Origin of the sequence: Halomonas sp. KM-1 (assembly GCF_000246875.1) — a bacterium.
GTDB classification, from domain to species: Bacteria; Pseudomonadota; Gammaproteobacteria; order Pseudomonadales; family Halomonadaceae; genus Halomonas; species Halomonas aerodenitrificans.
Genome location: NZ_BAEU01000159.1, coordinates 55,232 through 108,759, shown reverse-complemented (window position 1 = coordinate 108,759; position 53,528 = coordinate 55,232). Strand labels below are relative to the sequence as shown.

Annotated in this window: 63 protein-coding genes (2 of these 63 running past the window's edge); 22 read left to right on the top strand and 41 right to left on the bottom strand. The window is 63.4% G+C overall.

All coding sequences use genetic code 11. The features are described from left to right. A protein-coding gene (locus B8115_RS21345) for a sensor domain-containing phosphodiesterase (RefSeq protein ID WP_010629900.1) crosses the window boundary here: on the top strand, positions 1-628 show its end. Its footprint begins 1,145 nt before the window's first position; 628 of the gene's 1,773 nt are visible here — the last part of the coding sequence; the start codon falls outside the window, past its left edge; it ends in the stop codon at positions 626-628. A 45-nt stretch (positions 629-673) separates the two neighbouring features. On the opposite strand, the gene B8115_RS21340 is transcribed toward B8115_RS21345, so the two are convergent. After that, the gene (locus B8115_RS21340; RefSeq protein ID WP_010629899.1) at positions 674-2,167 is read right to left on the bottom strand and encodes a methyl-accepting chemotaxis protein; all 1,494 of its coding nucleotides are present in this window, start codon (positions 2,165-2,167) and stop codon (positions 674-676) included. A 264-nt stretch (positions 2,168-2,431) separates the two neighbouring features. Between B8115_RS21340 and aroQ the strand changes: the two genes are divergently transcribed. Then, positions 2,432-2,995 carry a gamma subclass chorismate mutase AroQ gene (gene aroQ / locus B8115_RS21335; protein WP_010629898.1) on the top strand — a complete coding sequence of 188 codons (564 nt, stop codon included), beginning with the start codon at positions 2,432-2,434 and terminating at the stop codon, positions 2,993-2,995. Between the two features lie 28 nt (positions 2,996-3,023). Here the strand turns inward: aroQ and B8115_RS21330 are convergent, their stop codons facing one another. Beyond that, positions 3,024-3,788, bottom strand: a complete 765-nt coding sequence (locus tag B8115_RS21330) for an NAD(P)H-dependent oxidoreductase (RefSeq protein ID WP_010629897.1) — start codon at positions 3,786-3,788, stop codon at positions 3,024-3,026. Positions 3,789-3,883: 95 nt separating this feature from the next. Here B8115_RS21330 and B8115_RS21325 point away from each other — a divergent pair, with 95 nt between their 5' ends. Further along, the gene (locus B8115_RS21325) at positions 3,884-4,783 is read left to right on the top strand and encodes a LysR family transcriptional regulator (protein ID WP_010629896.1); all 900 of its coding nucleotides are present in this window, start codon (positions 3,884-3,886) and stop codon (positions 4,781-4,783) included. Here the strand turns inward: B8115_RS21325 and B8115_RS21320 are convergent. Then, positions 4,762-7,200, bottom strand: a complete 2,439-nt coding sequence (locus B8115_RS21320) for a membrane-bound PQQ-dependent dehydrogenase, glucose/quinate/shikimate family (protein ID WP_010629895.1) — start codon at positions 7,198-7,200, stop codon at positions 4,762-4,764. The genes B8115_RS21325 and B8115_RS21320 overlap by 22 nt on opposite strands. 176 nt (positions 7,201-7,376) lie before the next feature. Between B8115_RS21320 and B8115_RS21315 the strand changes: the two genes are divergently transcribed. From B8115_RS21315 to B8115_RS21300, 4 genes are read left to right on the top strand one after another with little or no spacing between them, the layout of a single operon-like run. Then, positions 7,377-9,314 carry a TonB-dependent siderophore receptor gene (locus B8115_RS21315; protein WP_010629894.1) on the top strand — a complete coding sequence of 646 codons (1,938 nt, stop codon included), beginning with the start codon at positions 7,377-7,379 and terminating at the stop codon, positions 9,312-9,314. Between the two features lies 1 nt (position 9,315). Beyond that, the gene (cobN, locus tag B8115_RS21310) at positions 9,316-13,266 is read left to right on the top strand and encodes a cobaltochelatase subunit CobN (RefSeq protein ID WP_010629893.1); all 3,951 of its coding nucleotides are present in this window, start codon (positions 9,316-9,318) and stop codon (positions 13,264-13,266) included. Continuing rightward, a complete protein-coding gene (locus B8115_RS21305; RefSeq protein WP_010629892.1) occupies positions 13,263-13,742 on the top strand; it encodes a MotA/TolQ/ExbB proton channel family protein in 480 nt (159 codons plus the stop codon). The genes cobN and B8115_RS21305 overlap by 4 nt, the downstream gene beginning before the upstream one ends. Next, positions 13,739-14,032 (top strand): DUF2149 domain-containing protein, encoded by a 294-nt coding sequence (locus B8115_RS21300; protein WP_010629891.1) that lies wholly within the window; start codon positions 13,739-13,741, stop codon positions 14,030-14,032. Before B8115_RS21305 ends, B8115_RS21300 begins: the two co-directional genes overlap by 4 nt. A gap of 10 nt (positions 14,033-14,042) precedes the next feature. Here B8115_RS21300 and B8115_RS21295 read toward each other — a convergent pair whose 3' ends face one another. Beyond that, positions 14,043-14,852, bottom strand: coding sequence for a helix-turn-helix domain-containing protein (locus B8115_RS21295; protein WP_010629890.1), 810 nt, complete (start codon positions 14,850-14,852; stop codon positions 14,043-14,045). Between the two features lie 94 nt (positions 14,853-14,946). Between B8115_RS21295 and B8115_RS21290 the strand changes: the two genes are divergently transcribed. Beyond that, a complete protein-coding gene (locus B8115_RS21290; RefSeq protein ID WP_010629889.1) occupies positions 14,947-16,149 on the top strand; it encodes an MFS transporter in 1,203 nt (400 codons plus the stop codon). A 114-nt stretch (positions 16,150-16,263) separates the two neighbouring features. After that, complete coding sequence (locus tag B8115_RS21285) at positions 16,264-17,271, top strand: NAD(P)-dependent alcohol dehydrogenase (protein ID WP_010629888.1); 1,008 nt, start codon at positions 16,264-16,266, stop codon at positions 17,269-17,271. Here the strand turns inward: B8115_RS21285 and B8115_RS21280 are convergent. Then, positions 17,268-18,083 (bottom strand): helix-turn-helix domain-containing protein, encoded by an 816-nt coding sequence (locus B8115_RS21280; protein WP_026038294.1) that lies wholly within the window; start codon positions 18,081-18,083, stop codon positions 17,268-17,270. The two genes, B8115_RS21285 and B8115_RS21280, sit on opposite strands and share 4 nt — an antisense overlap. A 110-nt stretch (positions 18,084-18,193) precedes the next feature. Between B8115_RS21280 and B8115_RS21275 the strand changes: the two genes are divergently transcribed. Then, entirely contained in the window at positions 18,194-18,514 is a 321-nt protein-coding gene (locus B8115_RS21275) for a DUF1330 domain-containing protein (protein ID WP_010629886.1), read from the top strand. 161 nt (positions 18,515-18,675) lie between these two features. After that, complete coding sequence (locus tag B8115_RS21270) at positions 18,676-19,113, top strand: META domain-containing protein (protein ID WP_010629885.1); 438 nt, start codon at positions 18,676-18,678, stop codon at positions 19,111-19,113. A gap of 16 nt (positions 19,114-19,129) precedes the next feature. Here the strand turns inward: B8115_RS21270 and B8115_RS21265 are convergent, their stop codons facing one another. From B8115_RS21265 to B8115_RS21250, 4 genes are read right to left on the bottom strand one after another with little or no spacing between them, the layout of a single operon-like run. After that, positions 19,130-19,603, bottom strand: coding sequence for an SRPBCC family protein (locus B8115_RS21265; RefSeq protein WP_010629884.1), 474 nt, complete (start codon positions 19,601-19,603; stop codon positions 19,130-19,132). Next, positions 19,596-19,913, bottom strand: coding sequence for a helix-turn-helix transcriptional regulator (locus B8115_RS21260; RefSeq protein WP_026038293.1), 318 nt, complete (start codon positions 19,911-19,913; stop codon positions 19,596-19,598). The genes B8115_RS21265 and B8115_RS21260 overlap by 8 nt, the downstream gene beginning before the upstream one ends. 51 nt (positions 19,914-19,964) lie before the next feature. Then, positions 19,965-20,498: a GrpB family protein gene (locus B8115_RS21255; protein WP_010629882.1), complete on the bottom strand. Its 534-nt coding sequence runs from the start codon at positions 20,496-20,498 to the stop codon at positions 19,965-19,967. Next, positions 20,464-21,486 carry an AraC family transcriptional regulator gene (locus B8115_RS21250; RefSeq protein ID WP_010629881.1) on the bottom strand — a complete coding sequence of 341 codons (1,023 nt, stop codon included), beginning with the start codon at positions 21,484-21,486 and terminating at the stop codon, positions 20,464-20,466. The genes B8115_RS21255 and B8115_RS21250 overlap by 35 nt, the downstream gene beginning before the upstream one ends. Positions 21,487-21,647: 161 nt before the next feature. Here B8115_RS21250 and B8115_RS21245 point away from each other — a divergent pair, with 161 nt between their 5' ends. Both B8115_RS21245 and B8115_RS21240 read left to right on the top strand, forming a co-directional pair. Continuing rightward, entirely contained in the window at positions 21,648-22,832 is a 1,185-nt protein-coding gene (locus B8115_RS21245; protein ID WP_010629880.1) for an MFS transporter, read from the top strand. A 111-nt stretch (positions 22,833-22,943) separates the two neighbouring features. Further along, the gene (locus B8115_RS21240; RefSeq protein WP_010629879.1) at positions 22,944-23,147 is read left to right on the top strand and encodes a putative motility protein; all 204 of its coding nucleotides are present in this window, start codon (positions 22,944-22,946) and stop codon (positions 23,145-23,147) included. A 150-nt stretch (positions 23,148-23,297) separates the two neighbouring features. Here B8115_RS21240 and B8115_RS21235 read toward each other — a convergent pair whose 3' ends face one another. Genes B8115_RS21235 through B8115_RS21215 form a run of 5 tightly spaced genes read right to left on the bottom strand, consistent with a single transcriptional unit; the run spans position 23,298 to position 26,020 of the window. Then, entirely contained in the window at positions 23,298-23,993 is a 696-nt protein-coding gene (locus B8115_RS21235; protein ID WP_010629878.1) for an aspartate/glutamate racemase family protein, read from the bottom strand. 55 nt (positions 23,994-24,048) lie between these two features. Beyond that, entirely contained in the window at positions 24,049-24,753 is a 705-nt protein-coding gene (locus tag B8115_RS21230; protein ID WP_010629877.1) for a DUF899 domain-containing protein, read from the bottom strand. Positions 24,754-24,766: 13 nt separating this feature from the next. Further along, entirely contained in the window at positions 24,767-25,162 is a 396-nt protein-coding gene (locus B8115_RS21225; RefSeq protein ID WP_010629876.1) for a VOC family protein, read from the bottom strand. After that, entirely contained in the window at positions 25,135-25,686 is a 552-nt protein-coding gene (locus tag B8115_RS21220) for an SRPBCC family protein (protein WP_010629875.1), read from the bottom strand. The genes B8115_RS21225 and B8115_RS21220 overlap by 28 nt, the downstream gene beginning before the upstream one ends. Next, complete coding sequence (locus B8115_RS21215) at positions 25,679-26,020, bottom strand: helix-turn-helix transcriptional regulator (RefSeq protein ID WP_010629874.1); 342 nt, start codon at positions 26,018-26,020, stop codon at positions 25,679-25,681. Before B8115_RS21215 ends, B8115_RS21220 begins: the two co-directional genes overlap by 8 nt. A gap of 196 nt (positions 26,021-26,216) precedes the next feature. Between B8115_RS21215 and B8115_RS21210 the strand changes: the two genes are divergently transcribed. Further along, positions 26,217-27,116 carry an arylamine N-acetyltransferase gene (locus B8115_RS21210; RefSeq protein WP_010629873.1) on the top strand — a complete coding sequence of 300 codons (900 nt, stop codon included), beginning with the start codon at positions 26,217-26,219 and terminating at the stop codon, positions 27,114-27,116. Between the two features lie 7 nt (positions 27,117-27,123). Here the strand turns inward: B8115_RS21210 and B8115_RS21205 are convergent, their stop codons facing one another. Beyond that, the gene (locus tag B8115_RS21205; RefSeq protein WP_010629872.1) at positions 27,124-27,843 is read right to left on the bottom strand and encodes an SDR family oxidoreductase; all 720 of its coding nucleotides are present in this window, start codon (positions 27,841-27,843) and stop codon (positions 27,124-27,126) included. A gap of 73 nt (positions 27,844-27,916) precedes the next feature. Then, positions 27,917-28,249: a hypothetical protein gene (locus B8115_RS21200; protein ID WP_010629871.1), complete on the bottom strand. Its 333-nt coding sequence runs from the start codon at positions 28,247-28,249 to the stop codon at positions 27,917-27,919. A 160-nt stretch (positions 28,250-28,409) separates the two neighbouring features. Here B8115_RS21200 and B8115_RS21195 point away from each other — a divergent pair, with 160 nt between their 5' ends. Further along, on the top strand, positions 28,410-29,300 hold the full coding sequence (locus B8115_RS21195; RefSeq protein ID WP_010629870.1) for a LysR substrate-binding domain-containing protein: 891 nt from the start codon (positions 28,410-28,412) through the stop codon (positions 29,298-29,300). 8 nt (positions 29,301-29,308) lie between these two features. Here the strand turns inward: B8115_RS21195 and B8115_RS21190 are convergent, their stop codons facing one another. From B8115_RS21190 to B8115_RS21180, 3 genes are all read right to left on the bottom strand, one after another. Further along, entirely contained in the window at positions 29,309-29,917 is a 609-nt protein-coding gene (locus tag B8115_RS21190) for a cell wall hydrolase (protein WP_010629869.1), read from the bottom strand. Between the two features lie 102 nt (positions 29,918-30,019). Next, positions 30,020-30,982: a bile acid:sodium symporter gene (locus tag B8115_RS21185; protein WP_010629868.1), complete on the bottom strand. Its 963-nt coding sequence runs from the start codon at positions 30,980-30,982 to the stop codon at positions 30,020-30,022. 13 nt (positions 30,983-30,995) lie between these two features. After that, complete coding sequence (locus B8115_RS21180; RefSeq protein WP_010629867.1) at positions 30,996-31,595, bottom strand: NAD(P)H-dependent oxidoreductase; 600 nt, start codon at positions 31,593-31,595, stop codon at positions 30,996-30,998. A gap of 141 nt (positions 31,596-31,736) precedes the next feature. On the opposite strand from B8115_RS21180, the gene B8115_RS21175 reads away from it, so the two are divergent. Then, positions 31,737-32,381, top strand: coding sequence for an MBL fold metallo-hydrolase (locus B8115_RS21175; RefSeq protein WP_010629866.1), 645 nt, complete (start codon positions 31,737-31,739; stop codon positions 32,379-32,381). A 29-nt stretch (positions 32,382-32,410) separates the two neighbouring features. Here the strand turns inward: B8115_RS21175 and B8115_RS21170 are convergent, their stop codons facing one another. From B8115_RS21170 to B8115_RS21135, 8 genes are all read right to left on the bottom strand, one after another. Beyond that, positions 32,411-32,911, bottom strand: a complete 501-nt coding sequence (locus B8115_RS21170; RefSeq protein WP_026038290.1) for an arsinothricin resistance N-acetyltransferase ArsN1 family B — start codon at positions 32,909-32,911, stop codon at positions 32,411-32,413. Between the two features lie 48 nt (positions 32,912-32,959). After that, on the bottom strand, positions 32,960-33,703 hold the full coding sequence (locus B8115_RS21165) for a carbon-nitrogen hydrolase family protein (RefSeq protein ID WP_010629864.1): 744 nt from the start codon (positions 33,701-33,703) through the stop codon (positions 32,960-32,962). A 51-nt stretch (positions 33,704-33,754) separates the two neighbouring features. Next, positions 33,755-34,480, bottom strand: a complete 726-nt coding sequence (locus tag B8115_RS21160) for a glyoxalase (protein ID WP_010629863.1) — start codon at positions 34,478-34,480, stop codon at positions 33,755-33,757. A 198-nt stretch (positions 34,481-34,678) separates the two neighbouring features. Then, positions 34,679-35,638, bottom strand: coding sequence for a DMT family transporter (locus B8115_RS21155; protein WP_010629861.1), 960 nt, complete (start codon positions 35,636-35,638; stop codon positions 34,679-34,681). A 150-nt stretch (positions 35,639-35,788) separates the two neighbouring features. Continuing rightward, positions 35,789-36,265, bottom strand: coding sequence for a MarR family winged helix-turn-helix transcriptional regulator (locus B8115_RS21150; RefSeq protein WP_010629860.1), 477 nt, complete (start codon positions 36,263-36,265; stop codon positions 35,789-35,791). 7 nt (positions 36,266-36,272) lie between these two features. Beyond that, positions 36,273-36,722: a hypothetical protein gene (locus tag B8115_RS21145; RefSeq protein WP_010629859.1), complete on the bottom strand. Its 450-nt coding sequence runs from the start codon at positions 36,720-36,722 to the stop codon at positions 36,273-36,275. A gap of 138 nt (positions 36,723-36,860) precedes the next feature. After that, positions 36,861-37,529, bottom strand: coding sequence for a dihydrofolate reductase family protein (locus B8115_RS21140; protein ID WP_010629858.1), 669 nt, complete (start codon positions 37,527-37,529; stop codon positions 36,861-36,863). 72 nt (positions 37,530-37,601) lie between these two features. Continuing rightward, positions 37,602-38,093, bottom strand: coding sequence for a GNAT family N-acetyltransferase (locus tag B8115_RS21135; RefSeq protein WP_010629857.1), 492 nt, complete (start codon positions 38,091-38,093; stop codon positions 37,602-37,604). Positions 38,094-38,261: 168 nt separating this feature from the next. Here B8115_RS21135 and B8115_RS21130 point away from each other — a divergent pair, with 168 nt between their 5' ends. Next, positions 38,262-39,002, top strand: a complete 741-nt coding sequence (locus tag B8115_RS21130; protein WP_010629856.1) for a dienelactone hydrolase family protein — start codon at positions 38,262-38,264, stop codon at positions 39,000-39,002. 219 nt (positions 39,003-39,221) lie between these two features. On the opposite strand, the gene B8115_RS21125 is transcribed toward B8115_RS21130, so the two are convergent. From B8115_RS21125 to B8115_RS21095, 7 genes are all read right to left on the bottom strand, one after another. Next, positions 39,222-40,064, bottom strand: a complete 843-nt coding sequence (locus tag B8115_RS21125) for a hypothetical protein (RefSeq protein WP_010629855.1) — start codon at positions 40,062-40,064, stop codon at positions 39,222-39,224. A gap of 19 nt (positions 40,065-40,083) precedes the next feature. Further along, the gene (locus tag B8115_RS21120) at positions 40,084-41,154 is read right to left on the bottom strand and encodes a serine/threonine-protein kinase (RefSeq protein ID WP_010629854.1); all 1,071 of its coding nucleotides are present in this window, start codon (positions 41,152-41,154) and stop codon (positions 40,084-40,086) included. Next, positions 41,154-41,615 carry a hypothetical protein gene (locus B8115_RS21115; RefSeq protein WP_010629853.1) on the bottom strand — a complete coding sequence of 154 codons (462 nt, stop codon included), beginning with the start codon at positions 41,613-41,615 and terminating at the stop codon, positions 41,154-41,156. Before B8115_RS21115 ends, B8115_RS21120 begins: the two co-directional genes overlap by 1 nt. A gap of 439 nt (positions 41,616-42,054) precedes the next feature. After that, entirely contained in the window at positions 42,055-42,897 is an 843-nt protein-coding gene (locus tag B8115_RS21110) for a DUF2235 domain-containing protein (protein ID WP_010629852.1), read from the bottom strand. A gap of 156 nt (positions 42,898-43,053) precedes the next feature. Further along, positions 43,054-43,623 carry a GNAT family N-acetyltransferase gene (locus tag B8115_RS21105; RefSeq protein ID WP_010629851.1) on the bottom strand — a complete coding sequence of 190 codons (570 nt, stop codon included), beginning with the start codon at positions 43,621-43,623 and terminating at the stop codon, positions 43,054-43,056. Beyond that, the gene (locus B8115_RS21100; RefSeq protein ID WP_010629850.1) at positions 43,613-43,882 is read right to left on the bottom strand and encodes a hypothetical protein; all 270 of its coding nucleotides are present in this window, start codon (positions 43,880-43,882) and stop codon (positions 43,613-43,615) included. The genes B8115_RS21105 and B8115_RS21100 overlap by 11 nt, the downstream gene beginning before the upstream one ends. A gap of 186 nt (positions 43,883-44,068) precedes the next feature. Further along, positions 44,069-44,470, bottom strand: coding sequence for a RidA family protein (locus B8115_RS21095; protein ID WP_010629849.1), 402 nt, complete (start codon positions 44,468-44,470; stop codon positions 44,069-44,071). Between the two features lie 173 nt (positions 44,471-44,643). On the opposite strand from B8115_RS21095, the gene B8115_RS21090 reads away from it, so the two are divergent. Beyond that, positions 44,644-45,237 (top strand): TetR/AcrR family transcriptional regulator, encoded by a 594-nt coding sequence (locus B8115_RS21090; RefSeq protein WP_238539248.1) that lies wholly within the window; start codon positions 44,644-44,646, stop codon positions 45,235-45,237. A gap of 47 nt (positions 45,238-45,284) precedes the next feature. Here B8115_RS21090 and B8115_RS21085 read toward each other — a convergent pair whose 3' ends face one another. Then, positions 45,285-45,635 (bottom strand): VOC family protein, encoded by a 351-nt coding sequence (locus tag B8115_RS21085; RefSeq protein WP_010629847.1) that lies wholly within the window; start codon positions 45,633-45,635, stop codon positions 45,285-45,287. 168 nt (positions 45,636-45,803) lie between these two features. Between B8115_RS21085 and B8115_RS21080 the strand changes: the two genes are divergently transcribed. Next, positions 45,804-46,643 carry a PhzF family phenazine biosynthesis protein gene (locus tag B8115_RS21080; protein ID WP_010629846.1) on the top strand — a complete coding sequence of 280 codons (840 nt, stop codon included), beginning with the start codon at positions 45,804-45,806 and terminating at the stop codon, positions 46,641-46,643. A 25-nt stretch (positions 46,644-46,668) separates the two neighbouring features. Here the strand turns inward: B8115_RS21080 and B8115_RS21075 are convergent, their stop codons facing one another. Beyond that, on the bottom strand, positions 46,669-47,772 hold the full coding sequence (locus B8115_RS21075; RefSeq protein WP_010629845.1) for a class I SAM-dependent methyltransferase: 1,104 nt from the start codon (positions 47,770-47,772) through the stop codon (positions 46,669-46,671). Positions 47,773-47,897: 125 nt separating this feature from the next. Between B8115_RS21075 and B8115_RS21070 the strand changes: the two genes are divergently transcribed. Further along, positions 47,898-48,914, top strand: coding sequence for a GlxA family transcriptional regulator (locus B8115_RS21070; protein ID WP_010629844.1), 1,017 nt, complete (start codon positions 47,898-47,900; stop codon positions 48,912-48,914). 30 nt (positions 48,915-48,944) lie between these two features. On the opposite strand, the gene B8115_RS21065 is transcribed toward B8115_RS21070, so the two are convergent. The 4 genes from B8115_RS21065 to B8115_RS21050 all read right to left on the bottom strand — a co-directional run bounded on the left by B8115_RS21065 (position 48,945) and on the right by B8115_RS21050 (position 51,417). Further along, on the bottom strand, positions 48,945-49,349 hold the full coding sequence (locus tag B8115_RS21065; RefSeq protein ID WP_010629843.1) for a hypothetical protein: 405 nt from the start codon (positions 49,347-49,349) through the stop codon (positions 48,945-48,947). Next, complete coding sequence (locus tag B8115_RS21060) at positions 49,333-49,530, bottom strand: helix-turn-helix transcriptional regulator (protein WP_010629842.1); 198 nt, start codon at positions 49,528-49,530, stop codon at positions 49,333-49,335. Before B8115_RS21060 ends, B8115_RS21065 begins: the two co-directional genes overlap by 17 nt. A gap of 57 nt (positions 49,531-49,587) precedes the next feature. Beyond that, the gene (locus tag B8115_RS21055) at positions 49,588-50,043 is read right to left on the bottom strand and encodes a carboxymuconolactone decarboxylase family protein (protein WP_010629841.1); all 456 of its coding nucleotides are present in this window, start codon (positions 50,041-50,043) and stop codon (positions 49,588-49,590) included. Between the two features lie 75 nt (positions 50,044-50,118). Next, a complete protein-coding gene (locus B8115_RS21050; protein ID WP_026038287.1) occupies positions 50,119-51,417 on the bottom strand; it encodes an NAD(P)/FAD-dependent oxidoreductase in 1,299 nt (432 codons plus the stop codon). Positions 51,418-51,522: 105 nt separating this feature from the next. Here B8115_RS21050 and B8115_RS21045 point away from each other — a divergent pair, with 105 nt between their 5' ends. Next, positions 51,523-52,377, top strand: a complete 855-nt coding sequence (locus B8115_RS21045) for an AraC family transcriptional regulator (RefSeq protein ID WP_158409667.1) — start codon at positions 51,523-51,525, stop codon at positions 52,375-52,377. 8 nt (positions 52,378-52,385) lie between these two features. On the opposite strand, the gene B8115_RS21040 is transcribed toward B8115_RS21045, so the two are convergent. Next, on the bottom strand, positions 52,386-53,264 hold the full coding sequence (locus B8115_RS21040) for a DMT family transporter (protein WP_010629838.1): 879 nt from the start codon (positions 53,262-53,264) through the stop codon (positions 52,386-52,388). Between the two features lie 102 nt (positions 53,265-53,366). On the opposite strand from B8115_RS21040, the gene B8115_RS21035 reads away from it, so the two are divergent. Beyond that, a protein-coding gene (locus B8115_RS21035; RefSeq protein WP_010629837.1) for an Lrp/AsnC family transcriptional regulator crosses the window boundary here: on the top strand, positions 53,367-53,528 show its 5' portion. The gene runs 351 nt beyond the window's last position; only the first 162 of its 513 coding nucleotides appear in the window; the start codon lies at positions 53,367-53,369; the stop codon falls past the right edge of the window.

The following is a 53,528-nucleotide window of genomic DNA, read 5'->3' as shown; positions in this document are numbered from 1 at the left end:
CGAGGTTTCGCCCGCCGAGTTCATACCGCTTGTCGAGAACACGCCGCTGGCCCGTCCGCTGACGGCCTGGGTGATCGACTCCGCCATTGCCCAGGCCCGGGACTGGCATCGAAAGGGGCTCGACATCGGCGTGTCGCTCAACGTCTCGGCCTGTAATCTGGACGAAGACGATTTCGCCGAGCGCTTGCTGAGCCAGATGCGCAAAGCCGATCTGCCCGCTTCGGCCATTGAACTCGAGCTGACGGAAACCGCCCTGTTCGACCAAGGGCAGGCTGCCTGGGAACAGCTCGACCATTTGATCGAGGCGGGTCTACGCATCGCTATCGATGACTTCGGTACAGGCTACAGCAGCCTGGCCTATCTGCAGGACATTCCCGCCCAGGTGGTCAAGATCGACCGCTCCTTCATCAAGGGACTCGACGATGCGCCGCGCAGCCGCACCCTGGTCGAGTCGATGCTCAACATGGCGCATCGCCTGGGCTATCGCGTCGTGGCCGAAGGGGTGGAGACGCAGCACACCTACGACTATCTGAAATCGCTGGGCTGCAACGAAGCGCAGGGGTTCCTGATGTCGCGGCCACTGGAGGCGCAGGACTTCGAAGCCTGGCTGCTCAAGAGCGATGCTTGATGACATGGTGGCGCCCGGCAGCCGATGCTGCCGGGCGCGCTTTTTTCAAGCCAGGGAGGGAGCTGGCAGGGCGGCGGGGTGTGTCATGCCCGGCAGCCTGTCGACCGCGTCCTGCAGCTGAAATTCACCAATCGCCGCATTGAGCGAGCGGGCCACCGTGGTGAGCTGTTCTGCCAGGCGATGGGCTTCGCCAAGAGAGTGCGCCGAGTGGTGCAACGACGACTGCATCTCGCTGACGCTGGCTTCCAGATCCTCGATTCCCTGGTGCTGCTGAGACGTGGCGCTGTCGATCTCCGCCAGGCGCGTGGCCACGTCGCGAAACGCATTCAGCATCTGCTGCATGGTGCCGTCCACCTCCTGGGTCTGTTGCACCCCGTGGCGTACGCTATCTCCGGTTTGCTGCACCCGCTCGCGAATGCGCCCGGCCGTGTCGCTGGTGCGGCTTGCCAGGGTGCGCACCTCGCTTGCCACCACGGCGAAGCCGCGCCCGTGCTCGCCGGCCCTGGCGGCTTCCACCGAGGCATTGAGCGCCAGCAGGTTGGTCTGGAAAGTGATGTCGTCAATTTCGCCCAGCAGAGCGGTAATGCTGCGTGAATGTGCTTCCAGTACCTGCATGGCCTCACGCAGGGCGGTGGCTTTTTCGCTGCCGTGGCGGGCGGCGCCTTCGGCTGCGTTCGCAAGCTGCCTGGCCTGAGATGCCTGATCGACGCTTTCGCGGGTGGTAGCGGCCATCTCGGTGGCTGCCGAGGAGACTCGTTCCACCTGGGCACTGTTTTGGCTGGCCTGGCTACGAACGTCATCATGGGCGCTGAAAAGACCCTCGCTCAGCACGTCCACCTGAGTGGCCGCTTTGCTCGCCTTGTGCAGGGTATCGGCGAGTTTGTGCTGCATTCGCGCCATCGCCGCGATAGCCGGCCGGCCAAGCTGTGCCGGAGTGAAGACGCTATCCAGACGGCCGCTGCCGGCCCGTTCGGCCACCTCACATACGGTGAGACTGTCTTCCACCATCCCCCGCAGCTCGCGTGCTAGAAAGCCGAGCACTACGACCTGAGCTACCACGGCACCGGCATGCATCAGCAGGCACTCGAACAGCGTGGCGGCCTCGCCGTGACTGCCCAGGCTCTGGTAGAGCTGAACATGGCCGTGGTGCTGCAGCCAGGTGAACAGAACATGGTGAATGGCGATGACCAGCCCGCCGAAAGCAATGACGCGCCAGTCGCTGTAGAGAATGAGGACAGCGAGCGTGATGAAAATGCTGAAGTGGGCTTCGATCATGCCGCCGCTCTGTTCGATCAGCACCATCGACAACCCCATGAAAAGGGCCGCCTTGGCGAAGCCGTTGACGATATGCCCCGGCCATTTCCACTGCAGCAGGGCGGTTAGCGGGAATGCGGTGACGCCGAAGATCAGGGCAAGCCACAGAGTTCCCGTGGCCATCCCGACCCCCAGGCAGAGCAGCAGGAAAGCGGATGCGGGAAACCACATGATTTGGTCGGTGCGCTGAAAGTGACGCGAGATACTGATGGCTGGCTGGGACATGGGTGACTCCAGGGACAGGAAGCAAGTCGTTAGCAAACTTTGTATCTTCTTTTTCTTATGTATAGTTTTTGTACAAAGATTGTCCCTGCTGATATCGGCCGAGCCTCAGTCAACTTTAGTGTCTTGCCAAGGTAAACATTCTGATACAGGAAGCTGACACAGGAAGAGAGACGAGTTACCTGCCACACTGGCTCGGAGCCCAACGAAGCGAGTCGACTCCCGATGCATTGCCATTCGAAACGAAATCCGACGATACCCGGCGCTTTGCCGCTTCTCCTGACGCTGCTGATGGCCCTGCTGCTGGCAGGCTGCCAGATGCAGCCACCGGAGCCACCCGACGAGGACAAGGCGGCCATCGACCGCATGCTGGTATTGATCGACGAGCGGCTCGACGTGGCGCCGCTGGTGGCCCAGTCCAAGTGGAACAGCGGCGAGCCCATCGAGGCGCCGGAGCGCGAGGCGCAGATTCTCGATCAGGTGGCAGAGGATGCCGAGGCGGCCGGCGTCGACGATGCCTTCGCTCGGCGCTTCTTCGACAAGCAGTTCGAGGCCAGCAAGCAGGTCCAGCGGCGCCTGCACCACCAATGGCTGCAAGAGGGGCGTTCTCCCTTCGCCGATCCGCCCGATCTCGCCGAGGAGGTGCGCCCGGTACTCGACCGCCTGACGCCTCAGCTGATCGAAGCGCTGGCCGACATGCAGCGCATCGCCGAGGTGGAAGGGGCAGGGCGCTACCTCGAGCAGCGCGCCGCGGAGCTGATCCAGGACGACTTCGACGGCGAACCGCGTGACGTGGCGATCGCGCCACTGAGAGAGCGCTTTGCACCATAGTGGCCAGCCGTTCGCGTCATAGTGAACCCTACAGCTGCCAGGCTAGGGGGTGCTCGGCCTTGAGCACCCCCTGTTCGTCCCAGTCGTCCCAGCCGGCGAAGGGGATTGCTGCCTCGCCGTCGAGTCCTTCCAGCCGCCGTGCCCAGGCGGACTTCTCCGCTTCCAAGCGTTCACGGAACGCCGCCTCGTCCTGGTAGCTCAGCCCACCGCCCTGTACCCCGTAGGTGACCTGAGGCGGCAGCACGCTGACGCCCAGGTAGTAGAGCGAGTAGTGGATCGGCCACAGCAGCGCCACGATATGGCCGCTGCGCCCATGCCGGGTGAAGGTCGGCGCCGGGGCGCCGGTGGTCACCGAGAGCATGCCCTTCTTCTCGGGAAAACGGCCGCGGTCGTAGCGCATGCGGCCGCTGTAGAGCCCGCCATAGACGAACACCCGGTCGAACCAGCCCTTGAGCATGGCCGGCTGGGCGTGCCACCACAGCGGAAACTGCAGGATCACCAGATCGGCATGCTCCAGGCGCTCGATTTCACGCTTTACGTCGGCGGGCAAAAAGCCACCCTCGTAGGCGTGGCGCTGTTCGGTGAGGGGCAGGAACGTCTCGGGTTCGGCGCGCTCGACGTAATGGCTTGGCCGCTCCAGCGGATCGAAGCCTTCGGCGTAGAGATCCGAGACCTCGACACGGTAGCCTTGCCGCTGCAGGGTCTCGACGGCGACCTCCTTCAGGGCGCCGTTGAACGAGCGAGGTTCGGGGTGGCAGAACACGATCAGGGCACTCAACTTGGGCATAGTCATGTCGGGGCTCGGGTTGGTTGGCGTACGATGCATGCCATCAGGCTATGCTGTACGCTGGTAAACCGACATTCCTGAAAAATGACAATGTACCTTGCATGAATGAACACTCGCTGCACTGGGACGACCTGCGCGTGGTGCAGGCCATCGCCGAGGCGGGCTCGCTCTCCGGCGCCGGACGGCGGTTGGGGGCCAGTCACGCCACGGTGTTCCGCCGCCTGAATGCCATCGAGCGGCGCCTGGGCGTGGCGCTGTTCGAACGCTCGCGCACGGGTTACGCACCGACCCCGGCGGGGGAGGACCTGGCGGCAACCGCTGCCCGTGTGGAAACCGAGGTGCTGGGCGCCGAGCGGCGTGTGGTGGGGCGTGACCTGCGCCTCTCCGGCACCATTCGCGTGACCACCACCGATACGCTATTGATGGGGCTGCTGTCGCCGATCTTCGCCGGCTTCCAGCACACCCACCCCGAAATCGTGCTCGAAGTGGCGGTCTCCAACCAACTATTCAATCTTTCCCAGCGCGACGCCGACGTGGCGGTGCGGCCCTCGCCCACGCCACCCGAGCACTTGGTGGGGCGGCGGGTCGGCACCATCGCCCAGGCCGTCTACGCTCGCGCCGATGGCACCGCCGATGCCTGGGTCGGGCCAGACCGCCACCTGGGCTATGCCGCACTCGACGCCTGGATGACCGGGCAGGGGGCCAACGAGCATTGCCGCTATCGCGTCGACACCATGTTCGGCATGCTGGCCGCCGCCCGCGACGGCCTCGGTCGCGCCGTGCTGCCCTGTTATCTCGCCGATGCCGAACCGGCCCTTGTGCGACTCGGCAAGCCGATCCCCGAGCTTGCCACCGACCTGTGGCTGCTGACCCATCCCGACCTGCGCCGGGTGGCGCGCATTCGCGCCTTTATGACTTATGTCGCCGAGGCGCTGAGCGCCTGCCAACCTCGCCTGGCGGGCCGGCCCGGGCAGCCAGCTCACTCCTCGGGCAGGGCATAGGCCATCACGCTGTCGCCCAGGCTGGTTTCGGCCTGAAAGGCGCCGCCTGCGGCGATCACCACGTACTGACGTCCCTCGTGCATGTAGGTCATCGGCGTCGCCTGGCCGCCTGCGGGCAAGCGCGCCTCCCACAGCATGTCGCCGGTGGTGTTGTTGAAGGCGCGAATGTAGTCGTCCATGGTGGCGCCGATGAAGGTTACGCCGCCGGCCGTCGTGACCGGTCCCGCGCTGGTGGGGGCGCCGACGGTCATCTTCAGTCTCGCCGGGATACCCCAGGGGCCCTGGTCGAAACTGGTGCCGATCGGTCGGGACCAGACCAGTTCGCCAGTGGCGAGATCGGTGGCGCTGAGAAAGCCCCAGGGCGGCGCGGCACAGGGCATGTCCAGCGGTGAGAGCCAGGCGCCACGCTGCGCTGCCACCGGGGCGCCGAGCATGGGCTGCGCTTCCTGATCGATATAGCTGGCGTCCTCCTCGCCGATGGGGTCGATGTTCTCCATCTCATCGGCTTCCTCGCGTGGGTAGAGCACGATTCGCGCCGGCATGCGGTTGTTGTTGACGATCATCAGCCCATTCTCGAGATCGAAGGCGGCGCTACCCCAGTTGATACCGCCGAGAATGCCCGGGAACTGCAGCGAGCCGCCCGGGTGGTCCAGAGTCGGCGGGGTGAACATGCCTTCGTAGCGCATACGCTCGAACTGGATACGACAGTAGAGATGATCGATGGGCGTCGCCCCCCAGGTATGGGCGCCGGTGAAGTGCTCGACCTCCTGGCCGGGTATCGAGCCGAAGTTCGGCATGCTAGGCGAGAAGCGCTGCACCTCGGCGGTCCAGTCGCCCTCGATGGCGCCCTGGGGCACCGGGCGTTCATCGATGGGTAGCAGGGGCTCACCGGTCTCGCGGTCGAAGACGAACACCTGTCCGTACTTGGTCGCCTGGACCACGGCGGCGCGGGGGCCGTCATCGGTGGGGAAGTCGATCAGTGCGGGCTGGGCGCCAAGGTCGTAGTCCCACAGATCGTGTAGCACCGTGGTGAACTTCCAGCGCACTTCTCCGCTGTCGGCTTCCACCGCCACCAGCGTCGAGGTGAACTCATCCTCTTCACGGCTGCGGTCACCACCGTACTGATCGTTGGTGGGGTTGCCGGTGGGCAGGTAGACCAGCCCCAGCTCCTCGTCGGCCGATATCGGCGCCCACACGTTGGGGGTACCGCGAGGGTAGAGTTCGCCTTCAGGTGGCTGCCGGTCCGGTGTGGTCCATACCGCGTCCCAGGTCCACTGCCATTCGCCGGTGATGGCATCGTAGGCGCGAACGGCGCCGGAAGGCCCGTCACGGCGCTGGTTGTCGGTGACCTGGTGGCCCACCACCACGATTCCGTTCACCACGATCGGCCCCGAAGTGTTGGAGAGCAGCCCCAACGCCTGCGGGTCCATGCGGTCGTTGAGATCCACCGTGCCGGCGTCGCCGAAATCGCTGCACAGCGAGCCGTCTTCGGCGTCCAGTGCCATCAGGCGGCCGTCCAGCGTTCCCAACAGCAGGCGACGCGGGCACTCCTCGACAGGCTCGGGAGCCTCGAAATAAGCCACCGCGCGGCAGGTGGTAGAGAAAACGTGTTCCTGGGCCTCCACCGCCACTTCAGGGTCGAAGTGCCACTGCTGCTCGCCGGTGCCGGGGTCTAGAGCGAAGACCTGGTTGCTCTGAGTGCAGACGTACAGGCTGTTGCCGATCTTCAACGGCGTATTCTGGAAGGCGTAGGGGGCGGCGTCGCTGGGCGGTTCATCGCCGGTATTGAACTCCCAGGCCACCTCCAACTGATCGGCATTGTGCGGTGTGATCCGGTCCGCCGGCGAGAAGCGTTGGGCCAGGTTGGTACCGCCGTAGGCGATCCAGTCGGTGTCGTTCGGGGCATCCTGCTGAGGGATCGCCTCGGCCGCCGCCGTGGTGGGGGCATCGGGGCCAGAGCCGAAGATGAGCCACAGCACCGTCCCGGCGTAGCCGACCATGATCAGCACGCCCAGCAGCGGACCGGCGTAAGGCAGGGCGGGCTGATAGTAGCCGCGGCGGTACAACACCGGCAGCAGCAGTAGGGCGACAGCCAGCAGCCCGGCCATGAGGCCGGTACGCGCCATCAGGTCGATGTGCCAGACTGGCATCCAGCCCTTCATGGCAATTTCCCACAGCGACCAGAGAAACGTACCCGCGACGGTAGCGGCATAGACCCACACCCCCGCTGGCAAACCCAACTTGAGCATGACGGCAGCCACCAGCGTGCCGATGCCGGCCAGGAGAAAGTAGAACGTTCCGCCGAGATAGATCAGGTAGGCGCCACCCAGCGACATGGCCAGGCCGAGCAGCAGCAGAACGATGGCGAAAACGGTGACGGCCCAGCCGGCCGCTCCTCGTGAGGTATGCACATCCATGGCGTTACCCGTGGTCAAGGGCGAGAAGGTAGGCCCGATTGAGGGGCTCGCTTAAAGCTAGGCTACATCGAGGGTGGGTGCCATGAATGCAGCCCAACGGATCGGGCGGCATTTGCCATACAGCATTGCTGTTATGTTATAACATTTCTCTTTTGTTAGCATGCAAGGGGAATCCAATGGAACGCCAACGATACGCTTGGCTGGGCGGGAGCCTGGCCTGCCTCCTCGCCTGGTCGCCGGCCTGGGCCGAGACAACGGAAACCGGACAGCCGCGGGTCGGCTCGCTCTCGCCGCTGGTGGTCACCGCCACCCGTAGCGAAATTCGCCGCGAAGAGGCGCCGAGCGGCTACTCCGAAGTCACCCGCGAGGACATCGAGCGCCAGCCGGCCACCACCTTGGCGGAACTGCTGCGCGACGTGCCTGGGCTTGCCATCGACAACGAGCAGGACGGTCGCAGTCAGATCCGCGTGCGCGGCTTCAATCCGGGGCAGACGCTGATCCTGGTCAACGGCCGGCGCCTCAACAACACCGATGAGCTGGTCGGCCACAGCGATTTCCGCATGGCGCAGATTCCCACCGCCGCTATCGACCGCATCGAGGTGGTGCGCGGGCCCACCTCGTCGCTCTACGGCGCCGATGCCCTGGGGGGCGTGATCAACGTGATCGTACGGCCGCCCGAGGACAGCTGGACCGGCAGGGTGCAGTCACGCCTGGGCAGCGTGCACCCGCGCAGCGGCGGCAACGAGCGCAACCTGGCCGTGCATGCGGCGGGCCCGCTGAGCGAACGGGTCGGCGCCATGCTGAGCCTGGACTACCTCGACCGCGACGGTGTGCTCAACCCCGACCAGCCGGGGATAGATGAGATCGAGGGGCGCGAGGCGCTCTCGGGCATGGGCAGCCTGCTCTTCCTCCCCGGCGATGGGCACGAGGTCGAGCTGTTCTTTCATGGCAGCGACGACGAGCGGCGCGCCCGGCGGGGCGATGCTGACACCCGCGAACTCGACATCTGGCGCTATAGCACTGGGGCCCGCTACCAGTTCGATGCACCGACCTGGACCGCCCGAGTGGACGCCTACCGCTCGCGCAGCGACTCCGAGGCGCTGCATCTCGATCGTCGCGACCAGCACACCGACGACATCGTCGACGCCAGCGCCACCTACTACTGGGGCGTGGGCCAGGAGCTGACGGTGGGCGCCGATCATCGTCGCGAGCACTTCTCGCGCGACCGTGAGGGCGAGCGCGAACACGACGACACCGTCAACCATCGCGGCGTGCTGGTGCAGAACCGCGGCCACTTCCTCGACGACCGACTGGTGCTGACCCTGGGCACCCGCTACGACGATCACACCCGTTACACCGGCGAGGTGAGCCCGCGTGCCGGTGCAGTCTACGCACTCACGCCAAGCACCCGGCTCAAGGCCGACTACGGCCGCGGCTTCAGCGCCCCCGACCTGCGCCGTTCGGCGGCGGATTACGACTTCACCTTCGCCACCCGGCCGCTGCGCATCATCGGTAATCCCGATCTCGAACCCGAACGCAGCGACAGCTACAGCTTGGCGCTGGAGCACGAGACCGAGCGGCATCGCGCTGCCATCACCCTGTTCCGCAACGACATCAAGGACCTGATCGACCTGCGCTGCATCGAGTTCTGCGAACCCGGTAGCCGTCCGCCCGGTGAGGACGAGCTGCGCACCTACATCAACGTCGACCGTGCGCGCACCCAGGGCGTGGAGCTGGAGCTTGGCCGTCAATTCGACGACGGCAGCCTGCTGCGGGCCAACTACACCTACCTCGACGCGCGCAATCGCGACACCGGCGAAACCCTGGAGAACCGCCCGCGGCAGCGCTTCAATCTGCTGGCGGAAACGCCGGTGTGGCAGGGGGCGGCGGCGCACCTGCGCGGCGAGTACATCGGCTCCCAACGGCGCGGCGAGGTGCGTACCCGCGACTACACCCTGCTCCATGTGGGGCTGCGCCAGTCGCTTGGTCATGGCCTGTCGCTTGTTGCCGGCATCGACAACCTGACCGACCAGCGCCTGGCGGAGGTGGACGACGCCTTCATCAACGAGATTCGTGGCCGTTTCTACCATGCCTCGCTGAACTGGGAGTTCTGAGATGTGGGGAGTTCTGAGACGTGCCGGTCTGGCCTTGATCGCGCTGGCCGGGCTGCTACTTACCACGGCGCTGGCGGCCGAGGAGGAGCGCCCGCGCATGCTGCTACTGGTCAACGACCCCATCCGGCCGGGCCTGCTCGAGGAGCTGGCCCGGCTGGGCGATGCCCAGGGCATCGAGGTCGACACCGGCTTCGTCGAAGCGCTGCCGGAGTCTCCCGAAGCAGCAGCGCTGGCGGGTCTCGATCTGGCGGTGGTCTTTGCCCCGAGCCACGAGCTCGCCCGCCCCGAAAGGGTCGAGGCGCTGCGCGAGGCCCTGGCCGAGAGGCAAACCCCGCTGGTGGTCGTGGCACGTGAGCGAACCGAGAGCCACGGCCTGGAGGCCGGGCTCGGCGAGCGTATCGCTGCCTACCTGACCGAGGGCGGCGAGCGCAACTTCGCAGCGCTGTTCGCCCATATCGCCGGGCCGCTGCTGGGGCTGCATGATGCCCCGGTGCCGGAGCCCATTCACTATCCCGATCACGGCATCTACCACCCTGATTACGAGGGATTGGTGTTCGACGACCTGGCGGACTACCGCGACTGGTACGGCAACTTCGACGAGCGTCCGGTGATCGGCATTGCCCTGCACGATACCCACGTGCGCCACACCCTGACCGGGTGGATCGACGCCACCATTGCGCATATCGAGGCGGCCGGCGCGGTGCCGCTGCCGTTCTACGTGCCGGTGCAGGGCGGCGAGGGGCTCACGGCCATGACCATGGAAGGGGGCGAACCGGTCGTCGACGCGCTGCTGTTCTACCGCGTGACCCTTAACCCCGAAGGGCGCCGGGACGATCTGGCGGCCCTGGGCGTGCCGGTGCTGCAGGGGCTGATCTACCGCGATGGCGACGAGGCCGCCTGGCGCGACGACCCGGTGGGCTTTCCCCGGGGCAGCACGCCGTTCTACTTCGCCATGGCCGAGATGGCCGGCATCGCCGACCCCAGCGTGGTAGCGGCGGAGCATGCCGTCAGTGGGGAAGTGCTGCCGATCGAGCCCGAGCTCGGCATGCTGGTGCGTCGAGCGCTCAAGGCCGCCGAGCTCCGGCGCAAGCCCAATGCAGACAAGCGCCTGGGCCTCTACGTCTATAACTATCCGGCGGGCAGCGAGAACTTCTCCGCCTCGCACCTCAACCTGCCCGCCAGCCTCGCTGCCACCCTGCACGACCTGGCCGAGGCGGGCTACGACGTGGAGCGGGCCGACGTAGAGCGGCTCACCGATGCCGGCAAGCGGCTGGTCGGTGCCTACCAGGCCGACGCCGGCCTCGAAGCGCTGCTCGACGACGACCTGGCTGCTCTTTTCCCACTCGACGACTACCTCGACTGGCTGGATTCCCGCGGCGAGTCCGTGCGGGCACGCACCGAAGCGGAGTGGGGCCCGCCGGAGACGGCACGAACCCTGATCGAGCGTGACGGCGAGCGCTTCTTCGTGGTGCCGCGTCTGGCCCTCGGCAATCTGCTGGTCATGCCCCAGCCGCCGCGGGCGCTGCCGGGCGATCCGGCGCGGGAAGGGGCCTACCACGATACCGACCTGGCGCTGAGCCACGACTACCTGGCCAGCTACGCCTACCTGCATCGTGCTTTCGACGCCGATGCCCTGATCCATTTCGGCACCCACGGTTCGGCTGAGTTCGGCGTGGGCAAGAGTCGCGGCCTGGCGCTGGACGACGACCCCCATGCCCAGCTCGGCGAGCTGACCCACGTTTATCCCTACATCGTCGACAACCTGGCCGAGGCCACCCTGGCCAAGCGGCGCCTGCGCGCCACCATGGTTTCCCACCAGACCCCGCCTTTCGCCCCAGCGGCGCTCTACCATGAGCTGGTGGACCTGCACCACCTGGTGCACGACTGGGAGACCATGGACGACGGCGCCGCCCGCGAGCGGGTGCGTGATCAAATCGTCAAACAGGGGCGCGAGATGGATCTGCACGCCGACCTGGGCTTCGACGATGCCGCCCTGGACGCCGACTTCGAGCATTTCCTGCATGCGCTGCACGACTACATCCACGACCTGGCCCAGCAGAGCGAGCCCATCGGCCTGCACACCTTCGGCCGCATGGCGGAAGACGAGCACCTGGTCGCCACGGTGATGCAGATGCTCGGCGACGAATTCCTCGAACTCGTTGCCGACGACCCCGAAGAGCTGTTCGCCGGTGATTTCGAGACCGCCGTGGTCGACTCCGCCCCCTACCGCCTGCTCGTCGCGCACCTGCTGGAAACGGGAGACAGTGCTGGCGAGCATGAGGAGGCGCTGGCCGACATGCTCGCCCGCGCAGACGAGTATTTCGAAGCGCTGCGCATCCAGCGCGAGAGCGAAGCGCTGATCGCAGCGCTGGGCGGTGGCTTCGTCATGCCCTCGGTGGGCGGCGACCCCATCCGCAACCCCGAGTCGCTGCCCACCGGGCGCAACCTCTACGGTTTCGATCCCTCGCGAGTGCCCACCCGCGCCGCCTACGAGACCGGCGCCGAGCTGCTGGAGACGCTGCTCGAAGAGCACCGGGCGGAACATGGCGAGCCGCCCGAACGGCTGGCCTTCACGCTGTGGTCCATGGAGGTGATGCGCCACCATGGCGTGATCGAAGGGCAGGTGCTGGCCGCCCTGGGGGTACGGCCGGTGTGGAATTCGCGCGGTCGTCTGGAGGGCATCGAACTGATTCCCCAGGAAGAGCTGGGCCGTCCTCGTGTCGACGTAGTGCTGCAGACCAGCGGGCTCTACCGCGATGCCTTCGCCGGCACCCTCGAGTGGCTGGCCCAGGCCGCTGCCCTGGCGGCGGAGCAAGAGGAGACGGACAACCCCGTACGGGCCATGACTCTGCGCCTGGAAGAGGAACTCAGCGCTCTGGGGCTGGACGCCGAGAGCGTGGCGCGGCTGAGCCGCACCCGGGCCTTCTCCTCGGACATCGGCCAGTACGGGCTGGGCCTGGACGGTGCCGTGGCCGACGTGGACGCCTGGGCCAACGGCAGCGAGCGCGACGACGCCTACCTGGGGCGGGTCTTCCTCGACCGTCTGCAGCATGCCTACGGTCCCGACCCCGAGCATTGGGGCGAAACGGTGGCCGGGCTCAACCTGTTCGAGCGCCAGCTCGGCGAGATCGATGCCGCGGTGTTCGCCCGCAGCTCCAACCTCTACGGCCTGCTCACTTCCGATGACTCCTTCCAGTACCTGGGCGGGCTCTCGCTCGGCGCCAGCGTGGCCGGCGGCGAGCGTCCCACGCTCTACATCGGCAACCTGCGCGACCCAGCCAATGGTCGCATGGAGCGTGCCGAGCAGTTCCTCTCGCGGGAGATCCGCACCCGCTACCACCACCCGCGCTGGCTCGCCAGCATGGTGGCGGAGGGCTACTCGGGCACCACCAATCTACAGGCCACCGTCGAAAACCTGTGGGGCTGGCAGGCCACCGCGCCGGAGATGGTGCGCGACGACCAGTGGCAGCGCTTCTTCGAGATCTACGTACAGGACGCCTATGAGCTGGGGCTGGAGGCGTGGTTCGAGACGCACAACCCCGAAGCGCTGACACGCATCGTCGAGCGCATGCTGGACGCCGTGCGCACCGCCCACTGGCAGCCCGACGACGCCACCCTGGAGGCGCTGCTGACCCATTACCGGGAGTGGACCGGCGCCCACGGCAGCACCGGCGGCAGCGCGGCGCGGGAGGCGTTCGTCGACGCCAGCCTGGCCGGCTTCGGGATGCAGTCGCCCATGTCGGTGGGGGAGGGCGGCGGGCAAACGGAACCGGTGGTGGGCGAGCTTCTTCAGCCGATGAATGAGCCCGCACCGCAGGGCGATGCTACCTCTGCCTGGACATCGCTGCTCTACATCATGGTGTTGCTGCCGTTCCTGCTTGGCGCCCTGCATCAGTGGCGGCGCGGTCGCCACGCCAACGCACTACCTGCCTATCGGGAGACCCTCACATGACGACGCTGGAAATCACCATGTACGAACTGGGCCGGCTATTCCTGATGCCGGTGCTGATCCTGATCCTGCTGCTATTTGCCTACGCCTTCTATGCCCTTGGCGCTTTCGCCGTGGCCGCCTGGCAGCGGCGTCGAGGCCTGGCGGCCTGTCCATTGCGTGAGCAGCTGGCTCGCCACGGCCGGCTCGACAGCGAGGAGCTGGAGCTGGTGATCCTGCGCCGCCTCGAACCGCTGCGAGTGGTATCGCGTACCGCACCCATGCTGGGCCTGGTGGCCACCATGATTCCGCTGGGGCCGGCGCTGCTGGCGCTGGGCGACGGCGACCTGGCCACGGTGGGTGAGCAGCTCGTGGTGGCCTTCGCCGCGGTGATCCTGGCGCTGATCACCGCCTCGATCACCTTCTGGATACTCACCGTGCGGCGGCGCTGGCTTCTGGTGGCACTCAAACGCATCGAGCGCGAGGAGGCCGGGGCATGAGGCGTTTCCTGGACGCCGAGGAGAGCGACGACCCGATCCTCTCGGTGGTCAATGTCATCGATGTCTTCCTGGTCATCGTGGTGATGCTGCTGATCGTGGTGGCCCAGAGCAGCGCCACGGCGCTCGAGGCCGTGAGTCAGCGTGAAGGGGGCGAGACGGTCGCAGAAACGGCTGAGCGACTGGAGCGCTATGAGCGCAGCGGCGAGATCGGCGAAGGGGAGGGCGTACGTGCCGGCACTACCTACCGCCTGCAGGACGGCTCGCTGGTCTTCGTGCCGGACAGCGACTGAGCGTAAGACCTCAATCATGGCCGGCCGGGCGGGAAAAGTAGCGCCCGGGGCTGGTGCCGAGGCTGCGGCGAAAGGCGGCGATGAAGGCGCTGGGCGATTCGTAACCGACCTCCTGAGACACGACGGTGACCGAGCGCCCTTCCGCCAGCATGGGCAGGGCGGCGAGCAGGCGGGCCTGCTGTCGCCAGGCGGTAAAGCCCATGCCGGTCTGCGCCAGGAAGCGTCGTGCCAGGGTGCGTGACGAGGCACCGACCCTGCCGCCCCAGGTGGTCAGGTCGTCCCGGTTAGCCGGGTCGTCACGCAGGGCGGTGCAGATCCGCCGCAGCGCGGGATCGTCGGGCTCGGGCAGGTGCAGCGGGACGGTGGGGCCCGCGTGCAGCTCGTCCAGCAGTACCGCGACCAAGCGGGCGCCGGCGCCGTGGGCGGTCGCCTCGGTCGGCAGCTTCATCAAACGCAGTATCAGCTCGCGCAGCAGCGACGAGACGTTCACTACGCGTGGCTGGGCCGATGGCCCTAGCCGCTCATCGAGATAGAGGGTGCGCAGCTTCACAGGCCGGTGCATCAGCAGCGCATGCTCCAGGCGAGCGGGAATCCATACCGCAAGCTGGGGTGGCACCATCCACCATCCCGCTGGGGTCGCCACCGTCATTACGCCCTGGGTGGCGAAGACGAGCTGATGGCGCAGGTGATGATGACGGCCAGTGTCCCAGCCGGCGGGATAGTCGCAGGCATAGGGCTGTACCGGACCCGAGGCGCTCTCGATGCGCCGCTGTAGGGCATCGCGTGACAGGGGCGTGGCGTGGGCCAGGGTATGGGGCATATTGTCCGTTTCGCGATATGTCTTGTCAGAATGGCGAGAGAAGTCGCTTCGCGTCCAGTTTAGCCTGAAAGCTCGGCAACTCTGGAGTCTGGCCATGAACGGCAAACGCGTTCCGCTACTGTTCCTCAACCTGGGGCACGCCTACGCCCACTATTTCATGCTGATCCATCCCACGGTGGCGGTGGCGCTCGAGCGACGCGGCCAGGGCGATTACGCTGCGCTGCTACTACCGGCCACGGCGGGCTTCGTCGCCTTTGCCGCCTTTACCCTGCCGGCGGGCTGGCTGGGCGACCGCTGGAGTCGGCGCGGCATGATAGCCCTGATGTTCCTGGGACTCGGTGCGGCTTCCATGCTCACAGGCTTTGCGAGCGGCCCTTACCAGTTGGCGGCCGGGCTGTTTCTGATGGGTAGCTTCGCGGCCATCTATCATCCCGTCGGCATCGCCATGGTGGCGGAGAGCAGTGATGGCGTCGGTCAGGCGCTGGGGGTGAATGGCGTGTGGGGCAACATGGGCGTCGCAGCGGCGCCGCTGCTTACCGGTGCGATCACGGGCATGCTCGGTTGGCAGGCCGCCTTTTTCATACCCGGGGCGCTGTGCCTGGCGAGTGGCATCGCTTACCTGGCGCTGGTACCGGCTGAAAGCAAGCCGCTTCAGCCGCTACGACCGGCTGACGATGCTACGGCAGCGGTGCAGGCCTCAACGGCCATTCCGGGCCGGATCCTGGCCTACCTGATCGTCACCGCACTGATGGGCGGCCTCGTGTTTGCCTCCACCACCGTCGCGCTGCCCAAGATTATGGAAGACGCCTTCAGCGGCGGCGGGAATGCCCTGCTCGGTGCCGCCGGGCTGGCCTCGCTGATCTTCGCCTGCGCCTCCATGGCGCAACTCGTCACCGGCAGGGCGGTGGACCGGGTCGCGCCGCGGCAATTGATGCTGCTGCTGGCGTTGTTGCAGGTTCCGCTGTTGCTGCTGATGGTACAGGGTGGGCAATGGCAGATCGTTGCCCTGTCGCTAGGGCTGATGCTGACGGTGTTCGGTGTCATTCCGGTACAGGATGCCATCGTGGCACGCCATACCGCGAGCGCCTGGCGGGCACGGGTCTATGCCGTGAAGTACGTACTGTCGTTGGGGGTCGGTGCCCTGGCCGTGCCGATCGTGGCCTGGGGTTACGAGCCGGCCGCCGGATTCGTCCGGCTCTACATGTTGCTGGCCGCCTGTGCCGTCGGAGTGGCCATGGCGGCCTTGCTGCTGCCGGCCCGACGCTACGCGCAGGCGGCTCTCGGCGATAGCCAGTAACGTAAGTGGCAGCGCTGGCGGCCTACCTGCAGCGCGCCATCGCTTGACCGAAGGCGGTCCCATTAGGCTAGTCTCTTAGCACGCTCATTTTCTTGAATGGCTAAGGAGTCTGTCATGAAGGTCGTTACCTTGAAGAGCCCCGGCGGGCTGGACCAACTGCAAGTCGTCGAATGCGAGGCGCCGGGAGAGCCGGGGCCGGGGGAGATCCGCGTGCGGATCCATGCCAGCTCGCTCAACTTCCACGACTATGCCGTGGTCGCCGGAATGATCCCCACCGAAGATGGCCGCATTCCCATGTCCGACGGGGCGGGCGTGGTCGAGGCGGTGGGTGAGGGCGTCGAGGAGTTTGCCGTGGGCGATGCGGTGGTCTCCACCTTCTTCCCCTACTGGCTCGATGGCCCGGCCCGAGTGGCGGACTTCAAGACCACGCCCGGCGACGGCATCGACGGCTACGCTCGCGAGCAGGTCGTTCGTCCGGCCACCTGGTTTACCCACGCGCCCAAGGGTTACAGCCACGAAGAGGCCGCTACCCTGACCACCGCGGGGCTCACCGCCTGGCGGGCACTGGTGGTGGACGGCAATCTCAAGGCCGGCGATACGGTGCTCACCCTGGGCACCGGTGGCGTTTCCATCTTCGCCCTGCAATTTGCCAAGGCCATGGGCGCGCGGGTGATCTCCACCTCGTCCTCCGACGAGAAGATCGAAACGCTCAAGACGCTCGGCGCCGATCACACCATCAACTACAAGGCCGAGCCGGAGTGGGGCAAGAAGGTCCAGGCGCTGACCGGCGGCCAGGGCGTCGACCACGTGATCGAGGTGGGCGGCCCCGGCACCCTGCCACAATCCATCGACGCCGTGCGCATCGGCGGTCATATCGCCCTGATCGGCATCCTGACCGGGCGCGGCGGTGAGGTGCCCACCGTCAAGCTGATGGCCAAGCAGGCGCGCCTGCAGGGGCTGATCGTCGGCAGCCGCATTCATCAGCAGGAGATGGTGCGCGGCATCGAGGCCTGCGGCGTGCGCCCGATCATCGACAGTCGTTTTTCTCTGGAAGAGATCGCCGACGCCTTCCGTCACGAGGAGTCGGGACGTCACTTTGGCAAGATCTGCCTGACCTTCTAACCAGCTGAGGCGGCTGCCAACTGCTGCAGCGCCTCCTGGGTGGCCGCGTCCGCCGGGAAGAACGACTCGATGGCGAGCTCTTCCAGGGTTATGTCGAGCGGGGTGCCGAATACCGTGGTGGTACTCAGCAGCGACAGCACGCGGCCATCCGGCAGGGCCAGCTCCAGTGGCACGACGATGCCGCCGTGGCGCGATGATGCGCTGGCTAGGTGAGGGCGAGCGCCTACCGGTACCGGGTAACCCTTCAGCTCCTCGCCGAGCGAAGCCAACGCCGGGTCGGCGGTCGTCTCGGCCTGACGTGCCAGGCGCTCGAGGATATGGCTGCGCCATTCGCGGATGTTGCGAATGCGCGGCGCGAGCCCGCGAGGATGCAGCGTAAGCCGCAGCACGTTGACCGGGGGCTTCAGCAGCGCGGCGTCGATGCCGTCGAGCAGCGCTTCGAGCGGGCGGTTGGCCAGCAGCAGGTGCCAGTGGCGATCGACGGCCAGCGCCGGGTAGGGGGCATGGCTCGCCAGTAGCCGTTCGATCACGTCGCGTACCGCACCCAGCTCGGGAGCATCGATACCGCGCTCGCCGAAGGCCGGAGCGAAACCGGCGGCGAGCAGCAGCCGGTTGCGCTCGCGCAGGGGAACGCCCAACTGTTCTGCCAGACGCAGCAGCATCTCCCGACTGGGCGTGGCCCGTCCGGATTCGACGAAGCTGAGGTGGCGCTGGGAGACGTCGGCCTCAGTGGCGAGCGCGAGCTGGCTCAGCCGCCGCCGCTGACGCCACTCCTTCAACAGCTGCCCGGGGGTAGGGGAGTTCGTGTCCATAAAGCCAGATTAGCGCCAAGCGATATGCCTGGCTATTACCTCGCAGGTAATCGCCAGGCCGCGCTAGCGGGGTGAAGCTGTCGAGGCAAACCCACCGCTGGAGCAACGCCATGACCGCCTACGCCATCGCCCGCCTGCAGGACGTCACCATGGGCCCCGAGATCGTCGAGTACCTGGAGAAGATCGATGCCACCCTCACACCTTACGGCGGCCGCTACCTGATCCACGGCGGCAACACCGAGGTGCTGGAGGGCAACTGGCGGGGCGATACGATCATGCTCGGCTTCCCCAGCCTGGAGCAGGCCCGGGCCTGGTATCGCTCCGAGGCCTACCGGCGCATCCTGCCGCTGCGCACCGCCAACGCCGTGGGCGACGTCATTCTGGTGGAGGGCGTCGAGGAAGGGCATCGCGGCATCGACATCCTTGGTTAGATACTCCAGACGGTGTCAGCTGGCCTTGTGACCGAGGGCGCGAAATCCCCGATATCTGCGTAATTCAGGCTGGCTATTCGCCGCGGCTTTTCCGACATTACGGCACATGGAGCCCGCTGCGTTAGCGGCGGGAGTCGAGGAAGCTTGATGAAGGAACGAGAATGAAAAAGCGCTTTGCCATCTTGTTGGGTTCGCTGGCCATTGTGCTGATGGGCTGTACCGCCCCGGAGGGGGAGATGAGGCACGACGAGCCGCTGGTGAATACCTACTGGAAGCTGACCCAGGTCGGCGATGCGACGCCCCAGGCGGTGGACAACCAGCGCGAGGCGCACTTCGTGCTGCACACCGAGGAGAACCGCGTGGCGGGTTCCACCGGATGCAACCACCTGGCGGGCAACTATCGGCTGGAAAACGACGCCCTTCACTTCGGCCCCCTGATCACCACGCGCATGGCCTGCCTGCAAGGCGGCGAGACCGAGCAGGCCTTCTTGGCCGCGCTGGAGGTGACCACGACCTGGCAGATCGAAGGCCAGACGCTGACCCTGCGCGATGCGTCTGGCGCTGCCGTGGCGCACTTCGAAGCGGTGCATCTCAACTGATCAGCGGAGAGTGCCCTCAACTCCAGTCCGGGAACAGAGGCTCGCCTTTTTCCAGCAAGGATTTCAGGCTGGAGAGTATGGCGGGCCAGCCCACGCTGATACCTTGCAGCACCTTGCTGCCCGGCTCGAACTGGTTATGAGTCAGCGTCAGGCGAACCTTGCCCATGTACTCCTCGATCTCGAAGGTGACCCGTGAAGGCTTTTCAGCCTGGGGCTGAGCTGCCTGTTCGCCTTTCTGTCCTGCCATCTCGCTAGACGGGTCGAAGGTGTACGAGAGGCGCCTAGGTGGGTCGGCTTCCAGCACTTCACCTGCCCAGTCGAGAGAACCGTCCGGCTTGAGGTGCTTGACCGTCGAGCCGACCTGCCAGTCCGAGGTGATACTGCGACCGCCCCAGTACTGGCGGGTGAACTCGCCGTTGGTCAGTGCTTCCCACACCTTGTCCGGGGTGGTGTCGATGTAGGTGACGTAAACGAACTCGGGCTTATCCATCTTGAGAATCCTCCAGGGCTCTTTTCAGTGTTTCCAGCGCCTCCAACCGGTGACGTTCGAACTTCCCGATCCAGCGTTCGTGAATCTGCTGGATCGGCGCCGGATTCAGGTAGTGCAGCTTCTCCCGGCCGCGCCACACGACCACGACCAGTTTCGCTGCTTCCAGCAGTGCCAGGTGTTTGGTGACGCCTTGCCGGGTCATGGCCATGCGCTCGCACAGCTCGCCGAGGGTTTGCCCATTGTCCTCGTACAGACGGTCGAGTAGCTCGCGACGGCAGGGGTCGGCAAGGGCCTTGAAAACGTCATTCATGTCATTGGGCATGGAATTATTAAGGCAACCATTTGGTTGCATGTCAAGAAGTCAGGAGGAAACAATCGAGCGCACGAACTCGCCCTTGGCCCGGGTGTAGGTTTCGCGATCCGTGCCGTGACGCGAAGCCAGTTCGCGCTTGAGGGCGGCGTAGCGCTCAGCCTGCGCTGGGTTGGCACGCAGCGCATCGCGAAAGGCGAGCCGTTGGCGCCATAGTTCGCCGTCGTGCACCACCACATGCAGATGGTGGGTACGGTGGCCGTCGGCGTGACGCATGAACCAGCGGCGGTCGGTCAGGCTGGCGTTGAACTCCACCGAGGTGACGTAGCCGTGTTCGAGCAGCGGTTGGAATAGGGCGTCGGCCATGGCCATGGAGGCGACCCCGGCCATGACGTCGATGATGGGCTTGGCCGGCATGCCGGGGATGGCGGTACTGCCGATATGCTGCACCTCGATCAGCTCGGCGGGGAAGCGCTCCCGCAGGCGGCTGCGCTCGGCGTCGAAACGTGCCGGCCAAGCGGGGTCGTACTCCGCCAGGCGCACCGGCTCGTCAATGGCCTGCTGCAGCGACTGGGCTTCGTTCATGAGGGCTCCCGGAAGCGGAGGATTGTGTGATGGTAGCGGGCTCGCGCTGATGACGCAGGGCGCCGGGCGGGTGGCCATGAATGCGCTTGAAGGCGCGGCTGAAGGCCGCGGTACTGCCGTAGCCCAGGCGGTAGGCGACGGTTTCGATGGGTTGGCGCTCGCGGCCGATCCACTGGGCCGCCAGGCGCATGCGCAGCTCGGTCACGTAACGATGTGGCGTCATGCCCGTCACCGCCAGGAAGCGCTCGGCGAATACCGAACGCGAGCTGCCCATTTCGGCAGCAAGCTCTGCCACCGTCCAGTTGCGCCCCGGCTCACGGTGCAGGGCGGCGATGACGCGCCCCAGGCGCGGGTCGCGTAGCGCCTCGATCCAGCCGGTGGCATCGCCACAGCCGCACTCCACCCAGCCGCGCACGATGAAGGCCGCCATCACATCGGCGAGCCGCGCCAGAATGGCGGCATAACCCGCACGCTCGCTCTTCGCCTCGCGCTCCATTGCCTCGAGCATGGGTAGGATCTCGGGCTGGCGCTCGAGCAGGGTGCCGACGTACATCACTTCGGGCATCAGCGAGACCAGGGCATGCATGCTGCCCAGATCGAACTCCATGCAGCCGCTGAAGGTCAGGGCGCCGTCGAGGGTGCAGTCCTTCGGGCAGGCGCGAATCGCGCTGACCGCCTCGCACAGCCTGGCGCTTTCGAAGGCGGTGACGTCCTGGGCCGGCTGGTCGGGGGTGGAGAGCAGGGCATGCAGGCCGCCGCGTGGCAGCAAGAGCGCATCGCCGCTGGCCAGGGTGTGGACGTTGCCGCTGGGGCTGCGCAGGTAGACGGGGCCGCGGGCCACGAAGTGGAACTGCGCCCAGCCTTCTACCTGCCCGAACTCTACCCCCATGGGGGGTGAAAGCTGAATGCGGCGATAGGCGATGCCGCGCAGGCGCATGCCGAGCAGCAGCTCACTGACCAGGTCGTTGGGTAGTTCCGGTTTCGGCATCTCGCACCCCCTCACCGTGTTTGCGCAACTGCCAAGCGTACCGCTCATGTCGATTCGGATGAACGATCAATTATTCGAGAGCTTCTAGCATAGATCGTCCGGCCCGCTCGCTCTAGTCTTCTCGTTCCTGACGAAAGCTTCTCTAGGAAAGGAGAACGAGAATGAACGAGCTGGCACCGCGGGCACGGCCCGCCTGGGGGGCGGTTATCTCGATGGCCCTCGGTGTGTTTGGGCTGGTGACGGCGGAATTCCTGCCCGCCAGCCTGCTGACACCCATGGCGGCGGATCTGGGTATTACCGAAGGCATGGCGGGCCAGGCGGTGACGGTCACCGCAGCGGTGGCGCTGCTCACCAGCCTGCTGATCTCGACAGCGACCCGGCGAATCGACAGGCGCCATGTGCTGTTGGGGTTCTCCATGCTGCTGGTGGCCTCGAACCTGCTGGTGGCGTTTGCCCCCAACCTGGCGGTACTGCTGATCGGGCGCGTGCTGCTGGGGATGGCGCTGGGCGGCTTCTGGACCATGTCGATCGCCACCATGATGCGCCTGGTGCCTGAGGATCTGGTGCCGCGGGGGCTGTCGATCATGTTCAGCGGCGTTTCCGCTGCGACCATCGCCGCGGCGCCGCTGGGTAGCTACTTCGGCGATCTGCTCGGTTGGCGCGACGTGTTCCGCATGGCGGCAATGCTGGGCGTGCTGGCGCTGATCGTGCAGTTCCTCACCCTGCCGCGTATGGCGCCCAGCGGCATGACCCGCCTGCGTACCCTGTTCGATGTGCTGATGCGGCCACGAGTCGGCCTGGGCATGCTGGCCGCGGCCCTGGTCTTCACCGGTCACTTCGCCTTCTTCACCTATATTCGTCCGTTCCTCGAAACGGTGACCGGCGTCGGTGTGAGCGGTGTGGCCACCATCCTGCTCGGTTTCGGCGTGGCCAACTTCCTCGGCAACTATCTGGGTGGCTGGATGGTCGAGCGCAGCCTGCGGCTGACCATGCTCTTGATGCCGCTGCTGATGGGCACGCTCGGTCTCTCACTGGTGCTGCTGGAAAGCACGCCGGTCACCGATGCCGCGCTGGTGGCGGTGTGGGGGCTGGCCTTCGGCGCCATCCCGGTGGCGTGGTCGACTTGGCTCACCCGCACGGTGCCGGACGAGGCCGAGAGCGCCAGCGGCCTGCTGGTGGCCGCCATCAACCTGGCGATTGCCACCGGCGCTGCCGTAGGCGGGCTGATCTTCGATCTGGGTGGAGCGCTCAACGTGTTCGCCGCCAGCGCCGCGGTACTTCTGCTGGCCGCGCTGATGATTCTGATGGGCGTAAGGACACGACCGCTGGCTAGCGCCTCGACCTGAACGCCGCCTGATTGAAGTGCGCAGCCCGCTTCGGCGGGCTGCGTTTTTGCCATCGCTTCCCTCAGCTGTTAGCGTGGGAAGATAGAAGAACCAACAAAAGGAGCAGGTGACATGGATTCTGCCGTCAATACCATCGTGGGCCAGGCTCTGGTCATGCAGCAGGTCCAAGCCGCCCAGCAGGTACAGCTCGAGGTCTATAAGGAAGCGCTGGACATGCAGAAGGATCAGGTCCAGGCGCTGATGGCTTCGGCTTCGGTAGAGCCGCAGTTGGCCAACGATGGGATGGTGGGTACCCAGATCAATACCTACGCCTAGTCTTGGCCGCAAAATTTCTGCGCTTGGCCATACGGCGTTATAAATCAGCTCAAAGTACTCATTTACAACCTGTAAACTCCGTCTTTTCGCTGATTTTTGCCTTGTCTGATCTTCGCTCGTCGACTTTCTGTACGCTAACTTTTCCTTCCCTCATTTTTCCAACGCCCACTTCACTGCTTCTTCGGCGTGAATGGCCGTGGTGTCGTAGAGCGGTACCGCGGTATCGCTCTGCTGTACCAGCAGGGCGATTTCGGTGCAGCCGAGGATCACCGCTTCGGCTCCCTGCTCGCGTAGCGATTCGATGATCTCCAGATAACGCTGGCGCGAGTTCTCCTTCACCTGTCCCAGACACAGCTCGTGATAGATCACCTCATGCACGAGGTCGCGCTGAGCTGCGTCGGGCACCAGTACCTCGATGCCGAAGCCTTCGGCGATGCGCCCCTTGTAGAAGTCCTGCTCCATGGTGAAGCGGGTGCCGAGCAGGCCGACGCGGCGAATGCCATCGGCGGCCAGGCGCTGTGCCGTGGCATCTGCGATATGCAGCAATGGAATCGTGATCGAGGCCTCGATCTCCGGCGCTACCTTGTGCATGGTGTTGGTGCCGATCAGCAGGAAATCCGCCCCTGCGGCTTCCACGCTGCGCGCGGCCCGGCTCAGGATCTCGGCGGTGGCGTCCCAGTCGTCGGCATGCTGCAGCCGTTCGATCTCGGCGAAGTCGACGCTGTAGAGACACAGCTTGGCCGAGTGAAACCCGCCCAGGGCGGCTTTCACTCCTTCGTTGAGCGCACGGTAGTAGCTGACGGTGGATTCCCAGCTCATGCCGCCGAGTAGGCCGATGGTCTTCATGGTCATGCGTTCCCTCTGGTTGTCGTTATTCCATATCAGTTGCTACGCCGCTAGCTCAGGTTTCGTACTCGTCGTGACGCCGGTTCCATACGTAGGGTGGCGTCTGCGGCCAGCCGGGTGGGGACTCTTCCCAGCTTTCCTGGCGGCCATAAGGCGTCAGGTCCAGGTAGGTCCACAGGCTGCCCAGGTACTCCACGCCGCGCTTGCCGCTGAAGTAGGTGCGAAAGACCCGCTCGCCGTCGCGCAGGAAGACGCTGATGCCATGCCGCTCGCCGCGGTCGGTATCCGGCGCATGGCAGTTGCAGCTGGTCACGCCCATGTCCTGATTGAAGCTGCCGTTAAGCGACGAGACCCACGTTGGGTGCTGCCAGCCCATGCGCGCCTGGTAACGCTGGAGCTTTTCCAGCGGCGCCCGGGAGACCAGTACCAGGGTGGTATCGCGGGCGTTGAGGTGGGCGGGGTGAGTCATGGCGTCCACCACCCAGGAGCAGCCGTCGCAGCCGGCCTCCCACTCGGGCCCGAACATGAAGTGATAGACGATCAACTGACGGCGCCCCTCGAACAGGTCGAGCAGGGTGGTCTCTCCCTGTGGCCTTTCGAAGACGTAATCGGCGCGCACCTCGGTCATCGGCAAACGGCGCCGCGCGGCATTGAGCCTGTCGCGCTCACGTGTATGGGCCTTTTCGCGAGCGATCTGTTCGTTCAGCGCGCTGCGCCACTCCGCTTCGGAGACAATGGGAGGCAAGGGTGAGGTCGTCATGGAGTATTGCTCCTCAAGCCAGATTGAGTTGCCAGGAGACGCCGAAGCGGTCGTTGAGCCAGGCGAAGCGGGTGCTGAAGCCGTAGTCGCCGGGCGGCATCAGCGTCTCGCCGCCATCCGCCAGGGCTCGATGGAGGCGCTCGAATTCCTCGGCACTCTCGCACTCGACGAACAGCGATATCGAAGGCGTAAAGGTGAAGGGGTGTTTGATGTGGCTGTCGATGCAGGTATAGCGTCGCCCGGCCAAGGTGAACTCGGCCTGCTTGATGCTGCCTTCCCTGCCCGGCTCCTCGGGGCCGTAGTGTTCGAGCCGGACGACCTCGGCATCGTCGAACAGCGAGACGTAGAAGCGCATGGCCTGTTCGGTATCGCCTTCGAACATCAGCTGCGGGGTGATGTGATGCGGCATCGGTACTCCTCCTCCAGGTGCTCGAAGGTGGGCCAGAATGGGGCAGGCGGTTGACCGTGCAGCACGTTGGCCAAGATGCCCAGGTGGGAATGCCAGCCACCAGCCACGTTGACCATGGTGCCGTCATCGGCGAGGTGCCGGTGGGTGACGACCAAGCGCACCTGCTCGCCTGCCTCGCTGAGTTCGAAGATCACCTCCGAAGGGGCCTCGTTGCCGCCGCCCCAGGTCCAGACAAGCAGATGGGGCGGTTCGCAGCGCAGCACCTGGTGTTGCGTCGTGAAGCTGCCGTCGTACTGACGAAGGCGTTCGGTGGGCGGCGTTCTGTCGGGTGTCAGCTCGGTATTGTGGAAGTGTAGAGCAAAGGAACTGCCGGCCCGCGGCTCCATGGCGCCGGGGGCGAGCCACTGGGCACGCTTGCCCGATTCGGTGAGGAAGGCCCAGACCCGTTCGATGGGCCCCGGCAGCAGGCGCTCGAAGCGGACGCTCTCTTCGGCAATCCGCTCGCCGTAGTCGATGTCATCCATCCTGCCTCTTCTCCTTCGTCGATTTACCATCCGGGGCGGCCTGCAGCGCCGTTTCCAGCGCGTTCAGCCGCTGGCTCCAGAAGCCTTCGTAGAAGCTTAGCCACTGCTCTGCCGCCGCCAGCGGCTCCGGGCGCAGCCGGCAGTAGTGGGCGCGCCCTTCGATACGGCGTTCCACCAGCCCCGCCTGCTCCAGCACGCGAACGTGCTTGGAAACGGCAGCCAGCGAGATGGGGAACGGTTCGGCCAGCTCGCCGACCTTGCGCTCACCCATCGCCAGCCGCTCGAGCAGCAGGCGGCGGGTTGGGTCGGCCAGAGCATGGAAGATCTGATCCAAGTGTGCTTCGTTATATTCAACCATATGGTTGATATAGCCTTGGCAGGAGAAATTGTCAACTCCTTGGTTGAATGTCCTGAAGCTATCAGGGCGATTGAAACTTCTCCGCTTTACCTGAAGCTAACTTGAGGTATTAGCCTGCGCTACAAGGTTGCTCTACGAGATAAGTTATTTTTGAACGCAAAGGAGAGACGCCATGCAGGCTGTAAGGAATACCCAACCCCTTCATGAATCGACCCAGTGGGAGACGTCGGCGCTCGACCTCGACGCCTACCTGGCGCGTATCGGCTACCGTGGCTCCTTGACGCCCAGCCTGGAGACATTGAAGGGGCTGCAGCAGTCGCACCTCGCCGCGGTGCCGTTCGAGAATCTCGAGATCGTCACCGGTGGCGAAATTCGCATCGACCTGGAAAGCCTCCAGGACAAGCTGGTACGACGCCGGCGTGGCGGCTATTGCCATGAGCACAACACGCTGTTCGCCACGGTGCTGGATCGGCTCGGCTTCGAGGTCGCGGGGCGCAACGCGAGAATGCTGATGGGCGAGGATGCGAGCGTCGTCACTCCTCTCGGCCATACCATGCTGGTGGTGAAAGTGGCGGGCCACGACTGGATGGTCGATGTCGGCGTCGGCAATGTCGGGCCGCGTGAGCCGATCCGGCTCGAGGCGGACCGCGAGGTGAGTCATGGCCCCTGGGAGTATCGCCTGGAGCGCTCGCCGCTGGGGTATTGGCTGCTGCGTCATAAGCGCCTCGGTGAGTGGTTCAACATCTATCAGTTCAGTGACGAACCCTGCTATCGCGCCGACTCCGGCGAATACAACTATCTGGCTTCTCGCCATCCCGAATCGCCATTCGTGCGGCGCATCGTGGCTCAGCACAACGGCGCTGAGGTTCGGCTTGCGCTCACCGATCTCGAGCTGAAGATCTTCCGCCCGGGCCGGGAGCCGGAGCTGCAGCGGATTGAAGCCGATGCGCTGCCCGACGTGCTGCGCCAGCGCTTCGGTCTCAAGCTGGCGCCTGAGCAGGAGCGCGCGCTGTTGCAACGAGCCGAGACGCTCGTCGAGACCACCTCCGAAGGGGAGCAGCTCGGCACCTGAGGGCTCGCTAGAACCGGTTATCGGCGATTGCCGGCACCACCACCACCTTGACGTAGGCGCTGGGCGACAGCGCCAGCAGAGTGCGCACCAACTGCACCACGTCGTGCATGGGAATGAGCTCGCCGTCGCCGCGGCAGGCTGCACGCTCGAGCGGCACGCTCAGGTCGTCCTCGGTATTGAGATAGCCGAGCTGCAGGCAGGTTACCGCTAGGCGCTGTTCGCGAAACCCCTCGCGCAGCGCCTCGGCGATGCCGCGCAGGGCATGCTTGGTGGCGCCGAAAGCGACCTCCGGCCGGCCGTGGCCGGGCAGGGCGGAGGTCGAGCCGGTGAGTACGATACGCGGCGCACGGGAGCGCAGCAGCACGGGGAGCAGTGCCTGGATCAGCAGAATGGCACCGCTGACGTTGACCGTGACGATTCGCTGGATCTCTGCCGGGCTGTCGTCCAGGAAGCGGTAGTCGGGCTCGAAGGCTCGGCTTTCCCACAGCCCCAGGTTGTAGACCAGCACGTCGAGCCCCTGCGCTTCCACGGCTTCGGCCAGCGTGGCGGCCGCCCGCTCGGGGGAGGCCAGGTCGGCCTCGATCCAGTCGATCTCGAGCCCGGTGCGTACCGGCAATGGCTCCGGCATGCGGCGCGATACGCCGATCAAACGGTCGCCGTTATTGCCAAGCCCTTCGATGAAAGCCCGCCCCAGGCCCTGGCTCGCGCCCACGATCATCACGTTCATAGTGCCGCTCCTCGTTGTGCTGACGTTGCCCGCACCCTACGACCTCAAGCGCAGCTGAGGTCAAGCGCTGGGCTCAGCAAAGGCTACCGAGTGCTGTCTTGCGCTGCGCGCGACGCTCGGCCAGGGCCTGCTCGGCGTCCTCCTTCAGCGGCAGGCGCGAGGCCCACAGGATGTCGTCGCGCCGATGGTTCATGTCGTCGAGCATGTGGTCGTCGTGGGCCAGCAGCGGCAGATAGCGCTGGCGAAACCGCCGTCGACGCAGGTAGCGGTGAATCCGGGTCTCGATGGTATGGATCAGCCCTAGAGGCGGCATGGCCGGCATGTAGAAGTCCGGCTCGGGCGGCGGCGTAGAATGCTTGGCTTGCGTCGGCTTGGGCTGATGATGAAGCGGTTCGTACTGACTCATGTCGCACCTCCTCACGGGCCGCCACAGGCTGGCTGCCGTGATCTAGCTTGAAAGTGAGTGGAGGGTCGCGACCTCTTGCAGGACAGTGTCGCGCTTGCGATTGGATCAATCCAACGAAAAAGACTAGAGTCTCCTTTAAGATAAATTGAAAGGTGGCGCCATGACCCAACTGCCTTCCACTGCCCTGCATTCGCCGCTGCCGCTGCTCGATACCGACGTGCTGCGTACCTTCGTGGCGATTGCCGAATGCGGCAGCTTCACCCGGGCCGCGCGCCAGGTGTTTCGCACGCCCTCAGCGCTCAGCATGCAAATCAAGCGCCTCGAGGAGACGCTTGGCCATGCCCTGTTCGTCCGTGAGGCCCGCCAGGTACGCCTCACGCCCGAGGGAGAAACGCTACTCGGCTATGGGCGGCGCCTGCTCAAGCTCAACGAGGAGGCGGTGACGCAGTTCCTCGCACCCAGCGTGTCGGGGCGGCTGGGCTTCGGCACCACCGATGACGTGGGCACGCGCATCCTGCCCGGTGTGCTGGCGCAATTCGCCCGCTCGCACCCGGCGGTTCAGGTCGACGTGGTGGTGGGCAGCAGCCGTGAGATGCTGGCCCGACTGGAAGCCGGAGAGCTCGATCTGATTTTGGTGACCGCCGGCAACCCGGGGCAGGAAATACGCGGCGAGATCGTGCACAGCGAACCGCTGGTGTGGGCGGGACGGGAAGGCGGGCTTGCCGCGCAGCGCTCGCCGCTACCGGTGGCGCTGGCCCACTCCGGCTGCGCTTGGCGGGGCATGGCCCTCGAAGCCCTGGACCGGGCCGGCTTGAGCTACCGCATCGCCTACTCCTGCGAGCACTGCGCCGGCCAGGAGGCGGCCATGCTCGCCGACCTGGCGGTGGCACCGTTTCCGCTGAGCCTGGTGCGACCGCCGCTCAAGCGCATCGATCCCGGCCTGCTGCCGCCACTGGGTGAATATCAGCTGGCGATGGTAAGACGGCCCGGCGCCGATCAGGCATGCGAAACGCTGGCAGGGCAGGTCATGGCGGCCTTTCAGAAGCTCTGAGGCGCGACTCACTGCACCGTATCGTTGGGGCGATAAAAGAGGAAAGCCTCGGTTTCGACAGTCAGCAGAAACTCGTTGGCCCAGTGGGGGTGTACCGTGCGGTCGTGAAAATAGAGTGCGCCGTCGGTGTGGTCGGGCAGCTCCCGGTTCAGCGCCTGGCGCGCCACTTCCTTGGCCACTTCATAGGCATCGCCCTCCACCACCTCATCGGGGCGACCATCGCACCACCACGAGAACTGGCATGGGCTCTGCTCCGAGCCCTGCTTCACCACCTCGCAGACTGTGTTGGGAAATTCCTCGCTGGCAAGCCGGTTGATCACCACGTTGGCGACCGACTCCATGTCGCGGCCTTGTACTCCCTTGGCTTCCCAATAGATGCTACGCGCCAGGCAGGTAAGCGGCTCTTCCAACGGGTCGCTGCCCACCGGATCGATGACCTGCGCCTCCTGCTCCTCGAGCGGCTCTACCGGCTTGCGGACTTCCACATCAGGCGCCACGACCTGCTCCAGTACCTCGGCCTTGCGTACGGCTTCTTCTGCCTGCACCGCAGTATCGGCCAGCACGGCCGAGATGGGCAGCGCCAGAGAAAGCCAGCCGGCCAGCAGCGGAAGGCGCATGGAGGAACCTTTATTGTGTCGTTATGGTTCGCGAAGTGAAGAGATTACGTAACGAGTATAGCGGTCCGGATGTACTGCCCTACCAACGCCACCGTATGGTTTTCATCCTACGGCAGGGAACAGGCGGCGTGGCACCCACCACAGGAAGAACGCCATACCGATGAGCTCTACCAGTGACTGGAACACGACGACGACTACGGCCAGCTCGTAGGAGGCGGGCAGGGAAAGGGCCAAGGGAAGCACCACGAAGGAGTTGCGTGTGCCCAGGCTGAAGGCTAGCACCCGCCCCTGGGCGGTAGGGAGCTTCCACAAGGATGCCAGCAGCCGAGCCAGGGCGGCCGCCAGCAGCAGAAAGCCGATGAAGGTGAGCAGCAGCCCGCCGAGCAGCGGCAAGGAACCGGCAACGACATTCACTTGAGTGGCAGCAATACTGAACACCACCAGCGCCAGTAGCGGCACCGGCAGCCATCCCAGCCGCTCGATGCCGGCTGCGCGCTTGAGATGGCCCTGGGCCCACTTCTCGGTGATGAAGGCCAGCAGCAAGGGCAGCAGAATCAGCCCGGCAAATGCCAGCAGCAGCTCACGCTGCACCAGGGCGAGGCGCAGGCTTTCATCCACGAACAGCCAGAGGTAGAGAGGCAGCAGCGCAAGCTGCAACAACAGGCTCACCGGGGCGAAGGCGATGGCGTACTGCGCCTTACCGCCGCCCAAGTGAGAGAAAGTGATGAACCAGTCGGTGCACGGCACCAGCAGCACCAGCAACAGGCCGAGGCGTACCGCCGGCTCGGTGACGAACAGGCTTGCCAACCCCCAAGCGACGAGCGGCAGCAGGACGAAGTTGCCGACCACCGCCGCGGCCAGAAAGCGCGTGTCGCGCCAGGCGGCGCGCAACTGCATGAGCGGCACCTGGGTGAAGGTCACGTAGAGCAGCGCCCCCAGCAAAGGCCATAGCAGCGCTTCCAGCACCCCGACCCGCTGCGGCAAAGCGCTACCCAGCGCCAGGCCCATGGCGATGAACGCCAGATAGACCAGGACCTGATACTTCTCGAGCGTCTGACGGGTCAAAGCGACTGCCTTGTCAGTTTGGGTTGGGCCAATGTCGAAGCGCCTCATCGATGCGCTTTTTGAATCGGCTGACCTGATCGGTGGTGAGTCTCTCGCTCTTGTATAGAGACAGTACCTTGAGGCGGCAGTTAGGAGCGCATGTTCGAACGATGGCCGTTTTCAATACACGCTTGACAGGCTGCCACAGCACCAGCTTGTCGACCCACCAGGGCGAGCCTAGAGAAGTCACCACCAGCATGTGGCGCAGCCGATGTAGGCGGGGTGTGATAGGGCCGTAATCGTCGGCATGATCGTAGGCCACGCCTGGGGCCCAAACGCGATCGAACCAGCCCTTGAGGATAGCGGGAAAGCCGAACCACCAAGTGGGAAAGAGCAGAACTATGGCCTCGGCCGCAAGTAACCGCTCGATTTCGGCATTCACCAACTGCCGCTCGTAATCGTCGAAGTAGCTGCGGCGCTCCTCAATCGTCAGAGCGGGGGTGAACCCTCGTGCGTAGAGGTCTTCGACTTGCACGGCATGTCCCGCTCGCTCGAGCGCCTCGACAACATGAGTCGTCAGCGAAGCACAAAGACTTTCCGCGAGTGGGTGCGCTTTAACCACGAGGCAGTGCATCGATTTCCCTCATGAAATCGGCAGGAAAACCGGAGCGTAGCAGATCGCTCTTGGCTTGGCTGTTATTGCGCCTATCATCTTGACCTCAATTTTACTTGAGGTTTTACGCTTCAGCTGTGTAACCACGCAAAGGAGCGAATCATGCAGCGCGTTCAAGCGGATATTTGGGAAACCGAAATGGAGAGTCCCTTTCCCGGACTGACCGTTCACGCCTATCTGCTGACCCGGGACGAGGGCAATGTGCTTTTCTATAACACCGGCTATCAGCATGAGATCGATGAAATGGCGGAGCTGGGCGGTGTGGCCTACCAGTACCTGAGCCATCAGGACGAGCTGGGGGAAACGCTCAAGACCATCCACCAGCGATTCGGAGCCAAGCTGGGCGGCCACCGCGCCGAGCGGGACGAGTTTGCCCGCTATCGCACGCCTGACATTCTGTTCGAGCGGCGCGAGATGCACCTGGGCAACGTCGAGGTAATCCCCACTCCGGGCCACAGCCCGGGAAGCACTTGCTTCCTGGTGCACTCACCTCACGGCAAGCGCTACCTGTTCACCGGAGACACCCTCTACCGTGGCGAGAAGGGCGATTGGCACGCCGGCTTCATTCCCGGTCACAACGATGAAAAGGATCGCGAACAGCTGGCCGAGAGCCTGAGGCTGCTGCGCGAACTCGAGCCGGACGTGGTGTTCGGCAGTGCCTTCGCCGGGGATACGGGTTTTGAGGAAACGACACCAGAGGACTGGAAACGCCATGTCGATGGCGCCCTGGCGCGGCTGCTGGGTTGAGAGGGCGTATTATCGGGAAAGAGGCTGGCTCACTGCCCCAGGAGCAACTGCCAGTACCCGACATCGATCCATCGATCTTGCTTGTAGCCAATCTCGCGGAATTGAGCGACTTTCTCGAACCCAAGCGCCTCATGCAAGGCGATACTGGCGGCGTTGGGCAGTGCGATGCCACCCACCACGGTATGCAGGGGGCGCTGGCGAAGCTCATCGATCAGCGCTGAGTAAAGCCGGCGCCCGACTCCCTTGCCCGTCACGCTCGGGTCCAGATAAATCGTCGCTTCCACCGAACCGCCATAGGCGCAGCGACCCTTCCAGCTCGAGGCGTAGGCGTAGCCAATTACCTTTCCTTCCACCTCTGCCACCAGCCACGGAAGCCGGGCAGCCTGGGTCTCGGTGATTCTCCGAGCCATCTCCTGGGGCGGGATAGGCTCCACCTCGAAGGTGATGCAGGTGTTGGCAATAAAGGGGTTGTAGATCGCGGTAATGGTGGCCGCATCGCTGGCTTCAGCAGGACGAAGGGTAACTTCCATGGTGGATGGCATCTCTCTATCTCTATGGTCAGCCGGGGGCAGCCAGGGTCAGGCCGCCGGCGCCGCCAGGCTGAGCACCTGGGCGGTGAGCGTGGCCGTGTCGAGCATCAGCATGGCTTCCTGTTCGCCGTCCAGGCTAGCGACACGCTTGCCGCGGTCGATCCAGGCCGCCGAGCGGCCCCCGCCGGAACCACCGTCGCACGGCCCCACACAGTTGGCCATCAGAATCGTCATGGCGTGAGAGCGTGTGAAGGTGGCGTAGTAGGCATGCGCCTCGTCCATGCCCGGTGCGAACTTGGCCACGCTGGCCAGGTAGACGTCCGCCCCTAGGCTGGCCGCCGTGGCGACATGATCGGGCTGCAGCGACTCGTAGCAGATTGCCAGGGCCAGACGGTGCTCGCGGGTTTCGATCACCATCGGCTTCTCGCCGGAGGAGAAGTAGGGCAGTTCGTCGTCGTGCAGCCGCTGCTTGGCGTAGGCCTGACGCCCCGAATGGGGCTGAAACACCACCATGCCTATCTGCGGTTTCGTCGAGGTGACCAGCGGCAGCCCCACGCCGATCACGATCTCATGGGTGTCGCTCAGGCGCTGGAACACCTCCAGCCGCGGGTCTTCCGGGTGGGTGGCAAGTCCCTTGGCCAGCGTCGGCTCGTAGCCGGTCAGCGAGAGCTCGGGGAAGAAAATCAGCTCGGCATCGTGCGCTGCCGCCAGTTCGATGAACTCGGTGTGGCGTGCCACGTTCCCTTCGATATCGCCCGTTGTCGAGGCGTACTGCACGGCACACAGCTTCATCGGTTCGCTCCTTCTCGCGGCCCTGCGCTAAGAGTAATGCATTTGGGGCAGTCATTCTCCAAACAGATTCGAGTTGCCTACTTCAGCTTCGATACGCTCTTTTTCGGCTGCGGTCAACGGAGTTGCACGAAGCTTTCCTAGCCACTCTTCTTTTTTATCAGGCCATTCGAGAGCGATGCAAAGTTCTACTAAATTGGCATAGGCTATTGCTCTTTCTAGTGGCGATGCCTGCTCTCCGTGCCTACGCAATGCGGATGTGATGACTCTAACTGCGGCTTGATCATCGTTCTTGTACTCGCGATAGATTCGAGCGCCATCAAGAGATTTTGCTAGCCCCTTGAGATTTTTGGAACCACCATATTCCAGCTCTGCCGGCTCGTCGCGGCGAATGAAGATGATCGTATTTCCCGAGGGATCAATCAGAGAAAACCGAGAGGCGCCCTTACGGTAGCGTGTTATCCTAGGGCATCCTTTTGACAGTACTTTGCCATATGCTGCCCGCATGGCCTGTGAAAAAGCCGCATGATACGGTGCTACAGAATCCACCATGATCAGACAACCACCGCTTCTTTCCTGAGTAGGATCAAGCCCATCCGGTGGATTCTTGAAATGCAATTCAAACCCGCTCATCTTGAACGCCAAGTAGAGATAGGGCTTGGTTTGTTTCCAAGTTACTTCGAATCCGAGAGCTTGGAAAAACTCCAATGTGTTCTCTGCTGAGATACATGGGAGTAGTGGTACTGTGGCTTCATTTGGTTTAATGGCTTCCTCAATCATATTGGTATCTTTACCTCTGAGTGCGCCCTCTCTCAACCAGTAGCTGTCAGTGGTTGCGTCGAGGTGACCAGCGGCAGCCCCACGCCGATCACGATCTCATGGGTGTCGCTCAGGCCGCCAGTTCGATGAACTCGGTGTGGCGTGCCACGTTCCCTTCGATATCGCCCGTTGTCGAGGCGTACTGCACGGCACACAGCTTCATCGGCCCGCTCCCTCTCGCCTGGCTTTCCGGTAAGCGTAAGCCATTTTTCGAAACCACCACAACGGCCTGCCGTCGATGACCGCAAGCCCAAGCCCGATCAACCCCATTCCGGCCAGATGGCGCCACTCCAGCCGCTCGCCCAGCACGAAGATACCCAGCAAGATGGCGCTGGCCGGAATCAGGAACGTGACCAGCAGCAGGTTGGTCGCTCCTGCGCTTGCCAGCAGGCGGAAATAGATCAGGTAGGCCAGCGTGGTGGAAAACAGCGCCAGACCTAACACCGCCGCCCAGGTGTCCAGCCCCGGCCACGGCTGCTGCCAGAAGCGCTCCACCAGCAGCGCCAAGGGTAAGAGTACCAGCGCCGATGCCGTGACCTGCCCACAGGCAGCAACCAGAGGCGAGCAGGCCAGTGCACCAAAGCGCCGCCCGAACACCCCGGCAAAAGCATAGGAGAGCGCGCCAGCCAGCACCGCAAGCTGTGCCCACGAGTGGCGGGTGGCACCTTCATGAACATCGGCGCCCAGCATGTACACCACGCCGGCAAAACCGATTGCCACGCCCGCAAGGCGCGCCGGGGTGAGAGGCTCGTCGCGGGTCAGGAAATGCGCCACGACGATGGTGAAGAAGGGCGTGGTGGCATTGAGAATCGACGCCAGGCCGCTGGCGATATGCCCCTGACCCCAGGCGATCAGGCTGAAGGGAATCATGTTGTTGAGCAGGCCCATGCCGAAGAAGGCCATCCACAGCCGCGGGTCGCGCGGCATGCGCTGGCCCAGCAGCAGAATCAGCGCGTGCAGCGCCAGCGCCGCCAGCCCCACGCGCAGGGCCACGATGGTGAGTGGCCCCAGCTCCGCGACCGCCACCCCGACGAAAAAGAAGGAGCCGCCCCACAGTACCGACAAGGTCAGCAACAACACCCACTGCGTGAGTCCCATGCTTCGATCGATCGTCTTCATCGCTGTACTCCGGTTGGTAATGAAGCAACCTAGGGCATCAAGGCGACGAGGGAACTCCGCTTCTTGCGCTGGAAGTTAAATAGCCGACTGCGTGCCGATCCGGCAGGGTGGGTGGTGGCAGTAGGGCCGTTCATCACTCCCTTTCGTATTTCAGGGTTTCTCTGGAATATCCGCAGCGCAAGTGGCTGCGAGCGTCGTACTACGTGCGAGGAAGTCAGTGATGAGACGCAGCTCGTCCTCGCTGTACTCGGACCAGAGAGCGAACATGCGTTGCTGCATCGGGCCGTATACGCGTGCTATCGGCTCGATGGCGTCTTGCTGGACCACGACCACCGTGCGCCGCCTGTCGCGCTCGTCAGCTTCGCGCTTAACGTAACCGGCCTTCTCGAGCCGATCGATGAGGGCGGTAGTGGCTCCCGGCGTGAGGCCGGTTGCGCGTGCGATATCCCCGGCCAAGGCGCGGCCTTCCATGGTCAAGAGGTCCAGGACCTCCAGGTCCGTCGTATGCAGACCGAAACGGTCGGCCACCACGTGGCTCGTCAGCACGCTCTGTGCTCCCAGCTTTCTGACCCGCTCGCCAAGCGCATCCAGCAGCCTCTGTTTTGACTCGTTGATCGTGTCGGACATGAGCGCCTTATCCTCCAAGACGTGCTGCGACGATGAGAGCGCCCAGCAAGGCCGCACAGGTGGCGAGGTCGAACGGCAGTCTCAAGAGGCTGCGCTGCACCCAGCGTTGCGCCTCGTGCTGCTCGACCGTGGCCGGATCGGCGCGCTCGAAGGCGAGAGCTCGCGGGATGAAGTCGAGCGCAGACCAGGCCCGCATCGCCACGTGGCTCAACAGAGCGATCAGCAGCAACAGACGCACCGAGGGATGCGCCCATGCCAACACCAGCGAAGCCAAGAGCAGCAGCTCGAAGGAGAGGTGAGCGGGAATCCAGAATCGCTTGCGCGATACACCACCGCGGTCGGGTTGGATGAGCTCAGGACGCTTGGGCCAGGCTGGGTCGATGACGGAATACTCGTACGCGCCACCGCCCAGCCGGATGAGGGCCAGCGCAGTGGCTAGAGCGAGAACGATGATCATGAGGGGTGTCTCCACGGTCCAGGAACGACATCGGTGGAGATAGTTTAATCATCGAAATATTTTATCGTAAAGATATTTTTATCATCAAAATACCTTTCCGAGGATTGGCGACATGACGATGCGCAGGGTGGGGCTGTTTTAGCCCTCCCGCTGCAGCTTCTCGCGCCGCGCCACTTCTGCCTCCGTGGGCGGGTCCATGGCGAAGTCACCGGTTTGCACTGCACTTTCACGCTCATACTGGGCAATCACGATGCCGTTGGGCGAAACCCGCTGGGCGGCGAGCTTGAATGCCGCTGGCGCTGTGCCATCGTCGAACAGCTTCTTGCCTTTCCCCAGTACCACGGGGCAGATGAACAGCTTGAGTTCATCGACGAGATCGTTGGCAAGCAGGGTGTGAACCAGTTCGGTGCTGCCCTGGGTGACGAGCGCCGGTCCTTCCTCCTGCCTCAGCCTGGCAACATCGGTGGCTGCATCGCGCAGTGCCACTGAGTCTTTCCAGGTCAGATCCAGGCCTTTTCGGGTCGCCACGTACTTGGTAATCGAGTTGAAGGTCTTGGCAATGGAGTCGTCCGGTCCTTCCTCGGCATAGGGCCAGTGGGCGGCGAAGATGTCGTAGGTCTTGCGCCCGAGCAGCAGATCGAAGGGCTGACCGAACAGCTTGTCGATCTCCTCGCCGAATACTTCATCCACCAGTGGTGCCACCCAGCCGCCGTAGCGAAAACCGCCGGTCGGATCTTCCTGCGGCCCGCCGGGTGCCTGCATGACGCCGTCCAGGGAAACCATCGCGCCAACGATCACTTTACGCATGTGCTGATTCCTCGTGATTTGATTGTTCAGCCAGTATTCGAACGAGCTGCTCGGGAATCGACAGACGGGTAGCTACAGCTCGCGACACATCCAAACGCTGGGGATCGTCTTCGAAAAGCCCACTTTCTCGTAAGCGTGGCGTGCCGGCGCATGGCTTTCGTCAGCCCCAGTTGCAACCGTGGCGGCACGCATGCCGGCCGCTTTCATCCGCGATAGCGCGAACTCGTACATAAGGGTGCCGACCCCCTGGCCTGAGTGCACTGGATCAACCGCATTGAGACCTATCTCACCCACCCGACTTTCCCGGTTCAGTTGGAATGCAACGAAGCCGACGATACCCTCGGCTCCTTCGGCAACATGAAGCTGCCACGGGGAGGCTGGCACCAACAGGGAAGTCAGTAGTGTGGATTGCTCCTCATCCTCACGAGCCTGCACGATCTCGTAGAGCGAGTCGCCCAGTAGATCGCGAAAAGAGGCGAAGATAGGAGCGAAAGCTGCCGCCCGAATGCGCTCGAGGGTAGGAAGGTCGTGCTGAGTTGCCTCTCGTATGCGCCAATCGTTCATGAGCCAGTACCTCATCGACATGGTGTTGAGTCAGAGTAGGCTGCCTTTCGGCGAGCCACCCTGTGAGGGCGCTGCCGTGCTTGGCCGCTGCGGCAACTTCTGGCACCGTGCAACCATGATGGCATTTGCCACGATGATACCCCGCCTATCGACAACCGGAGCTCGCTCATGTCTCGCGCCATCGAAATCCCCGCTGCCGACGGCACCATCGACGCTTATGTGTTCACGCCCGAGCGCGCCGAAAGCCCGCTGCCGGCCGTGGTGCTGTTCACCGATATCGGCGGCCTGCGCCCTTGCTATCACGAGAAGGCCCAGCAGGTGGCGGACAACGGCTACGCCGTATTGATGCCCAACGTTTACTACCGCAGTGCGCGTGGCACCGTCGTGCCGGAAGGCAAATCCTTCCGCGACCCGGACGTGCGCCCGACGCTGTTCGGCTATGCCGGCCAGCTCACGCCCGAAGCGCAGTCCCGCGACTTCGCCGCGCTGCTGAAATGCATCGATGACGAGCCCGAGTTCGCGGATGGCAAGATAGGCGTGGTGGGTTACTGCATGACTGGCGCCACCGCGCTGCGTATGGCAGCCGAACACCCTGACCGCGTTGCCGCCGCAGCCGGCTTCCACTCGGCCAACCTGGCCACCGCCGGCGATCCGAACAGCCTCGTGCACGTAGTCGGCAGCATCGAAGGGCGCGTCTATCTCGGCCACGCCGACAAGGACGAACTGCTACCCCCCGACCAGATCGCCCGCCTGGACGAAGCCCTGGCCAAAGCCGGCGTGCACTTCACCACTGAACTCTACAAAGGGTCCGCTCACGGCTTCACGGCCAAGGACGCCCCCAGCTACGACGCAACCGCCGATGCGCTGCATCACAAGCGGTTGGCGATGTTGTTGGGAGAGGTGTTGTAGAGGGAGTTGTGGTATCAGCTGCCTCAGGAGGCGGGGCCGCGGTGGGGGAGAGGTATCTTTGGTTAAGGAGTAGGGGGGCTGGTTATCAGCTTGTGTCTTCTTTCGGCCAGCAGCGGACGTTTGGCTTTAGTTAATGTGGCGCCCACCTCTACACACGGTAAACAATGAGAGCAGAGGGTAGTTTGTCACCCTTGGGTAAAGGTTGCATTTTATTTTTTCTCAAAAGGGAAGAGTATCTTCTTCTTGAAGGGCATCTGAAATAGAATTTACCATCTGTTTCGCCGAAGAATTAAGCGCTTCAATCACTCCATCATCAATAAGTACCATATCGCCATTAATTGTTTTTCCGTTGCGATGTACCAAGTCATGCCTCTGTGTCACAAACCTCTGCATTATAGAAATATCAGGAAATTCTATGCCGAACGTTTGCTGATACATTTCTTTGACCGCAGGTAGTTTGTGATAAATAGTGCCAACCATAATTGTTTTTGCTTTTTCCCTCATATTTCTTGCTGTGGTAAAAACGTCGCTAACGGTGATCTTCTGTTTTTTAAATTCAGGGTGCGTGGCAACAAAATTTTCTAAGTAAATCTCAGATGACAGGGTTTTGTTAATGAATGCGTCAGATAGGTAAGTTTCAAGAGTGCCAATTATGCTAATAAAAAGTTGTCTTAGAAGTAGCTCTCTAAGCCCTGGATCATCAATGTTCAGATCGCGAAGCTTATCAATATTTTCGAGTTCGGTAAAAAATCTATCCTTATATTCTACGTTATCAAAAATCGCACCCAGCTCATACTCATCATCAGCGCTTCGTTCTAGCGCCCATGGTGATAGACTAACTGTCAAGTTTCGATCTAGATAAGGGATCTTTGCTAATATCTCCTTGTCGTTATCTTTGTCAAACGTTACCACGTACCCATAAACAAGACCATCTTTAGAAATATTTGCAGATAGCTCATAGTCCAATGAAATTAGCTCATCCCATGAAATGTCGAGCGCATCCGCAAGGCGTATATAACGGTCTTCTTGCTCTTCCAGGTGTTTATCTTTTAGTCCGCCCATGGTTTTTCCTTTTGTTAGATCACAGCTCGCCATTTACTACCGAAAGCATGAACGATTTCCTGTGCTTTTTTAGCTCGTCACTAGTTAGCTTTGAGTCAGACATCTTTGCTATGCGAGTTTCATTGCCGCTTTCAAGTCGGGTGCGAAATGCATCGAACTTGTATCCATGATTATTCTTTTCCTGAGAAAAACGAAATGTTTGGTTGCGTGAAACACCAAGATAATCTCCTGTGGCGTCGGTCGTCCAATATCCACCTAGAGCGATTGCTTCGAGTGCTCGCCGCATGTCCAGTGCTGATTGAAATCTGTCGGCAGGGTCAGCTTTAGTGGCCTTTGCGATGACTCTAGCTACCGATGGAGGAATGAATGGCAAGTAGTCCTGCTTTCTTGGTAGTTTACCTTTTGCTTTTAGCTCTTCGAACTTTGCATTTCCAACGCTGCTGCGTAAATCGCGAATGCTTCCGATACCGTTCAGTAACCTGAATAACGTTAGCCCCACTTGGTATATGTCAGTCAATAGAGTGATATTGCCAGTTGCAATCGTCTCTGGCGCCTTATGAAGAACGTATGCATTTGGCGCCTTCGCCGGTTTTAACCCTGGTGAGGCACACGAAATTCCATAATCCGTCAGAATCCCCTCGCCCCTTGGGCCAATAAGTATGTTGGAAGGTTTTACATCGTTGTGAAAAAGACCTGACTCATGGAGGTACTCAAGCCCTCGGAGTATGTCGATGGTAATCCTGATTGCCTCGGTCATTGGCATAAAGTTCGACGGATTTAACTGTGTAGTAGCAGATCCATTTGGGTGATAATCCATAGCAATTACCACAACATTGCCAGATGGAGTTGTGACAACATCCGCATAGTGAACGTGGATCACGTTCGCGTGCTCAAGCCTATTTCCGACTTTCGCTTCGTTCAAGTGCTCCGCCACCGGAGCCATACTTTCATCTAGAATCTTTATGGCAACGTCCCTAGCCAAAGTGAGGTCATGCGCGAGCCACACTTCTCCGAAATGTCCGCCGCCAATGTGATGCTGTAATTGGTACTTATACAGCTGGTCTCCTGCATTGAACTTCGGTGCTGGCACTAGACTCCTCCTCTCAACGCCCAAGCTACCATGATTGCGTCAGCGATTTGTTCGTTCCAATATTTATCCGTAGAACCAACTTTAGACTCGGCGCGCTCCTTGACATTTGTTCTCTTGGCGCCGATTTGGCTGTAAAGACGTGTACAGACCGGGATGTTCGCATCCTTAGAGGCCAGCAAAACTGCGGCGTCAAGATACGAAGCCAGGCGAGTTGATTTGGTATCGCTTCGAGCATATTCGCTGGTCTTGATCGCTACCAGGTCAATGTCCTGATTTTGCCTGAGTATTCTGTCGACCTCCGATTTCTGCCAATGGATTATGTCCTCGACTTCCGTTACGCCAGCTGGCACCTTGATTATGTGTTCAGAGTTTTGGTTTAGGAAATCGATGTTGGTCCCGTCAGAGTCTAACAACGCAAATCTCAATTGCTTTGGTGCAGTTCTAATTCCAAGCACCTTCATGCAGGCCTCCTTATTGTGTTTATGATCTAGCAGGTATTAGACCGCACGGTCTGATATCGGATGGACGCGCATGCACGTTCATCAATGTTATACTGCACGGCACTTTCCTCCTAACCCATTGAAGAATATAAGCATTAAGAATGGCTCGGCTATATAGCACCAGTCACCGCGCATGTCACATAACAAGGATGAACGAGCATGCCGCCTTTGCTGCAAAGTCCACTTCGGGTCGAAACCAGCCACCTTCTCTATGTGCCTATCCTCCTTCACCCCACCAACTCCACCTTATCCCAATCTCCACCCACCGAATCGAGCAACTGTTTCAACGCTGGGCTCTTGTAGGTGAAGTGCGGGTCGTCCCAGCGCTGGCGCACGCTTCGGTGCACGCAGGGCTCCAGTGTGCGTTGCTGTGAGCGGCGCATCACGCGGTAGAAGCCTTTTACTCGTTGTGCTGGATGCCGGTATGGCGCGGGTTGAGGGCGCTGTGGAAGTGCGGTTCCAGGGCTAGCCCGCAGCTTTCGGCTTCGCTGGCCATCCACTTCCCGGCGAAGTCGCCGAGTTCGCGCTTTTCGTAGCCGCCGCCGACATCGGTGTGCACGCCGGCGAACCATACCTGTTTCAGGTCGATACCGAGCTTGGGTGTCCACAGGGTTGGCTCGAAGTCCTGGCGGTTCTCGTCGATGGAAACGGCATGGCGGGCGTGGCGGATGATGCTACTGGGTTCGGTATCGTGGAACAGGTAGCGGGAGGTGCCCAAGGTGCCGAGGAACGGGGCGGGTATGCCCAGCGAGCCGACGGTGTCCCACACGCCGATGAATTCGATCTCGGTCTTGTCGGCTACGGCATGCTTGCGGCGAAAGTCCGTGGCCTTGCTCCCACCGGGGGCGGAACTCTTGGGACGTTGACGATAGAGCTCGTAGGCCTCGCTGACTCTCTCGGCGCACTCGCGCCGGAGCAAGCCGCAGTTGCGTATCAGGCCCGCCAGGGAGCGAACGGTGTAGGCGCCGCGGCTGAAGCCGAACAGGAAGAGCTGATCGCCGGGCTCGTAGTTGTGCACGACGAAGCGATAGCAATCCATGATGTTCTTGTCGATGCCGGCGCCGGTAGCGCCACCGCGAATGCGGTCGCCTTCGGTGCCCACGCCCTGGTCGTAGTAGACGACTTGCTTGGTGTCGGCCTGGCAGCAGGGGGCAATGCCGCGTGCCAGGCGCAATACGTGTGTGGGGTTCTCGCTCTCGGCGCATTGCCAGGTGCCATCGGCGCAGATGACGATGCGTTTCATCCTGCTCCCTCCCTGCGTGACTATTACAAACGTAATCACGATGTTTCAGTCTCGCTACGCGAATTGACCGAAAACTGACCTGAGTCTTATGAATTGACGTTATGGCTTACACAGGTGTGGCAGAGGGCTTACAACGAAGGGCGAGGATCCTTTCTTTCAGCGGCACCGTGCATACATGAAGCAGGCCCGGGGTTCAGCTCCCAGGTTGGGGTGCACCACGTAGCGCTCGAGGCGGCCTTCTCGGTGAAAGCCGCACTTTTCCAGCAGGCGGGCAGAAGCCAGATTATCCACATCGCAGGTGGCCTGAACGCGATATGTATCGGGCAGAGCCAGGCAGAGCTCGGTCAGTGTCGTGAGTGCTTCTGGCATGAGGCCGCGCTGCCAATAGCGGCGTGCCAGCACATAGCCCACATCGACAATATGTCCCCGTGGCCGGGCATCCAGCATGCCGATAGGTTCGTGCTCTTCACGCTGCAAGGTCAGGACGTAGGGGAAGTGAGTGCGCGCTTGCCAGCCCTTTATGCAGGCATCGATGAATTGCTGCGTCTCGGCGAGTGCCTGGTGTGGGCGCCAGATCAAGTAGCGGGTGACTTCCGCATCGGTCGTGTACGCCTGATACAGGAGCGGCCCATCGGTGGGGCGGGGTTCCCGCAGGACAAGCCGCTCCGTTTCGATACGTGAGGGAAGCATGGTGTGGCCTTGATTGCTGGGCGTCTCACTCATCATATGAGACATTCGAGCGCGGTGAGTTGGGCGCCTGTTCGTCCAGCGATTGTCGGTACTTGATGCAGCCTTTGATGAACTCCGGCCATTCGGGCACCACGGGAACCGGGTCTGTCTTGTCGGGCAGTAAGGCCCACAGTGCCGGATGGTGCCAGCACAGGTCGTGTCCGCTGCAATCTCGGTGTTCGCGGATGCCTTGGCGGAGCCGTTTGGCTTCGTCGATCAGCTCCTCGCGGGTCATTCGTTCGAGGTCTTCATCCATGGGTGCCTCCATAGGGTGTCCGCTAGCCGTCCGGCTCCTCACGTGACGGCCTGGTGGCATCGGTTGGGTGCACGCTGCGGTATTGGCGCAGTATTGTTGAGCAGGCTGGGGTGCGCAATTTTGCGGGCTCTCCCGTTGGCAGCCCATCGCCTTGCCAGGGCGATGGGCTGCCGGGTGATGCCGTGGTTATGCGGCCGGCTGTGGAATCCGGGCGATCACCTTGATTTCGAAGTCGAAGCCCGCCAGCCAGTTGACGCCGACGGCGGTCCAGTTGGGGTAGGGCGGTTCGCCGATTGCCTTGGTGCGAACTCTGTCGATCGCCTCCCACTGGGCAGCGGGATCGGTATGGAAGGTGGTGACGTCGACGATATCGTCGAAGGTGCAGCCGGCAGCTGCGAGAACGGCCGAGAGGTTGTCGAAGGCGAGCTGAACCTGGTTTTCGAAATCCGGCTCGGGAGAGCCGTCCTCGCGGCTACCGACCTGGCCCGAGACGAACAGGAAGTCGCCCGAGCGGATTGCCGCCGAGTAGCGGTTGATCTCATAGAGTGCCTGCCTTCCGGCAGGGAAAACTGCATCGCGTTTGGCCATCGTTCTACTCCGGTTCTGAATCCGGTGACTGGTGTCGCCAAGCCGGGTTTTCCTTTACCCGGCCGGCATTGATATACGGGCCGTATGTGAATTATGCTGGTCGCATACGTGGCGTATGTCAATACACATACGACGCGTATGCGAAATTTGAAGAGTGAGCGTGAGGAGAAGGCGTGGCGACGAAACGTGCGCAGAAGATGGAGGAAACCCGGGCCAAGCTCATTCGGGCTGCCCGAGAGGCCTTCGCGACCAAGGGCTATGCAGCGGCCTCGATGGATGAGCTGACCGCCGAGGCCGGGTTGACCCGCGGGGCGCTGTATCACAACTTCGGCGGCAAGCAGGGTCTGATGCAAGCGGTGGTCGATCAGATCGACCAGGAGATGGTAGAGCGCATGCTGGTCGTTCAGGCCCGCGCGGCAAGCCGCTGGGAAGGGTTGCTCGAAGAGGGTGTGGCCTATATCGAGATGGCGCTGGAGCCGGAAGTTCAGCGCATCATGCTGCTGGATGGCCCGGCGGTGCTTGGCGACCCCTCGCAATGGCCCAACCAGAACGCCTGCCTGCTACGTACCACGCAGACCATTCAGGCGCTGATCGATGAAGGCACGGTCAAGCCGGTGGATGCGGAAGCCGCCGCGCGCCTGATCAACGGTGCGGCACTCAACGCCGCCCTGTGGATTGCCGCCGCCGATGAGCCGCACGCCGTACTGCCGAAAGCCGTGGAGGCGTTCCGCCAGCTCGCGACGGGCTTGCTGCAAGCCGGGGGGTGAGGCCACAAGACGAGCCAGACAGGCCGATGCCTGGCTGGGCAATTCACTCACACATGCTGCAAGACGTTGATGAGTTTCCCGAAGGGGTCGCGAACGTAGAAGCGTCGCACGCCCCAGGGCTCGCTGACGGGGCCGTACTCGATGGGTACGCTCGCTTTCTCGAAGCGGGCCAGTGCCGCTTCGATATCGTCGACTTCGATGGAGAGATCGGGCACGGGCGTGCCGGAACCGCCTTCGATGCCGAAGCTCACCTGCACTGTCATCTTGGCGTCCGAGCCGTAGGTGCGGAACCAGCCGTGGTCCATGAGCAGGTCGAGGCCCAGGATGTCGCCGTAAAATGCCGCTGCCTTGTCGAGCTTCTCTGTCGCCGTGTTGGCCATGATGCGTTTCACTTTCATGATCGCCTCGGGGTGTCTTGTTGTGTGTTGTGAGTGCTGCCGATGCCGGCTGCGAAAGGCTTAAACATAGTCGCTTCACCATTGTGCTACCTGTTCTATTCTTTCCTTCGGCCCGTACTGTTCGGGCGTCTTTCCACCCCGAGGAGCTTGCGTGATGAGGAGCTTTCCATGAGCGGCACTCTCTATCGTCTTGCGGCCTTTACCGATGACCCGAGCGGCGGCAACCCCGCTGGGGTGTGGCTGGGCGAGGCGCTGCCCGAGCCGGCGGAGATGCAGCGTATCGCCGCCGAGGTGGGCTATTCCGAAACCGCCTTCATTGCCCCGGCCGAGGGTGAGCGGCGCACGGTGCGCTACTACAGCCCCGAGGCGGAGGTGAGCTTCTGTGGCCATGCCACGGTGGCCGGCGGCGTGCAGATGGGCCGGCTGAGCGGAGCGGGTAGCTACATGCTGGATACGGCGGTGGGCGAGGTGATGGTCACCGTCAACCAGGTGGAAGGGGAGTGGCAGGCCTCGCTGGTGTCGGTGACACCGGAGTTTCGCCCCGCCGAGCCCGAGCTGGTCGAGGAGGCGCGCGAGCTGCTCGGTTGGCAGGCCGATGAACTCGATCTCGATATTCCCCCCGCGCGGGCCTACGCCGGGGCCTGGCACCTGGTGCTGGCGTGCAAGGAGCGGGCACGCCTCGAGCGGCTCGAGTACGACTTCGAACGGCTCAAGGCGCTGATGCTGCGTGAGGGCCTGACCACGCTGCAGCTGGTGTGGCGTGAGAGCGAGGGGCGCTTCCATGCCCGCGATCCGTTCCCGGTGGGCGGTGTGGTGGAAGACCCCGCCACCGGGGCGGCGGCAGCGGCGCTGGGCGGTTACCTGCGCGATGCCGGTCTGCTTCAGGCGCCCGCTCAGCTGATCATCATTCAGGGCGAGACGATGGGCCGGCCCAGCCGCCTGCAGGTGGACATTCCCCTTTCAGGCGGCATCGTGGTGACCGGGCAGGCCGTGAGTCTGGAAGGCTGAGCCGAGCCCGATCGTCGACGGTCGCTTACGGCCTGAGCACCCAGTAGTCGTTCTGGATGTCGTGGGGCAGCTGGTGGACCTCGATGCCGCCGAAGCCGGCCTTGCCGAAGTATTCCCGAGCCTTCTCCCGGCCCCACATGGTTCCCAGCCCCTCGCCGCCCTGGGCGAGGGAAACGCTCATGCAGTGCATGATCGATAGGGTATAGAGCAGCGTCCCCATCGGGTGGTCGCGGTCGCCGTGGTGGTGGCTCGATGAGTGGATGTCCTGGGCCAGGTAGACGCCGCCCTGGCGCAGGGTGCGACGAACACCCTTGAGCAGGTTCAGCGGGTGAGCCTGGTCGTGAATGGCATCGAAGGTCGTGACCAGGTCGTAGCGTTGGGCCGGCGCCGTGAGGTCGAAATCGCTGAGGTCGCGCTCCTCGAAGCTCAGGTTGCCGAGCCCTCGCCGTGCGGCACGCTCTGTCGCCCAGCCGATGGCCTCCCGGGAGAGGTCGTAGCCGGTAAAGCGACTGGCGGGGAAGCGTTCGGCGAGTTTCATCAGCGCCAGGCCGCGACCGCAGCCGAGATCGAGCACGTCGATGCCCTGCTCCAGTCTTGCCGGGAGTTCCGGCGCCAGGGGCAGAATGGCGTCGAACAGCACGGGCAGCACGGTCTGGCCGCTGTCCTCGGCCATGACTTCGTGGAAGCGGGCATAGCGTGTATAGGGCACGCCGCCGCCGTGATGGAAGCATTCCAGCACGTCGTCCTCCACCTGGCCCATCAAAGGCAGGTACTGGGCGAATACGGCGAGATTGGCTTCGCCACTGTCGGTCAGCAGCGCGGCGTGCTCGGGAGGCAGTCGATAGGTCAGGGTCTGCGGGTCGTGCTCGACCAGGGCGGCGACCGTGGCGCCGCCCAGCCACTCGCGTACGTAGCGCTCATTGAGTTTTGCCTTGGCGGCAAGTTCACTGCGGGTGACCGGCTCGCCGTCGGCCAGATGGTCGAGCAGGCCGCTGCGATGAGCCAGCGAGATCAGCTGCAGCATGGCGGCTTCGTTGAGCGCGGTGACGAAGCGGCTCTCGAAGCCGGCGACGCGGGAGGCGTCGATAGCGACGGGAGCTTGGACTTGGGCTTGGGCTTGGGCTGTCATGGGGTGTCTCCTGAGTTGTTGTTAGTGATTCGTTAGGGCGTCGTTGGTGCTGCGGAGATTCCATTGTGGCGCTCACGGTTGGGTTACACTGAAGTCCCTACGGACAAAAACCGGCGGTTTCCGCCATGTCGACGCACAAACCCACCATCGCGCTGCTGGCGATTCCCGAAGTGGCGGCTTCCACCCTCTACGGGGTTTACGATGTCTTTGCCTCGGCGGGACGCGACTGGCCCGCTCTGATCGAGGGCAAGGCCGGTGAGTCGTTGTTCGTGCCGCAGGTGGTCGCTCGCTCCGGCAAGCGTGAATTGACCATCGCCAATGGCGTGCGCATCGTTCCCGACGCTGGCCTGGACTGGGTACCCGACGTGGTGTGTATCCCTGAGATCATGCTGCCGCCCGAAGCGGTGATCGAGGGGCGTTACAACGAGGAAGTCGCGTGGCTCAAGCGCTGCCATGCCGAAGGGGCCATTCTGGCGACTGCCTGCTCGGGCGCCCTGCTGTTGGCGGAGTCGGGATTACTGCGTGGCGAGGACGCCACCACCCACTGGGCCTACTGCGACGTGCTGGGGCGCTATCCGGACGTGCGAGTACACCCGCATCGCGCCCTGGTGATCGGCGGCACCGGTAGCCGCCTGGTCATGGCGGGTGGGGGAACCTCGTGGAGCGACCTGGCGCTCTATCTCGTCGCCCGCCTGGCGAGTGTCGATGAGGCGATGCACCTCGCCAAGCTGTTCCTGATCGACTGGCACGCCGCCGGCCAGCTTCCCTTTGCCATGCTCGCCCGCACACGCCAGGCCGAGGATGCCGTTATCGCCCGCTGTCAGACCTGGGTGGCCGAACACTACGACGAACCCTCTCCGGTGGCCTCGTTGATCGAGGTTTCCGGGTTGAGCGAGCGCAGCTTTCACCGCCGCTTCAGGAAGGCCACCGGCCTGACGCCCATGGAATACGTGCACACCCTGCGCCTGGAAGAGGCCAAGCAGATGCTGGAGACCGAAACCACCCCCGTGGATGCCATCGCCGAGGCGGTGGGCTACGAGGATGGCGCCTTCTTCGGCCGGCTGTTCCGGCGCAAGGTGGGACTGACGCCGGCTCAGTACCGGCGTCGCTTTGGCGGGCTGCGCAAGGCGCTGTCGGGTTGAACGAAGCTCACCATAGAGGCAGTGCATCGCTCACAAGCGACGACGCAGTATCACGGTAGCGAGGATATGGGTAGCCCCGCCGACAGCAGCGATCAGCGTGAAGGCACCGGGCTCGCCGAGTGAGATTTCCCAGAAGAAGCCGATCAGCGCCACGCCGAGCACGGCGAAGTAGGCGGCACGTAGGGCATGCAGTTGGATCAGTGCATGCCGCTCGTCCAAGGGCGGATCCTGGCTGAGCACCTGGACGGATTCGAAGCGTTGGCCGAAGCGCATCAGCGCGGCATAGCCCAGCATGATGCCGAGCATGACCAGCCCGACCCCGGGGGCATCGGCAGCGAGCCACGAGATGAGGAACATAGTCACGCCCAGGACTACGCCGGTAAGGGGTATGAGGACGGGTTTGCTCTTGGCGGTTGCATCATGATGCTGTGTCATCGAATACCTCCTCGACGGGCTTGCCGAAGAATCGGGCCAGACGCATGGCCAGCGGTAGCGAGGGCACGTAGCGCCCGACTTCGATGGAGTTGATGGTATTGCGCGAAACGCCCATGGCTTCGGCGAGATCTGCCTGGGTCAAGCCCTGGGCCTTGCGCAGCGCTCGAATGTGGTTGTGCATATGCCAAGCTTGTTTGTCATACTGATTTTTGTCAAGCAAGCTTGGCATTTCTGTTGCTCAGGGCTGATAGTTCCCTGCTTCCGCGGCGAAGCTGATCGCCAGCCGGTTCCAGGCGTTGATGGTGCAGACCGCCAAAGTGAGGTCGGCCATTCCCTTCTCGGAGAAGTGCTCGCGGGTGGCTTCGTAAAGGGCCTCGTCGATGCCGTTTCCGGCGATCAGGGTGTTGGCCTCGGCCCAGGCCAGGGCGGCGCGTTCGCGAGGGGTATAGAAGGGTGTTTCGCGCCAGGCGCTCAGGGCGTACAGCCGCTGCTCGGTTTCACCGGCCTTGCGCGCGTCCTTGGTGTGCATGTCGATACAGTAGGCGCAGCCATTGATCTGCGAGACGCGGGTGTAGATCAGCGTCAATAGGCCGTCACCAAGCTCACCCGCTTCCGCTGCCTTGTGGACATGGCTCTGCAGGTCGAGCATGGCCTTGAGGCCGGCGGGGCTGGCGGAGAAGTAGTTCATGCGCATGAGTGGGGCTCCCCGAGAGAGTTGGAAGCCCCACCCTAGCGCGGCGGTTATCGCCTCGATTGTAGATTTTCGACCTCAGTGCAGCTTCATGCGCGGGCGGATGAAGCGGTTGAGCCCGTCCGAGAGCAGGATCAGCGCCGTCTTGACCGTGCCGTGGATGGCGCGCTGGTGCATGCGATAGAGCGAGGCGTAGAAGAACTTGGCCAGGCGCCCCTCGATGAACAGGCTACGCGCCGAGGCACCGCGCATCAGGCTGCCGATGGCCTCAAAGTGGGCCAGTGAGATCAGCGAGCCACGGTCGCGGTAGCGGAACGGCTTCAGCGTGCCGTTCTCGAGCCGGGCAAGCAGGTTCTTGTAGAGCCGCTGGGCCTGCTGATGGGCGGCCTGGGCCCGGGGCGGTACCACGCTGCCGTCCGGCTGGGGGCAGCTGGCGCAATCTCCAAGCACAAAGATATTGGGGTCGTCGACGCTCTGCAGGGTCGGCTCCACCTGGATGCGCTGGTTGCGGTCCAGGGTCAGGCCCAGCTCACACAGTACGTTGGGTGCCTTGATGCCGGCGGCCCACACGTTGAGGTCCGTTTCGATACGCTCTTCGTCAGCGGTGACAATGGCGTTCCCTTCCACGCAGACGACTCGAGTACCGGTATGTACCTTCACGCCGAGGCGCTCCAGCTCGGTGCGCACGGCGCTGCGAATGCGTTCTGGCAGGGCCGGCAGCACGTCGGGTGCCGCTTCGATCAGATGGACCTCCAGTTGGCGGCTGTCCATCTCGGTGAAGCCATAGCTGTGCAGCATGCGCGAGGCGTCGTAGAGCTCCGCCGCCAGCTCCACGCCGGTGGCGCCGGCGCCGACGATGCCCACCGTGAGCCGCGGATGCTCTCGCCGTTCGGGGTCGCTGTAGCGCAGGAAGGTGTTGAGCATGTCTCGGCGGAAGGCCTCGGCCTGGTCCGGGCTGTCGAGAAAGTGGCAATGATCGGCAACGCCGGGGGTGCCGAAGTCGTTGCTCACGCTGCCCAGCGCCAGCACCAGCAGGTCGTAGTCGAGGCTGCGGGCCGGCAGCACTTCCTCGCCGTGGTCGTCGAGCACCGGGGCCAGGCGCAACTGGCGGGCCTCGCGGTCGAGTCCTTCGAGGGTACCGCGCTGGAAGCGATAGCCGTTCAGCTGGGCATGGCTCTGATAGGAGATCTCGTCGATGCTGGAGTCGAGTGCGCCGGTGGCCACCTCGTGCAGCAGTGGCTTCCAGATATGGGTGGGGTTGCGGTCGATCAGCGTGATTTCCGCCTTGCCGCGTCGCCCCAGGCGCCGGCCGAGGCGGGTGACCAGCTCCAGCCCGCCGGCGCCACCGCCGACCACCAAGATTCGTCTTCCTTCCATGTAAGGCTCCGTTAAGATGAATGTGCAATTGAGAAATGGGTGCCTTTACTGTACCGCTTGAGGCTGAGAATCGTTGTACTTTTTTCTATGCGCGAAGGCTCCAACATGAGCAACGCTACCCAACTGCACCCGCCAGGTGGCACCGGCCTTGTGCTGCGGCGCTTCACGCCCAGTGCCGCGCTGCGTTCCTATGTACAGTGCTATTGGCAGGCACAGGGGCAAGAAGGTAGCGAGCCGGTAGGCAGAGAACCGGCAGGCAGAGAACTGCTGCATCCGGATGGCGCCGCGGGGCTGCTGTTCAACTTCGGTGGCACGCTCGAACGCAACGGCGAGCGGCTGCGCGGCACCTGTTGGATAGATGGGCCCAAGCGGCGTACGGCACGCCTGACGGTGGGGAGCGAACTCGATCTGTTGGGCGTACGCTTCCTGCCGGGCATGGCGTTTCCGTTCGTCGGCGAACCCCTGGCGGCCTTGGCCAGTGGGGAGCTGACGCCCGGCGAGGCCCTGCGCCGGCTCGAGCTCGAAGCGCTGCACGAGCGGCTGCTCGAGACGCCCGATCTGGCGGGGCGCATCGGGCTGTTGGAAAGCTATCTACTCGAGCGGTTGCGGCGGCACGCAGCCCCACGGGTGCCGGCGCTGACGGCATCCCTCGACTGGCTGCAGCGTCACCAAGGCCAGGCCAACATCGCCACGCTGGTGGCTGAGCTGCCGTTCGGTCAGCGCCGCTTGGAGCGGCTGTTCCAGCAACATGTGGGGCTCTCGCCCAAGCGCTATGTCCGATTGCTGCGGGTCGCCCGTAGCCGCGAGCTGATCAAGCAGGGCGGGGCGAGGTTGTCACTGACCGATACCGCCTTCGCCGCCGGCTACTTCGACCAGGCCCACTTCATCCACGACTTCAAGGCCGTGACTGGCCTGACGCCCGGTGGCTATCGCGACCATGTGCGGCGGCGTTATGGGTAATGCGTCGATCACCCTGATGTCTTGGCGGGCATATGCAGGGCCACGCCGGCCATGACCAGCGCGATGCCGACTAGATCCTGACGGGTCGGGATCTGGGCGAGCATGATCGCTGCAATAACGGTGGCTGTTGCTGGCAGGATGGCGAGATAAAGGGCAAAAGTCGCTCGCGGCAAACGAGACATGGCGAGTTGGTCGGAGACGTAGGGAATGACGGAGGAGCATATACCCACGGCGATACCCGCCAACACCAGCTCAATTACGCCGAAGGCTTTGGCTGCTTCGACAAGTCCGATGGGCACGAGAATGAAGAAAGCAATCGCCATGGCTGCTCCCAGGCGCTCGACGCCGCCACTGGCGCCTTCCCTGGCCGCCTTGTGTCCAAGCACTAGATAGACAACGAAGAGGGACCCATTCAGGGTGGCCCAGAACAGGCCCAAAGGATCGGAAGACCATCTCAAGTCGACCAGTAGCAAGACGCCCAATACTGCCAGGCTGAGTGCCAGCAGATTGCGGCATGTGCGCAGGCCATAGAGGGCGACGGCGATGGTGCCGACGAACTCCATGGCTGCCACCAAGCTCATCGGTAGACGGTCGAGAGCGAGATAAAACGAAGTGTTCATTATCGCCAGGCAGGCGCCGAGCCCCAGTAGCAGCCACCTCGTCCGGGGGTCGGCCTTTCGGATCGTCCGCCACGGCCGGGTGATGGGGGCGAAGAACAGGGCTGCCGTTGCGATCCGGAACCAGGCCACGCCGAGTACGCCAACGGCAGGGAAGAGCAGTACGGCGAAGGCGGGGCCAAGATAATGGAATACGGCGCTCACCCCGAACCAGACATGGGGTGGGACGACCTCGGCAACCCGATTGAGAGTGGCATTCGGCGGCGGCATGACAGCTCCTTTTTTCTTATTATGTGAAGAAAGGAAGCGGCAATGGCATGTGTTAAATAAGGACGTTTTCACTTGGGCAATGGCAATTGGAAGGTAAAAGCCATGAAACGCCTTCGATATGAAAATGGTGTGCCGGATGCAACGGATCGGCAGTTGCTGGAAGCGCTCGTTATCGATGCGCGCACCAGTGTTGCGGAGCTGGCGCGCCTCGTTGGTCTGTCGCCGCCCAGTGTTTCTGAGCGGATCAAACGCTTGGAGGAGGCG

Bases quoted from the DNA above. Each gene is read 5' to 3' on its own strand.
- B8115_RS21155 (WP_010629861.1), bottom strand. From the start codon at position 35,638: ATGAAGACGATCGATCGAAGCATGGGACTCACGCAGTGGGTGTTGTTG.
- B8115_RS21240 (WP_010629879.1), top strand. From the start codon at position 22,944: ATGGATTCTGCCGTCAATACCATCGTGGGCCAGGCTCTGGTCATGCAG.
- B8115_RS21045 (WP_158409667.1), top strand. From the start codon at position 51,523: ATGAGCAACGCTACCCAACTGCACCCGCCAGGTGGCACCGGCCTTGTG.
- B8115_RS21320 (WP_010629895.1), bottom strand. From the start codon at position 7,200: ATGGATGTGCATACCTCACGAGGAGCGGCCGGCTGGGCCGTCACCGTT.
- B8115_RS21290 (WP_010629889.1), top strand. From the start codon at position 14,947: ATGAACGGCAAACGCGTTCCGCTACTGTTCCTCAACCTGGGGCACGCC.
- B8115_RS21220 (WP_010629875.1), bottom strand. From the start codon at position 25,686: ATGGATGACATCGACTACGGCGAGCGGATTGCCGAAGAGAGCGTCCGC.
- B8115_RS21305 (WP_010629892.1), top strand. From the start codon at position 13,263: ATGACGACGCTGGAAATCACCATGTACGAACTGGGCCGGCTATTCCTG.
- B8115_RS21230 (WP_010629877.1), bottom strand. From the start codon at position 24,753: ATGACGACCTCACCCTTGCCTCCCATTGTCTCCGAAGCGGAGTGGCGC.
- B8115_RS21170 (WP_026038290.1), bottom strand. From the start codon at position 32,911: ATGGAAGTTACCCTTCGTCCTGCTGAAGCCAGCGATGCGGCCACCATT.
- B8115_RS21250 (WP_010629881.1), bottom strand. From the start codon at position 21,486: ATGCCGAAACCGGAACTACCCAACGACCTGGTCAGTGAGCTGCTGCTC.
- B8115_RS21100 (WP_010629850.1), bottom strand. From the start codon at position 43,882: ATGGATGAAGACCTCGAACGAATGACCCGCGAGGAGCTGATCGACGAA.
- B8115_RS21280 (WP_026038294.1), bottom strand. From the start codon at position 18,083: ATGGACACGAACTCCCCTACCCCCGGGCAGCTGTTGAAGGAGTGGCGT.
- B8115_RS21285 (WP_010629888.1), top strand. From the start codon at position 16,264: ATGAAGGTCGTTACCTTGAAGAGCCCCGGCGGGCTGGACCAACTGCAA.
- B8115_RS21110 (WP_010629852.1), bottom strand. From the start codon at position 42,897: ATGAAACGCATCGTCATCTGCGCCGATGGCACCTGGCAATGCGCCGAG.
- B8115_RS21065 (WP_010629843.1), bottom strand. From the start codon at position 49,349: ATGACACAGCATCATGATGCAACCGCCAAGAGCAAACCCGTCCTCATA.
- B8115_RS21070 (WP_010629844.1), top strand. From the start codon at position 47,898: ATGTCGACGCACAAACCCACCATCGCGCTGCTGGCGATTCCCGAAGTG.
- B8115_RS21095 (WP_010629849.1), bottom strand. From the start codon at position 44,470: ATGGCCAAACGCGATGCAGTTTTCCCTGCCGGAAGGCAGGCACTCTAT.
- B8115_RS21040 (WP_010629838.1), bottom strand. From the start codon at position 53,264: ATGCCGCCGCCGAATGCCACTCTCAATCGGGTTGCCGAGGTCGTCCCA.
- B8115_RS21260 (WP_026038293.1), bottom strand. From the start codon at position 19,913: ATGAATGACGTTTTCAAGGCCCTTGCCGACCCCTGCCGTCGCGAGCTA.
- B8115_RS21225 (WP_010629876.1), bottom strand. From the start codon at position 25,162: ATGCCGCATCACATCACCCCGCAGCTGATGTTCGAAGGCGATACCGAA.
- B8115_RS21210 (WP_010629873.1), top strand. From the start codon at position 26,217: ATGCAGGCTGTAAGGAATACCCAACCCCTTCATGAATCGACCCAGTGG.
- B8115_RS21270 (WP_010629885.1), top strand. From the start codon at position 18,676: ATGAAAAAGCGCTTTGCCATCTTGTTGGGTTCGCTGGCCATTGTGCTG.
- B8115_RS21050 (WP_026038287.1), bottom strand. From the start codon at position 51,417: ATGGAAGGAAGACGAATCTTGGTGGTCGGCGGTGGCGCCGGCGGGCTG.
- B8115_RS21325 (WP_010629896.1), top strand. From the start codon at position 3,884: ATGAATGAACACTCGCTGCACTGGGACGACCTGCGCGTGGTGCAGGCC.
- B8115_RS21130 (WP_010629856.1), top strand. From the start codon at position 38,262: ATGTCTCGCGCCATCGAAATCCCCGCTGCCGACGGCACCATCGACGCT.
- B8115_RS21265 (WP_010629884.1), bottom strand. From the start codon at position 19,603: ATGGATAAGCCCGAGTTCGTTTACGTCACCTACATCGACACCACCCCG.
- B8115_RS21200 (WP_010629871.1), bottom strand. From the start codon at position 28,249: ATGAGTCAGTACGAACCGCTTCATCATCAGCCCAAGCCGACGCAAGCC.
- B8115_RS21140 (WP_010629858.1), bottom strand. From the start codon at position 37,529: ATGCGTAAAGTGATCGTTGGCGCGATGGTTTCCCTGGACGGCGTCATG.
- B8115_RS21135 (WP_010629857.1), bottom strand. From the start codon at position 38,093: ATGAACGATTGGCGCATACGAGAGGCAACTCAGCACGACCTTCCTACC.
- B8115_RS21145 (WP_010629859.1), bottom strand. From the start codon at position 36,722: ATGATCATCGTTCTCGCTCTAGCCACTGCGCTGGCCCTCATCCGGCTG.
- B8115_RS21295 (WP_010629890.1), bottom strand. From the start codon at position 14,852: ATGCCCCATACCCTGGCCCACGCCACGCCCCTGTCACGCGATGCCCTA.
- B8115_RS21180 (WP_010629867.1), bottom strand. From the start codon at position 31,595: ATGCACTGCCTCGTGGTTAAAGCGCACCCACTCGCGGAAAGTCTTTGT.
- B8115_RS21085 (WP_010629847.1), bottom strand. From the start codon at position 45,635: ATGAAAGTGAAACGCATCATGGCCAACACGGCGACAGAGAAGCTCGAC.
- B8115_RS21190 (WP_010629869.1), bottom strand. From the start codon at position 29,917: ATGCGCCTTCCGCTGCTGGCCGGCTGGCTTTCTCTGGCGCTGCCCATC.
- B8115_RS21150 (WP_010629860.1), bottom strand. From the start codon at position 36,265: ATGTCCGACACGATCAACGAGTCAAAACAGAGGCTGCTGGATGCGCTT.
- B8115_RS21340 (WP_010629899.1), bottom strand. From the start codon at position 2,167: ATGTCCCAGCCAGCCATCAGTATCTCGCGTCACTTTCAGCGCACCGAC.
- B8115_RS21195 (WP_010629870.1), top strand. From the start codon at position 28,410: ATGACCCAACTGCCTTCCACTGCCCTGCATTCGCCGCTGCCGCTGCTC.
- B8115_RS21275 (WP_010629886.1), top strand. From the start codon at position 18,194: ATGACCGCCTACGCCATCGCCCGCCTGCAGGACGTCACCATGGGCCCC.
- B8115_RS21060 (WP_010629842.1), bottom strand. From the start codon at position 49,530: ATGCACAACCACATTCGAGCGCTGCGCAAGGCCCAGGGCTTGACCCAG.
- B8115_RS21235 (WP_010629878.1), bottom strand. From the start codon at position 23,993: ATGAAGACCATCGGCCTACTCGGCGGCATGAGCTGGGAATCCACCGTC.
- B8115_RS21160 (WP_010629863.1), bottom strand. From the start codon at position 34,480: ATGATTGAGGAAGCCATTAAACCAAATGAAGCCACAGTACCACTACTC.
- B8115_RS21115 (WP_010629853.1), bottom strand. From the start codon at position 41,615: ATGAAGGTGCTTGGAATTAGAACTGCACCAAAGCAATTGAGATTTGCG.
- B8115_RS21315 (WP_010629894.1), top strand. From the start codon at position 7,377: ATGGAACGCCAACGATACGCTTGGCTGGGCGGGAGCCTGGCCTGCCTC.
- B8115_RS21125 (WP_010629855.1), bottom strand. From the start codon at position 40,064: ATGGGCGGACTAAAAGATAAACACCTGGAAGAGCAAGAAGACCGTTAT.
- B8115_RS21245 (WP_010629880.1), top strand. From the start codon at position 21,648: ATGAACGAGCTGGCACCGCGGGCACGGCCCGCCTGGGGGGCGGTTATC.
- B8115_RS21300 (WP_010629891.1), top strand. From the start codon at position 13,739: ATGAGGCGTTTCCTGGACGCCGAGGAGAGCGACGACCCGATCCTCTCG.
- cobN (WP_010629893.1), top strand. From the start codon at position 9,316: ATGTGGGGAGTTCTGAGACGTGCCGGTCTGGCCTTGATCGCGCTGGCC.
- B8115_RS21105 (WP_010629851.1), bottom strand. From the start codon at position 43,623: ATGATGAGTGAGACGCCCAGCAATCAAGGCCACACCATGCTTCCCTCA.
- B8115_RS21330 (WP_010629897.1), bottom strand. From the start codon at position 3,788: ATGACTATGCCCAAGTTGAGTGCCCTGATCGTGTTCTGCCACCCCGAA.
- B8115_RS21080 (WP_010629846.1), top strand. From the start codon at position 45,804: ATGAGCGGCACTCTCTATCGTCTTGCGGCCTTTACCGATGACCCGAGC.
- B8115_RS21055 (WP_010629841.1), bottom strand. From the start codon at position 50,043: ATGCGCATGAACTACTTCTCCGCCAGCCCCGCCGGCCTCAAGGCCATG.
- B8115_RS21075 (WP_010629845.1), bottom strand. From the start codon at position 47,772: ATGACAGCCCAAGCCCAAGCCCAAGTCCAAGCTCCCGTCGCTATCGAC.
- B8115_RS21175 (WP_010629866.1), top strand. From the start codon at position 31,737: ATGCAGCGCGTTCAAGCGGATATTTGGGAAACCGAAATGGAGAGTCCC.
- B8115_RS21255 (WP_010629882.1), bottom strand. From the start codon at position 20,498: ATGAACGAAGCCCAGTCGCTGCAGCAGGCCATTGACGAGCCGGTGCGC.
- B8115_RS21165 (WP_010629864.1), bottom strand. From the start codon at position 33,703: ATGAAGCTGTGTGCCGTGCAGTACGCCTCGACAACGGGCGATATCGAA.
- B8115_RS21205 (WP_010629872.1), bottom strand. From the start codon at position 27,843: ATGAACGTGATGATCGTGGGCGCGAGCCAGGGCCTGGGGCGGGCTTTC.